The organism is Cryptosporangium japonicum (assembly GCF_039524755.1).
Classification (GTDB): Bacteria; Actinomycetota; Actinomycetes; order Mycobacteriales; family Cryptosporangiaceae; genus Cryptosporangium; species Cryptosporangium japonicum.
The window spans coordinates 630,484-687,713 of record NZ_BAAAGX010000006.1; the positions used below are offsets into that span (position 1 = coordinate 630,484).

At 71.0% G+C, this 57,230-nt stretch carries 53 protein-coding genes and 1 pseudogene (2 of these 54 only partly in view); 35 read left to right on the forward strand and 19 right to left on the reverse strand.

The features are described 5' to 3' along the window. The 3 genes from ABD437_RS07850 to ABD437_RS07860 form a co-directional block, all read right to left on the reverse strand. A protein-coding gene (locus ABD437_RS07850) for an IPT/TIG domain-containing protein (RefSeq protein WP_344648057.1) crosses the window boundary here: on the reverse strand, positions 1–4,509 show its start. It extends 5,868 nt beyond the left edge of the window; 4,509 of the gene's 10,377 nt are visible here — the first part of the coding sequence; its start codon is at positions 4,507–4,509; the stop codon falls past the left edge of the window. A 129-nt stretch (positions 4,510–4,638) separates the two neighbouring features. Continuing rightward, the gene (mshD, locus tag ABD437_RS07855) at positions 4,639–5,526 is read right to left on the reverse strand and encodes a mycothiol synthase (RefSeq protein ID WP_344648058.1); all 888 of its coding nucleotides are present in this window, start codon (positions 5,524–5,526) and stop codon (positions 4,639–4,641) included. A 23-nt stretch (positions 5,527–5,549) separates the two neighbouring features. Next, positions 5,550–6,266: a winged helix-turn-helix transcriptional regulator gene (locus tag ABD437_RS07860; RefSeq protein ID WP_344648059.1), complete on the reverse strand. Its 717-nt coding sequence runs from the start codon at positions 6,264–6,266 to the stop codon at positions 5,550–5,552. Between ABD437_RS07860 and ABD437_RS07865 the strand changes: the two genes are divergently transcribed. The 9 genes from ABD437_RS07865 to ABD437_RS07900 all read left to right on the forward strand — a co-directional run bounded on the left by ABD437_RS07865 (position 6,265) and on the right by ABD437_RS07900 (position 12,304). Beyond that, a complete protein-coding gene (locus tag ABD437_RS07865) occupies positions 6,265–7,137 on the forward strand; it encodes an alpha/beta hydrolase family protein (protein ID WP_425558106.1) in 873 nt (290 codons plus the stop codon). The genes ABD437_RS07860 and ABD437_RS07865 overlap by 2 nt on opposite strands. Before the next feature lie 20 nt (positions 7,138–7,157). Beyond that, entirely contained in the window at positions 7,158–8,006 is an 849-nt protein-coding gene (locus ABD437_RS07870; protein WP_344648061.1) for a hypothetical protein, read from the forward strand. A gap of 46 nt (positions 8,007–8,052) precedes the next feature. Continuing rightward, positions 8,053–8,784, forward strand: coding sequence for an LmeA family phospholipid-binding protein (locus ABD437_RS07875; RefSeq protein WP_344648062.1), 732 nt, complete (start codon positions 8,053–8,055; stop codon positions 8,782–8,784). A gap of 28 nt (positions 8,785–8,812) precedes the next feature. Beyond that, positions 8,813–9,235 carry a TlpA family protein disulfide reductase gene (locus ABD437_RS07880; protein WP_344648063.1) on the forward strand — a complete coding sequence of 141 codons (423 nt, stop codon included), beginning with the start codon at positions 8,813–8,815 and terminating at the stop codon, positions 9,233–9,235. A gap of 101 nt (positions 9,236–9,336) precedes the next feature. After that, entirely contained in the window at positions 9,337–9,411 is a 75-nt protein-coding gene (locus ABD437_RS42995) for an Ms5788A family Cys-rich leader peptide (RefSeq protein WP_425558120.1), read from the forward strand. Positions 9,412–9,490: 79 nt separating this feature from the next. Continuing rightward, positions 9,491–9,955 (forward strand): DUF4395 domain-containing protein, encoded by a 465-nt coding sequence (locus ABD437_RS07885; RefSeq protein WP_344648064.1) that lies wholly within the window; start codon positions 9,491–9,493, stop codon positions 9,953–9,955. Next, on the forward strand, positions 9,952–10,785 hold the full coding sequence (locus tag ABD437_RS07890; RefSeq protein ID WP_344648065.1) for a sulfurtransferase: 834 nt from the start codon (positions 9,952–9,954) through the stop codon (positions 10,783–10,785). Before ABD437_RS07885 ends, ABD437_RS07890 begins: the two co-directional genes overlap by 4 nt. Before the next feature lie 2 nt (positions 10,786–10,787). Then, positions 10,788–11,090, forward strand: coding sequence for a DUF1416 domain-containing protein (locus tag ABD437_RS07895; RefSeq protein ID WP_344648066.1), 303 nt, complete (start codon positions 10,788–10,790; stop codon positions 11,088–11,090). 176 nt (positions 11,091–11,266) lie between these two features. After that, on the forward strand, positions 11,267–12,304 hold the full coding sequence (locus ABD437_RS07900; RefSeq protein WP_344648067.1) for a hypothetical protein: 1,038 nt from the start codon (positions 11,267–11,269) through the stop codon (positions 12,302–12,304). 29 nt (positions 12,305–12,333) lie between these two features. Here the strand turns inward: ABD437_RS07900 and ABD437_RS07905 are convergent, their stop codons facing one another. Next, on the reverse strand, positions 12,334–12,696 hold the full coding sequence (locus tag ABD437_RS07905) for a DsrE family protein (protein ID WP_035858486.1): 363 nt from the start codon (positions 12,694–12,696) through the stop codon (positions 12,334–12,336). 204 nt (positions 12,697–12,900) lie between these two features. Between ABD437_RS07905 and ABD437_RS07910 the strand changes: the two genes are divergently transcribed. After that, a complete protein-coding gene (locus ABD437_RS07910) occupies positions 12,901–13,437 on the forward strand; it encodes a heme-binding beta-barrel domain-containing protein (protein ID WP_344648068.1) in 537 nt (178 codons plus the stop codon). Between the two features lie 259 nt (positions 13,438–13,696). Here ABD437_RS07910 and ABD437_RS07915 read toward each other — a convergent pair whose 3' ends face one another. Continuing rightward, positions 13,697–14,545: an aminotransferase class IV gene (locus tag ABD437_RS07915; RefSeq protein ID WP_344648069.1), complete on the reverse strand. Its 849-nt coding sequence runs from the start codon at positions 14,543–14,545 to the stop codon at positions 13,697–13,699. Positions 14,546–14,567: 22 nt separating this feature from the next. Between ABD437_RS07915 and ABD437_RS07920 the strand changes: the two genes are divergently transcribed. The 6 genes from ABD437_RS07920 to ABD437_RS07945 all read left to right on the forward strand — a co-directional run bounded on the left by ABD437_RS07920 (position 14,568) and on the right by ABD437_RS07945 (position 20,346). Beyond that, a complete protein-coding gene (locus ABD437_RS07920) occupies positions 14,568–15,044 on the forward strand; it encodes a Fur family transcriptional regulator (RefSeq protein ID WP_344648070.1) in 477 nt (158 codons plus the stop codon). Further along, the gene (ygfZ, locus tag ABD437_RS07925) at positions 15,044–16,042 is read left to right on the forward strand and encodes a CAF17-like 4Fe-4S cluster assembly/insertion protein YgfZ (protein ID WP_344648071.1); all 999 of its coding nucleotides are present in this window, start codon (positions 15,044–15,046) and stop codon (positions 16,040–16,042) included. Before ABD437_RS07920 ends, ygfZ begins: the two co-directional genes overlap by 1 nt. Before the next feature lie 191 nt (positions 16,043–16,233). After that, positions 16,234–16,812, forward strand: coding sequence for an aerial mycelium formation protein (locus tag ABD437_RS07930; protein WP_344648072.1), 579 nt, complete (start codon positions 16,234–16,236; stop codon positions 16,810–16,812). 112 nt (positions 16,813–16,924) lie between these two features. Next, positions 16,925–17,329 carry a hypothetical protein gene (locus tag ABD437_RS07935; RefSeq protein ID WP_344648073.1) on the forward strand — a complete coding sequence of 135 codons (405 nt, stop codon included), beginning with the start codon at positions 16,925–16,927 and terminating at the stop codon, positions 17,327–17,329. 52 nt (positions 17,330–17,381) lie between these two features. Further along, complete coding sequence (locus ABD437_RS07940) at positions 17,382–18,272, forward strand: sigma-70 family RNA polymerase sigma factor (protein ID WP_344648074.1); 891 nt, start codon at positions 17,382–17,384, stop codon at positions 18,270–18,272. A gap of 115 nt (positions 18,273–18,387) precedes the next feature. Then, complete coding sequence (locus ABD437_RS07945) at positions 18,388–20,346, forward strand: ATP-dependent DNA helicase (RefSeq protein WP_344648179.1); 1,959 nt, start codon at positions 18,388–18,390, stop codon at positions 20,344–20,346. A 2-nt stretch (positions 20,347–20,348) separates the two neighbouring features. Here ABD437_RS07945 and ABD437_RS07950 read toward each other — a convergent pair whose 3' ends face one another. Then, positions 20,349–21,728, reverse strand: a complete 1,380-nt coding sequence (locus ABD437_RS07950; protein ID WP_344648075.1) for an AI-2E family transporter — start codon at positions 21,726–21,728, stop codon at positions 20,349–20,351. A 94-nt stretch (positions 21,729–21,822) separates the two neighbouring features. Here ABD437_RS07950 and ABD437_RS07955 point away from each other — a divergent pair, with 94 nt between their 5' ends. Beyond that, positions 21,823–22,173: a GroES family chaperonin gene (locus ABD437_RS07955; protein ID WP_425558107.1), complete on the forward strand. Its 351-nt coding sequence runs from the start codon at positions 21,823–21,825 to the stop codon at positions 22,171–22,173. Here the strand turns inward: ABD437_RS07955 and ABD437_RS07960 are convergent. Next, entirely contained in the window at positions 22,170–23,555 is a 1,386-nt protein-coding gene (locus tag ABD437_RS07960) for a PrsW family intramembrane metalloprotease (protein ID WP_344648076.1), read from the reverse strand. The genes ABD437_RS07955 and ABD437_RS07960 overlap by 4 nt on opposite strands. Positions 23,556–23,564: 9 nt before the next feature. Beyond that, positions 23,565–25,634, reverse strand: coding sequence for an FUSC family protein (locus ABD437_RS07965; protein ID WP_344648077.1), 2,070 nt, complete (start codon positions 25,632–25,634; stop codon positions 23,565–23,567). 564 nt (positions 25,635–26,198) lie between these two features. Between ABD437_RS07965 and ABD437_RS07970 the strand changes: the two genes are divergently transcribed. The 5 genes from ABD437_RS07970 to ABD437_RS07990 all read left to right on the forward strand — a co-directional run bounded on the left by ABD437_RS07970 (position 26,199) and on the right by ABD437_RS07990 (position 32,722). Further along, positions 26,199–26,690: a hypothetical protein gene (locus ABD437_RS07970; RefSeq protein WP_344648078.1), complete on the forward strand. Its 492-nt coding sequence runs from the start codon at positions 26,199–26,201 to the stop codon at positions 26,688–26,690. A 231-nt stretch (positions 26,691–26,921) separates the two neighbouring features. Next, the gene (locus ABD437_RS07975) at positions 26,922–28,091 is read left to right on the forward strand and encodes a sensor histidine kinase (RefSeq protein ID WP_344648079.1); all 1,170 of its coding nucleotides are present in this window, start codon (positions 26,922–26,924) and stop codon (positions 28,089–28,091) included. 395 nt (positions 28,092–28,486) lie between these two features. Continuing rightward, positions 28,487–29,410, forward strand: coding sequence for a universal stress protein (locus tag ABD437_RS07980; RefSeq protein ID WP_344648080.1), 924 nt, complete (start codon positions 28,487–28,489; stop codon positions 29,408–29,410). Between the two features lie 121 nt (positions 29,411–29,531). Then, complete coding sequence (locus ABD437_RS07985) at positions 29,532–31,694, forward strand: HelD family protein (protein WP_344648081.1); 2,163 nt, start codon at positions 29,532–29,534, stop codon at positions 31,692–31,694. Positions 31,695–31,714: 20 nt separating this feature from the next. Further along, positions 31,715–32,722, forward strand: coding sequence for a DUF389 domain-containing protein (locus ABD437_RS07990; protein WP_344648082.1), 1,008 nt, complete (start codon positions 31,715–31,717; stop codon positions 32,720–32,722). 72 nt (positions 32,723–32,794) lie between these two features. On the opposite strand, the gene ABD437_RS07995 is transcribed toward ABD437_RS07990, so the two are convergent. Further along, entirely contained in the window at positions 32,795–33,667 is an 873-nt protein-coding gene (locus ABD437_RS07995; RefSeq protein ID WP_344648083.1) for a hypothetical protein, read from the reverse strand. A 588-nt stretch (positions 33,668–34,255) separates the two neighbouring features. Here ABD437_RS07995 and ABD437_RS08000 point away from each other — a divergent pair. Beyond that, a complete protein-coding gene (locus tag ABD437_RS08000; RefSeq protein ID WP_344648084.1) occupies positions 34,256–34,594 on the forward strand; it encodes a histone-like nucleoid-structuring protein Lsr2 in 339 nt (112 codons plus the stop codon). 126 nt (positions 34,595–34,720) lie between these two features. Here the strand turns inward: ABD437_RS08000 and ABD437_RS08005 are convergent, their stop codons facing one another. Beyond that, a complete protein-coding gene (locus tag ABD437_RS08005; RefSeq protein WP_344648085.1) occupies positions 34,721–35,074 on the reverse strand; it encodes a response regulator in 354 nt (117 codons plus the stop codon). A gap of 214 nt (positions 35,075–35,288) precedes the next feature. On the opposite strand from ABD437_RS08005, the gene ABD437_RS08010 reads away from it, so the two are divergent. Both ABD437_RS08010 and ABD437_RS08015 read left to right on the forward strand, forming a co-directional pair. Continuing rightward, complete coding sequence (locus tag ABD437_RS08010; RefSeq protein ID WP_344648086.1) at positions 35,289–35,627, forward strand: hypothetical protein; 339 nt, start codon at positions 35,289–35,291, stop codon at positions 35,625–35,627. Between the two features lie 98 nt (positions 35,628–35,725). Further along, the gene (locus tag ABD437_RS08015) at positions 35,726–36,010 is read left to right on the forward strand and encodes a YggT family protein (RefSeq protein ID WP_344648087.1); all 285 of its coding nucleotides are present in this window, start codon (positions 35,726–35,728) and stop codon (positions 36,008–36,010) included. Positions 36,011–36,016: 6 nt separating this feature from the next. On the opposite strand, the gene ABD437_RS08020 is transcribed toward ABD437_RS08015, so the two are convergent. Beyond that, positions 36,017–37,105 carry an FG-GAP repeat domain-containing protein gene (locus tag ABD437_RS08020; protein ID WP_344648088.1) on the reverse strand — a complete coding sequence of 363 codons (1,089 nt, stop codon included), beginning with the start codon at positions 37,103–37,105 and terminating at the stop codon, positions 36,017–36,019. A gap of 122 nt (positions 37,106–37,227) precedes the next feature. On the opposite strand from ABD437_RS08020, the gene ABD437_RS08025 reads away from it, so the two are divergent. Together ABD437_RS08025 and ABD437_RS08030 are read left to right on the forward strand one after the other, a co-directional pair. Continuing rightward, positions 37,228–38,880 (forward strand): IPT/TIG domain-containing protein, encoded by a 1,653-nt coding sequence (locus tag ABD437_RS08025; protein ID WP_344648089.1) that lies wholly within the window; start codon positions 37,228–37,230, stop codon positions 38,878–38,880. A 71-nt stretch (positions 38,881–38,951) separates the two neighbouring features. Continuing rightward, positions 38,952–39,764, forward strand: coding sequence for a hypothetical protein (locus tag ABD437_RS08030; RefSeq protein WP_344648090.1), 813 nt, complete (start codon positions 38,952–38,954; stop codon positions 39,762–39,764). Here ABD437_RS08030 and ABD437_RS08035 read toward each other — a convergent pair. Beyond that, complete coding sequence (locus tag ABD437_RS08035; protein ID WP_344648091.1) at positions 39,761–40,159, reverse strand: class I SAM-dependent methyltransferase; 399 nt, start codon at positions 40,157–40,159, stop codon at positions 39,761–39,763. The two genes, ABD437_RS08030 and ABD437_RS08035, sit on opposite strands and share 4 nt — an antisense overlap. A 48-nt stretch (positions 40,160–40,207) precedes the next feature. Between ABD437_RS08035 and ABD437_RS08040 the strand changes: the two are divergent. Further along, positions 40,208–40,801: pseudogene (locus ABD437_RS08040) on the forward strand (AraC family transcriptional regulator); the annotation flags it as partial. On the opposite strand, the gene ABD437_RS08045 reads toward ABD437_RS08040, so the two are convergent. The 4 genes from ABD437_RS08045 to ABD437_RS08060 all read right to left on the reverse strand — a co-directional run bounded on the left by ABD437_RS08045 (position 40,798) and on the right by ABD437_RS08060 (position 44,845). Next, complete coding sequence (locus tag ABD437_RS08045; protein ID WP_344648092.1) at positions 40,798–41,604, reverse strand: ABC transporter permease; 807 nt, start codon at positions 41,602–41,604, stop codon at positions 40,798–40,800. The pseudogene ABD437_RS08040 and the gene ABD437_RS08045 sit on opposite strands and share 4 nt — an antisense overlap. Continuing rightward, positions 41,601–42,479, reverse strand: a complete 879-nt coding sequence (locus tag ABD437_RS08050) for an ABC transporter permease (RefSeq protein WP_344648093.1) — start codon at positions 42,477–42,479, stop codon at positions 41,601–41,603. The genes ABD437_RS08045 and ABD437_RS08050 overlap by 4 nt, the downstream gene beginning before the upstream one ends. A gap of 94 nt (positions 42,480–42,573) precedes the next feature. Further along, positions 42,574–43,773, reverse strand: coding sequence for an ABC transporter substrate-binding protein (locus ABD437_RS08055; RefSeq protein ID WP_344648094.1), 1,200 nt, complete (start codon positions 43,771–43,773; stop codon positions 42,574–42,576). Positions 43,774–43,810: 37 nt separating this feature from the next. Then, positions 43,811–44,845 (reverse strand): ABC transporter ATP-binding protein, encoded by a 1,035-nt coding sequence (locus tag ABD437_RS08060; RefSeq protein ID WP_344648095.1) that lies wholly within the window; start codon positions 44,843–44,845, stop codon positions 43,811–43,813. Positions 44,846–44,991: 146 nt separating this feature from the next. Between ABD437_RS08060 and ABD437_RS08065 the strand changes: the two genes are divergently transcribed. Together ABD437_RS08065 and ABD437_RS08070 are read left to right on the forward strand one after the other, a co-directional pair. Further along, a complete protein-coding gene (locus ABD437_RS08065) occupies positions 44,992–45,750 on the forward strand; it encodes a FadR/GntR family transcriptional regulator (protein ID WP_344648096.1) in 759 nt (252 codons plus the stop codon). Positions 45,751–45,776: 26 nt separating this feature from the next. Beyond that, a complete protein-coding gene (locus ABD437_RS08070) occupies positions 45,777–46,526 on the forward strand; it encodes a cache domain-containing protein (protein WP_344648097.1) in 750 nt (249 codons plus the stop codon). Here the strand turns inward: ABD437_RS08070 and ABD437_RS08075 are convergent. Continuing rightward, positions 46,523–47,083, reverse strand: a complete 561-nt coding sequence (locus ABD437_RS08075) for a hypothetical protein (RefSeq protein ID WP_344648098.1) — start codon at positions 47,081–47,083, stop codon at positions 46,523–46,525. The two genes, ABD437_RS08070 and ABD437_RS08075, sit on opposite strands and share 4 nt — an antisense overlap. A gap of 14 nt (positions 47,084–47,097) precedes the next feature. Further along, on the reverse strand, positions 47,098–48,165 hold the full coding sequence (locus ABD437_RS08080) for a hypothetical protein (protein ID WP_344648099.1): 1,068 nt from the start codon (positions 48,163–48,165) through the stop codon (positions 47,098–47,100). Positions 48,166–48,256: 91 nt separating this feature from the next. Between ABD437_RS08080 and ABD437_RS08085 the strand changes: the two genes are divergently transcribed. From ABD437_RS08085 to ABD437_RS08100, 4 genes are all read left to right on the forward strand, one after another. Further along, positions 48,257–48,829, forward strand: a complete 573-nt coding sequence (locus tag ABD437_RS08085) for an NYN domain-containing protein (RefSeq protein WP_344648100.1) — start codon at positions 48,257–48,259, stop codon at positions 48,827–48,829. Between the two features lie 97 nt (positions 48,830–48,926). After that, the gene (locus ABD437_RS08090; protein ID WP_344648101.1) at positions 48,927–49,532 is read left to right on the forward strand and encodes a hypothetical protein; all 606 of its coding nucleotides are present in this window, start codon (positions 48,927–48,929) and stop codon (positions 49,530–49,532) included. 4 nt (positions 49,533–49,536) lie between these two features. After that, positions 49,537–51,654 (forward strand): SPFH domain-containing protein, encoded by a 2,118-nt coding sequence (locus ABD437_RS08095; RefSeq protein WP_344648102.1) that lies wholly within the window; start codon positions 49,537–49,539, stop codon positions 51,652–51,654. After that, positions 51,654–56,435, forward strand: a complete 4,782-nt coding sequence (locus ABD437_RS08100; RefSeq protein ID WP_344648103.1) for a DNA repair ATPase — start codon at positions 51,654–51,656, stop codon at positions 56,433–56,435. Before ABD437_RS08095 ends, ABD437_RS08100 begins: the two co-directional genes overlap by 1 nt. Here ABD437_RS08100 and ABD437_RS08105 read toward each other — a convergent pair. Continuing rightward, a complete protein-coding gene (locus tag ABD437_RS08105) occupies positions 56,373–57,023 on the reverse strand; it encodes a DedA family protein (RefSeq protein WP_344648104.1) in 651 nt (216 codons plus the stop codon). The genes ABD437_RS08100 and ABD437_RS08105 overlap by 63 nt on opposite strands. Before the next feature lie 109 nt (positions 57,024–57,132). Here ABD437_RS08105 and ABD437_RS08110 point away from each other — a divergent pair, with 109 nt between their 5' ends. Continuing rightward, positions 57,133–57,230, forward strand: partial view of an alpha/beta hydrolase-fold protein gene (locus ABD437_RS08110; protein WP_344648105.1) — the beginning only. 928 nt of this gene lie beyond the right edge of the window; the window shows 98 of its 1,026 coding nt (coding positions 1–98); the start codon lies at positions 57,133–57,135; the stop codon falls past the right edge of the window.

A 57,230-nucleotide genomic window follows, 5' to 3' on the forward strand; every position in this document is an offset into this window, starting at 1 on the left:
GTACCGGTAGGCGGCCCGCTTGACCGCGTCCAGGCCCGGCAGCGTCACGACGACGTCGACCGTCCCGGGCCCGTGCGCCGGGGTCTTGACGACGACCGCCGAACCGGCCGGGTCCCGGCTGGTGATGTCGGCCGCGACGCCGTCGAACGTCACGGTCGTGGCCTGGTCCAGGCCGCTGCCCTGGATCACCACCGAGTTGCCGCCGGCGTCCGATCCGGACGCCGGGTCGAGCGCGCGGATCTCCGGGGCCACGTACTTCAGCTGGGTGGCCGAGAGCGCCGCGCCGTTCGGCGTGACCACCGCGACGTCGACCGCGGCGTCGGTCTCGGACTCCGGAACCAGCGCCCGTACCTGGGTGTCGGTCGGTGTGCCCTGGATGTCGGCGGACCTGCCGTTGATCGTCACCGACGTGGCGCCGCTCAGGTTGGTGCCGGTGATCGTGACGACTTCCCCGCCGTCGGTGGGGCTGGTCGTCGGGGAGAGCCCGGTGATCGACGGTGGCGGCAGCGGCGAGTAGGTGAAGCCGCCGACCGCGGTGGCGTCGGCACCCGGCAGCACCACGACGACGTCGACCGCTCCGGCCGCGTGGGCCGGGACCGTCGCGGTGACGACGCCGTTCTGGTCGACCGCGAAGTCGGTCGTCGGTTTGCCGTCGACGGTCACCGCGGTCGCGCCGGCCAGCCCGGTGCCGGAGACGCGGATGCGGGTGCCGCCGTCGACGTAACCGCGGTCGGGGGCGACGGTCTTGATCGTCGGTGCGACGTAGGCGGCCGTGCCGCCGCGGTAGGTGCCGAGCGGGAACGTGATCTCGACCGGCGCCGGGCCGGCGGTCTCGCGCGCCGGTGCGTTCGCGGTGAGCGTCGTGCCGTCCTGGCTCACCGAGACGACCGAACCGGCCAGCCCGTCGAACGTGATGCCGTTCGCGCCGGTGAGGTTCGTACCGGTGACCGTGACCTGCCCACCGGCGGTGGCGACCGAGGGCGCCACGTTGGTCACCGACGAGTTCGAGCCGTCCGCGACGTAGGTGTAGGTCACCGGCTGCGGGTCGGGGCCGGTGAAGTCGACGACGACCGGCGCGTCACCGGCGACGCCGGCCGGCGTGGTGAACGTGATCGTCGTGTCGGTCGTGCTGAACGTGGTGACCGCGACCCCGCCGACCTTGACGCTCAGCGGGTTCTTGAGCTGGGTGCCGGTGAGCGTGACCGACGTCCCCCCGGCCACCCGGCCGCTGGCCGGTGAGATGCCGGTGAGCGTCGGGCCCTGGTAGGTGTACCCGTTCGGGAGGACACCGGTGCCGGCCGTGCTGGTGACCGCGATCGCGACCGGACCGACGTCGTTGGACGCCGGTGTGGTGACGGTCAGGCTGGTGTCCGAGCTGACCACCAGGTCGCCGGCCGGCACCCCGTTGAACGTGACCTGGTTGACGTTGGTGAAGTTCGTGCCGGTCAGCGTGACGGTGGTGCCGCCGCTGCTCGGGCCCTGCGTCACCGAGACGTTCGTGATCGTCGGCGCTCCGGGGGCCACGTACGCGAAGCCGTTGTTCGCCCGGGCGTCGGCGCCCGGGAGCTCGACGACGACGTTCACCGCGCCGGCGTTGCTGCCGGCCGGGGTCCGGACGGTCAACCCGGTGGCGGTCACCGTGAGGTCGGTCGCCGGTGTGCCGCCGAACAGCACCCGGGTGGCCGCGCTCAGCCCGGTGCCGGTGATCGTCACGACGTCGCCACCGGCGAGGGCGCCCTGCGCCGGCTGGATCGACGTGATGGCCGGCGCCACGTAGGTGAGGTCACCGGCGTTGACCGTGCCGCTCGGGAACCGCAGCGCCACCGGGACGCCGCCCGGCGTCTCGGTCGCCGGTGCGGTCACCGTGATCGTGGTTCCGTTCGGGTCGACCACCAGGTTCGTTCCGGGGACACCGTCGAACAGGACGGCGGTGACCGCGGCGAGGTTCGACCCGGTGATCGTCACCGTGCCGCCGGCGGCCGGGATCGAGCGCGGATCGATGGCGGTGATCTGCGAGGCCGAGCCGTCGTCCTGATAGGTGTAGGCGCTCGTCGCCTTGGCGTCCGCGCCGGGAACCACCACCGTCACGTCGACGACGCCCGGCGCGTGCGGTGGCACGGTCACGGTGATCTTGGTGCCGGCCGGGTTCACGGTCACGGCGCCGGCCTCGGCGTCGCCGAAGCGCACCGCGGTCGCGCCGGTGAACCCGGTGCCGACGATCTCGACCGCGTTGGTGCCCGCGGCCGGTCCGCTGACCGGCGTCACGCTGGTGATCGTCGGCGCCTCGTAGGTGATCGAGCCACCGTCGGCGGAGCCGGCCGGGAACTTGATCGAGACCGCGGCCGCGCCGGCGGTCTCGGTGGCGGGCGCGGTGACCGTGATCGCCGTGCTGTTCACGGTCAGGTTCGTGCCGGGCACACCGGCGAACGTCACGCCGGTGGCGCCGGTGAAGTTCGTGCCGGTGATCGTCACCCGACGTCCCGAGGTCGGGATCGGAGTCGGGTTGATGTTGCTGACCGTCGTCGTCGAGCCGTCGTACTCGTACGTGTACTTGATCGGGTCCGGGTCGTGGCCGGTGACCGCCACCGTGATCTGGGTGTCGCCCGGGGTGCCGGCCGGGGTCGTGAACACCACCGACGTGCCGTTCGGCGCGACGCTGACGATGCTGGCGTCGACGCCGCCGACCTTGACCCCGGTGGTGGTCGACAGCCCGGTGCCGGTGAGCGTGACCTGGGCGCCGCCGCGCTGCGGGCCGGTCGGCGGGTCGACCGCGGTGAGCGTCGGACCGTCGTAGGTGAAGCCGCCCGGCCGCGTGCCGGTCGTGTTGTCCGACGTGGACATCGTGATGTCGACCGGACCGGCGTCCTCGGAGACCGGGGTGGTGATCTTCAGCGTCGTCGCGGTGCGGCTCGCACCGTCGATGGTGGCCGTCCGGCCGTTGACCTTCACCGCGTTGACGTTCGTGAAGTTCGTGCCGGTCAGCGTCACGACGGTGCCGCCGACGGTCGGTCCGCGGGACGGCGAGACGTCGGTGATCGTCGGTGTTCCCGGCGGCTGGTAGGAGTACCCGTTCGTCAGCGTGGCGTCGGCGCCGGGGAGCGTCACGACGATGTCGGCGAGGCCGGCGGCGTGGGCCGGCACGGTGAGCGTGATCCGGGTACCGGCCTGGTTGACGCTCACGCCGGTCGCCGCGGTGCCGCCGACCGTCACGGCCGTGGCACCGGTCAGCCCGGTACCGCTGAGCTGCACCTGGGTGCCGCCGGCGATCGGTCCCTGAGGTGGGTCGACGGCGGTGATCGTCGGCGCCTTGTACGTGTACGTGCCCGCGTTGACAGTGCCCGCCGGGTAGACGACGACGATCGGGACGTCGCCGCTCTGCTCGGTCGTCGGCACCGTCGCGGTGATCTGCGTACCGGCGGAGTTGACCGTGAAGTTCGACGTGTCGACACCGCCGATGCGCACGCCGGTGGCCGGGGACAGCCCGGAGCCGGTGATCGTGACGGTGTTCCCGCCGGACGTGAAGCCGGAGCCGGGGTCCGGTGCGTTGACGGTCGCGTCGGACCCGTCCGCCAGGTAGGTGTACTTCAGCGCGGTGCTGCTCCCGCCGGCCGACGTGACGACGACATCGGCTTGGCCGACCGGTTTCGCCGGGGCGGTGTAGGTGAGCGAGTTGCCGTCCGCCGAGACGCTGGTGACGGTGGCGGGTGTGCCGCCGACGGTCACGGTGGTGTTGCCCGGCACGAAGCCGGTGCCGGTGACGGTGACCGCGGTGCCGCCCGACTGCTTGCCCGACGACGGGCTCAGGGCGGTCGCGGTGGTGGCCGGCACCGCGGGCTTCTGGCAGCTGGCGGTCGCGAACGCCAGCGTGCCGAGGTTGATGTCGATGCCGAGGTCGGCGGTGAGCCGGATCGACACCTGCAGCCCGGCCGCGTAGGCCGAGTTGACGGTCGTGGTCTCGACCCGGGTCGCGACCACGGTGAGCCGGGCGTTGGCCAGGCCGCTGACCGTGACCGCCGAGCCCTTGGTGACCGACACGTTGGCCGCGAGGTTGACCGCCTGGCCGAGGAGCGTGACGCCGGTCGTCGAGGTGGTCGCGGTCTGCTTGCCGGTGGCCGGGCAGGTGACCTCGCCGGAGAGCGCGCCGACGTTGAGCAGCGACGTGCCCAGCAGCGTGACGTTGAGACCGGCGATCTTGGCCTTGGCCGACGACTGCACCGAGCCCTTGGTGGCGGTGATCGTGTCGACGTTCGCGTTCGCCGAGACCCCGAGGCCACTGAGCGGCAGGGTGAGCACGCCGGCGTCCCTGGTGCCGCCGGCGGCGGGTGCGTCGGCCGCGCCGACCGACCCGTTCAGCTGGAGCAGGGGTATCCCGAGCACGGTGGCGCCGAGCTGGGCCACGATGCCGCGTGCGGACGCGTCACCGGCCGCGGCTTCCGCACGGGTGGCGGGCAACTGCCCGAGTGCGCTTCCGACGAGCAGCGACGTGATCAGCGCGCCAATTCCGCGCATGACTCGCCGCGACATGGTGCCCTGGGAGGAAGGCGCCACCGATTTCGGCAGTTGCATACCGACAACCTACGAATCGTCCCAATAAACTGTTAAGTCAGTAAACGGGTGCAATTCGGGTGCAGAACCGGATTAATCGCGGCGCGCGTACATCACGTCCGTCGCACATACCTCGAACCCGAGACCGGTATAGAGACGCACCGCGCGTGGATTTGATTCGTCGACGTAGAGCGTCGATTCGGTGGCTCCGGTGCGGGCCAGGTACTCCAGGCCGGCGAGCGTGAGCGCGGTACCCAGCCGCAGGCCCTGGGCGTCGGGATCGACCCCGACGACGTACACCTCGCCCTCCGGGCCCGGCGTGCCGTCGTCGGCCCGCTCACGCTTCGTCCAGTGGTAGCCGAGCAGCTTCGACGGGTCGTCGGCCGGCACCGCGAGCAGGAAGCCCGACGCGTCGAACCACGGCTCGGCGAGACGTAGTTCAAGGTCCTGCTGAGTCCATTTACCCTGCTCAGGATGGGTGGCGAAGGCGCGGGCGTTGACCCGGAGCCAGGCTGCGTCGTCGGCGCCGGGCTCGAACTCACGCAGGCGGACGCCGTCGGGCAGCTCGGTCGGCGGCAGCGGGCGCGTCAGCGGACGGCACATCTTGAAGAGCACGCGGGAGCGCTCGAGCCCCAGCTCGGCGGCCAGCGCCCGTGCGGCTGGGTGCTCCCCGTGGGCCCAGATCGCGAGGCGGCCGTCGGTCGCGGCGAGCATGTCCTCGATCAGCTTCCGGCCGAGGCCTTTACCGCGCGCGCCCGGATGTATTACCACTTCGCCGGACTCATTCGCGATTTGCGCGTAGCCCGCAATTTCGCCGTCGATACGCACGAAAAGATGTCTGACATCCGGATATTCGGCCGGATTACGCAGCGCCAATAGCGTCTGCTCGGAAAACGGTGCTACCCCGTCAACGACGGTGGCCGCGCCGGCAAGCGCGACCACCGCGTCGATGTCCCCTGCGGTTACAGACGTCACCCTCATGTAATACAGCAGAAGCTGCTGCTTCAGACCACCGTGAGCAGCGGGTCGTTCTCCGGCAGCGTGCGCGGCGGCGGGGTGACGAACTTGTAGCCGACCTGACGAACGGTGCCGATCAGCGCCTCGTGCTCGCTGCCGAGCTTCGCGCGCAGACGACGGACGTGGACGTCGACGGTACGGGTGCCGCCGAAGTAGTCGTAGCCCCACACCTCGCGCAGCAGCTGGTCGCGGGTGAACACCCGGCCGGGGTGCTGGGCCAGGAAGCGGAGGAGCTCGAACTCCTTGTAGGTGAGGTCGAGCGGACGGCCCTTGATGCGGGCCGAGTAGGTCTGCGGGTCGATCACCAGCTCGCCCGCGCGGACCACACCGGGCTCGTCGTCGGCGGCCTCGTTGCCGTTCTTGCCGGTGGCCAGGCGCAGACGCGCCTCGACCTCGGCCGGGCCGGCCGAGGTCAGGAGAATGTCGTCGACGCCCCACTCGGCGTTGAGCGCGACCAGACCGCCCTCGGTGAGCACCGCGAACAGCGGCACGGTGAGCCCGGTGGTGCGCAGCAGCCGACAGGTGGAGCGAGCACCGGCGAGGTCGCCGCGGGCGTCCACCATCACCGCGTCGGGGGTCGGACCGCCGAGCAGCGCCTTCAGATCACGCGGGGCGGTGCGGACGGTGTGTCCGAGAAGATCCAGGGCAGGAAGCACGGTAGCGGCCTCAGCTTCGACGCCGGCCGTCATGAGGAGGATTTCCATGGGCCACCTCCGGGTGAATCGATCCGGTCGGGCGGCGCTGCCCAGGTCAGCCCCGACATGTGCGGCTCGGAGCGTTACGGGCAGGATAACAACAGTGAACCTCGGAGAGCCGGTGCTCCTTCTCACAGATGACCAAATTCAGCTTTTCGGTTCGTGGTGGCCGTCCGCTCCGGCAGGTCAGGCCGCTGCCGAATCGGACACTTTGATCATCTTCATCCCTGGCTTCACGGGTCACGCGCGCATTGCGGCCGTGCGACGTCTCGTCGTGCGGCTGCGCCGGCGGGCCGACGTCCTCGTCGTCGAGCTGCGTGGCCACGGACGCAGCGCCGGCCGGTCGACGATGGGCGCCGAAGAGGTGGCCGACGTCGCCGCGGGCGTCGAGTGGGCACGCCACCGGGGCTACCGCCGGGTGGTGACGGTGGGCTTCTCGTTCGGCGCCGCGGTGGTGCTCTGCCACGCCGCACTCCACCACGACGTCGACGCGGTGGCCGCGGTCAGCACGCCGTCGCGCTGGTTCGTGCGCGACACCCCGATCATGCGTGCCCTGCACGTCCTGGTCGAGAGCCTGCCCGGCCGGGTGGTGGCACGCACTGTTTACAAGGTGCGGCTCGCCCCTCTGACGTCTGACATCCCGCCGTCCCCGCTGGAGCTGATGCCGCGGATCGCGCCGATCCCGGTGCTGCTCGTGCACGGGCTGATCGACCACTACTTCCCGATCGAGCACCCGCTGGCCCTGGCGGCGGCGGCCGGCGACAACGCGACGGTCTGGCTCGAGCCGGACTTCGCCCACGCCGAGAACCGGTTGCCGGTCGCGCTGGCCGATCGGCTCGGACGGTGGCTGACGGAAGCGGCGGCCGAGGTACGCCCGTGAAGGTCTGGCACGATCGGGGCGTGCCTGACTCCGAAGCACCTGCGCCCGAGACGTCACGGGTGGACGCGGACGCCGGCGTGGGTACCGCCGCTGTCGCCGGCGTCACCGCGCTGGTGGTCGGTGTGGTGCTGGGCGGAGCCGCGCTCGGCGGTCCGCTTCTCTACGCGGCCGCGATCCTGCTGGCCCAGCTGGCGCTGGTCGGCACCTGGTGCGTGGTCACCCGCCCGCCGGGCACGGTCGGCACCGCGGTCGTCGGTGCGCTCACCGCGCTCGCGGCCGACGCCGTGGCGCTGGCCACCGGCCGCGGCGGCGCCGGTGCGCTGGTCGCGGTCCTGGCCTGCGCGTTCGGCGCGACGACGTTCCACCAGCTGGCGCGGGGCGTCGCCCGGCGCAACGTGACCGAGTCGTTCGGCTCGACGCTGACCGTCGCGGTCGCGGTGATCGCGCTGGCCGCGACCGTCGCGCTGCGGCAGGCCGACGAGGCGCACCTGGTCACCCTCATCGCGGTCGCCGCCGCGCTCGGCATGGTCGTGGCCCGGCTGGCCGACCTGGTGGTGCCCCGGCCCACCGTGCACGAGGACGTCCCGCGCGGGATCGCCGGCCCGGTGCTCGGCAGCGCGGTCGCGGCCGGGGGTTCCGCGCTCGGCGTGACGCTCGGCCTCGACCTGCCGCTGGGCCCGGCGACGCTGGTGGGCTGGTTGGTCGGCACCGCGGCGGTGCTCGCCGACCTCGGTGTCGACCTCGCGCGCGCCGGGCGGATCGCGGCCGGAGGACCGGCGACGTCGGGGCCGGGCGGTGCGGCGCTCGGGCCGCTGGTGGCGTTCGCGGTCGCGGCCCCCATCGGTTACCTCGTGGGCCTCACCCTGTAAGACGTCTTACTCGGCCCGAGAACGCCTGAGCGCTGGAGGAACACGAATGGCCAGAAGTCGGCGCAGCGGCTGCCTCATCCTGGTGTTGATCCTGGTCGTGATCCTCTGCGGAGTGGGATTCGCGGTGGACCGCGCGGTGGCCTCGGCCGCCGACGAGCGGCTCAACGCCGCGGTCGCGCAGAACCTCCGCGACAACGGCACCCCGGCGCAGTCCACCTCGGTCGAGACGATCGGGTTCCCGTTCCTCACCCAGCTGCTGTCGGGTGACTTCGACGGCGCCGACGTGCGGCTCAACTCGGTGAAGACGTCGGAGGGCACCGTCGACCGCGTCGACCTGAAGCTGCGGAACGTGAGCATTCCGCAGGACGTGCTCCGCGGCGGGCAGCTGCACGACGTCACCGCGAAGAGCATCACCGGCACCGGGCACGTGAGCGTCGCGGAGATCGCGCGCCGGCTCGGGGTGACCGGGCTGAAGCTGGAGAGCGCCGGCCCGGCCCTGCGGGCGACGCTGCCGGTGGAGGTCCCGGTCGTCGGTTCGATCGAGGTGCGCGCCGACGTCACGCCGAAGCTGGACGGCAACACGCTGACGTTCGACGTCGGCACGGTGAGCGCGGCCGGCATCACGGTGCCGAGCGCGGTCGTCGACGAGATCACCCGGCAGTTCGCCCGGCCGGTCGCGCTGCCGCTGCCGTTCGAGGTGAAGCTCGACAAGGTGACCGCGAGCAAGGGGTCACTGCAGGTCACCGGCAGTGCGACGAACGTGCCGCTGGTGCAATAAGAATCGCCGCCCGCGTGTTGGCCGGTGCATGGGTGACCGGATCTGGATCCTGGCGGCGGTGCTGGCCGTGGCGACCGCGGTCGGGCTGATCTGGCGTGCGCGCACCGGCCGTGTCCGGACTACGGAGGACCACGTGGACGTCTGGGCCGAACTGGGGATCGAGCCGGGGAACGCGGCGGTGACGCTGGTGCAGTTCTCCTCGGCGTTCTGCGCGCCGTGCCGAGCCACCCGGCGGATCCTCACCGACGTCTCCGGGCAGCTGCCCGAGGTGCACCACGTCGAGGTCGACGCGGAGTCGCACCTCGACGTGGTGCGCAAGCTCGATGTGCGCAGCACCCCGACGACGCTGCTCGTCGACCGCACCGGGGCGATCACCGGCCGGGCCGTCGGCCAACCCCGCCGGGACGACGTGCTCGCCGCTCTCGGCCCCTATCTTTCTCGCGACGTGTAAATCCTTCCTTACAGGTAGGAAATAGCCGTTGTCCCGCACACCAGGAGTGACGTCCCACATTTCAAGACGACCACCCCGGACCGTTTGCTAGGCTGACCGGCATGAGCCCCCTGCTCACCAAGCGCCGCGCGGTAGATCTCTGCCGCGTCGACAGCTGCCTGTGTCCCCCGGCCTGACGCCGGGCGATGCACGCTGAGCAGGTTCTGATCGCGTGACCGTCGCCCTGACCCCAGCTCACTGGATGTCAGGAGACCCATGTCCTTATCCCCGAAGGCCGTCGATCCGCGTGGACCGCGGTTCGCCGCCTGGATCACCACGGTCGTTCTCGCGGTCGTACTGCTCACCGGCAGCGGGTGGCTGCTCGCCGCCCAGGCGGTGGTGTTCGCGCTCGGCGCGTTCGTCGGGTTGGGCGTCGCTCCGTACGCGGCGCTCTACCGCGTACTGATCGCGCCCCGGCTCGCCCCGCCTACCGAGCGTGAGGACGCCACCCCGGTACGGTTCGCCCAGGGCGTCGGTTTCGTGTTCGCGCTGGTCGGCACCGTCGGGTACCTCTCCGGGGCACCGCTCGTCGGCATCGTCGCCACCTCGGCGGCATTGATCGCGGCGTTCCTCAACGCCGCGTTCGGGCTCTGCCTCGGCTGCCTCGCGTACCTCCGCGGCCGGCTGCTGCTGTCCCGCTTCTCCCGCACGAAAACCCCACACAAAGGAGTGCCTGCATGAGCCGCGAGTCCGCGCTCGTCTCGACCGACTGGGCCGAGAAGAACCTCAACGCCGAGAACACCGTGTTCGTCGAGGTCGACGAAGACACCACGGCCTACGACAACGGGCACATCCCCGGCGCGATCAAGCTCGACTGGAAGACCGACCTCCAGGACCCGGTGCGTCGCGACTTCGTCAACAAGGAGCAGTTCGAGGCGCTGCTCTCGAGCCGGGGCATCGGCAACGACGACACCGTCGTGCTCTACGGCGGCAACAACAACTGGTTCGCCGCGTACGCGTACTGGTACTTCAAGCTCTACGGCCACGAGGCCGTGAAGCTGATCGACGGCGGCCGCAAGAAGTGGGAGCTCGACGGGCGCGAGCTGGTCAAGGACGTCCCGCAGCGGGCCGCCACGACCTACACCGCGAGCGAGCAGGACGCCTCGATCCGCGCGTTCCGCGACGAGGTCGTCGCCGCGATCGGCGTCCAGAACCTGGTCGACGTCCGCTCGCCCGACGAGTTCTCCGGCAAGCTGCTCGCCCCGGCGCACCTGCCGCAGGAGCAGTCGCAGCGTGGCGGTCACATTCCCACCGCGGTGAACGTGCCGTGGAGCAAGGCCGCGAACGAGGACGGAACGTTCAAGTCGGACGACGACCTCCGTAAGATCTACGGCGAGGCCGGCCTCGACGACAGCAAGGACACGATCGCGTACTGCCGCATCGGCGAGCGGTCGAGCCACACCTGGTTCGTGCTGCGTGAGCTGCTCGGTCACCAGAACGTGAAGAACTACGACGGTTCGTGGACCGAGTACGGTTCGCTGATCGGCGTCCCGATCGAGAAGGGCGTCTGAGCATGTGCGGAGCTCCTGAGCAGAGCGAAGACCTGAGCACCGAGGGCATCGACACCGCCAAGGAAACCGTGATCCAGGGCATCGTCACCGCGGGTGACGGCTCGCCGGTACCGAGCGCGTTCGTGCGGCTGCTCGACTCGAGCGGCGAGTTCACCGCCGAGGTCGTGTCGTCGGCGACCGGCGCGTTCCGGTTCTTCGCGGCGCCGGGCGACTGGACCGTCCGGGCGCTGCACTCCAGCGGCAACGGCCAGACCGACGTGTCGGCCGACAAGGGCGTCAACCAGGCCAGCCTGGTGCTCGCCTAGTCTCTTCCGCTCGTCGACCAGGGCCTGTCCGGCATTCGCCGGGCAGGCCCTCGTCATGAGCGCGGTAACGCTCCTACCCTGGTCACATGGCCCGGCCGCGCGACGACGCGGGCGACGGCGAGCGTCACCAGAGCCGTGCGCCTGCCTATTGGGACGATGGGGACGACGCTTCCGTCGTGCGCAGCACCAGCATCTGGGAGTCGTCCCGTCCGCAGCCGGATCCGGCGGAGGCACCCGACGAAGCCCCGGCGTCGTCACCGGAGCCGGTCGACCAGACACCACCCGACGAGGCGCCGGAGCCGCCGCGGCCGGTCGCGATCCGGTGGCCCGAGCTCTGGGAGCGCGCCCGGCGGACCCCGCTGGTGTGGATCGCGGCCTTCGTCGTCGGCGCGCTGCTGGGCGGCGTGGCCGTCCACGGCTGGGAGACCCAGGCCGCCGACGCGGCCCGCCGCGACGCCGTGCAACTGACCGCGCGGGTCGCCGAGGACGCGGCCAGCAGCGCGAGCTGGACCGGCGCGCGTCAGCCGTGGACGTTACGGATCGTTCTCACCAACACCGGCCCGAACGACGTCCGCCTCCGCGACGCCACGCTGCCCGACCGCCGGTACACGTCGAACCTCCGTGAGGTGAGCCGCGGCGTCCGGATCCCCGCCGGGCAGGAGACCTGGATCTCGATGGACGTCACCCACTCGTGCCGCCGGGGCGGCCCGGCGTCCGCACCGCACGACGTCGCGCTGACGGTGGCGCCGGCCGGCCGGCCGGAACGCGACGTGCGGGTGCGGCTGGCCGACGACAACACGCTCTTCGTCGACACCGCCCGGCAGAAGTGCCAGACCGTCGCGAGCGACATCTGGGTCACCTCGGAGCTGGTCGGCGAACCGGCCGATCTGGACACCGTGCTGGTGACACCGATCCGGATCCGCCAGCACGACCGGCGGGCCGTGGCGGTCCGGGAGTTACGCACCCCGACGCCGGGCCTGTCGATGCTCGCGTCGACCCGGCCGATCGACTTCGTCGAGGACGTCACGCCGGTGACCGCGTTGCGGTGGTCCATCGCGGACTGCGCACGGGCACGAGCGGTCGTCTACGCCGAGGTAGGCATCTCGGGCGTCGTGCAGCTCAGCAACGGTGATCCCTCGATCCGGACGGCGATCGTGCTCGACGCCAACGCAGTGCTGGCCATCGTCCGCTTCATTACCCGCTCGTGCGGGTGAGCACAGCATTACCCGCTCGTGCGGGTGACTCAGTAGACGAGCGCCTGGGCGTTGTCGAGCAGGATCTCCTCCACGAACACCGCCGCACCGGCGATCCGCACCCCGGGCAGCACGTCGTTCTCGGTGATCTCGCGCCGGGCCGCGCACTGCGTGCAGAGCGTCACCCGTCCGGCGGACAGGAGCGAGATGAGGAGGTCCGACAGCGGGGCCGAGTGCGGGAGGTCGAACTCGGCGGCCCGGCCGGGCAGCGCGAACCAGGACGATTCGCCGGTGAGCCAGAGCGAGACGTCGACTCCGGAGGCCAGGGCCGTGGCGGCGACCGTGAACGCCTGCGCGCAGCGCTCGGGAGCATCCGCTCCAGCTGTCACCTTGACGACCAGTGAGCGGCTCATGCCGATGACCTTAGGGCTCCGGCGGCCCGGCCGCTGTACCCGCCGCGCTGTGTCAAGGGCCACCCGCCGGGATGGCGGGTTCGCGCCATAGACTCGGGGGGTGCTCGAGACATTCTTCCTAGTGCTGCTGGTCGCGGCCTTCCTCGTCATCGGCTGGTTCGGCTTTTACGTCGTGTACAAGCTCTACCAGGGGCAGCGCTGACCGTGACCGATCCTGCCGGGTACCCGTACGAGGAAACCCACGACCTCCGCACCGGCCCGAACCTGCACGAGTCGCTGCTCGGTCTGCTGCCGTTCGTCGGCGTGTGGCGCGGCACCGGCAAAGGTGGCTACCCGGGCATCGAGGACTTCGACTACGCCCAGGAAGTGCGGTTCAGCCACGACGGCCGTCCGTTCCTCGCGTACGAGGCCCGGGCCTGGATCATCGACGCCGAAGGGCGCCCGATCCGCCCGGCGGCCCGCGAGGTCGGCTGGTGGCGTCCGCAGGGTGAGGATGCGGTGGAGGTGCTGCTCGCGCACCCGACCGGGTTCGTCGAGGTGTACGTCGGCGAGATCGACGGCCTGAAGGTGGAGCTGAGCACCGACGCGATAGTGCGCACCGCGAGCGCCAAGGAAGTGTCGGCGAACCATCGCCTGTACGGAATCGTCGAGGGCGATCTGCTGTACGCGCACGACATGGCCGCCATGGGCAACGATCTGACGCCGCACATGAGCGCCCGTCTCAAGCGCATAGCTGGCTGAGGGCATTAAAAAGCCCCTCAGGCTTTGTTCCGCGATGTGATTCGCGGAGCCGGTCGGACGAAGCCGGCAGCCTGAGGGGTCGGTGGTTACCTTGGTTTGCCTTACCGCCGTCTACGTGCACAAAGGCAGCGGTTCGGACCGTAGTCCAACGGGCGGCTAGGAAGTAGCCACCTCACGAGTCCGATAAGTATTCAACTTTGGACCACCTCCCCTCTCGTGTACCTCGAATCTACGTCGGGCTCCGGGAGTCGGCAACGCATTAAAGCGGGAATCCGAGAATTCGTTGTACGCCCTCGGTGAACCCCCGCTCGCCGAGCGGCTCGCCGTCGAGCGTCGTCACCCGGGCCGCGCCCCGCACGCTCGAACACAGCCACACCTCGTCGGCCGCCTTGAGCTCGTCGACGTGCACGCGGGTGTGCTCGGCCCGCAGGCCCAGTTCGCCGGCCCGGTCGAGCAGGAAGTTCGCGGTGGTACCGGCCAGGATCCCGGTGTCGACCGGCACCGTGCGCAACGCGCCGTCCGCGACCCACACCACCGTGGCCGTCGGCGCTTCCAGCACGAACCCCTCGGTCGACACCAGGACCGCGTCGTCGGCCCCGAGCGAGGCGGCGTGCCGCAGCGCCGCCATGTTCACCGCGTAGGAGAGCGTCTTGGCGCCGCCCAGCAGCCAGGGCGCGGTGTTCCGGGCGTCCGCGGGTACGCCGAGCGAGACCGAGACGACCGCGACCCCCTCGCGGCGGCCCCGGAGCTGGGCCGGCGAGACGTCGAACATCGTCGCGAACACGGTGGGTGGTTCGACCTGTCCCGTATCGGCTCCCCTGGTGCAGACCACCTTCACCGCTACTTCGGCGTCCTCGACCGCGTCCACCAGCACGTCGTCGATCAATGCGGCGAGTTCGTCGGCCGGCGGGAGCGCGATTCCGAGGGTCCGGGCCGAGCCCGCCATGCGGGCCAGGTGTTCGTCGAGCTGCCAGGGCTTGCCGTACCGCACGTGGACGGTCTCGAAGATGCCGTCACCGCGGGTGAGCCCCGCGTCGTCGGCCCGAGCGATGGGGGTTTCGACCGGTACGCGACCCCGGCCGAGGACAGCAAGTGCGCGGGTAGTCATGCCCGTGAATACCATGGCGGGTATGGCGCTACCGTCACTGACCGATGCGCTGCGGTCCCGCGGGCTACGGATGACCGTGCAGCGGCAACTCGTCATGGAAGCCGTCGAGCGGCTGGGGCACGCCACCCCGGAACAGCTGCACGCGCAGGTGACGCAGACGGCGGCCGGCATCAACCTCACCACCGTCTACCGCACGCTCGAGCTGCTGGAGCAGATCGGCCTGGTGCGCCACACCCACCTCATCGACGCCGCCACCACTTATCATCTGGCCGCTGACCAGCACTTCCACCTGGTCTGCCGGATGTGCCGGACGGTGTCGGAGGCGCCGATCGGGATGCTCGCCGACCTCGCGGGGCGGCTGGCCGACGAGCGCGGTTTCAACATCGACGTCGGCCACGTCGCCCTGTTCGGGGTCTGCGGGAACTGCAGCGACGGAAATACCTGCGAGCCGGAGACCGCTGCACCTAGCGGATCCCCCAGCCCGGAGGTGCTGTCGTAATGAGCCGTGTTCTCGCCGAAGGTGTCGACGCCGGAGTCGCCGCGCACTACGGCGACCCGTTCCGTGAACAGCGGTACCTCGCCGAGGACGTCGGTGTCGTCGACCGGAGCAACCGCGGTGTCATCGCGGTGCCGGGCGCCGACCGGCTGAGCTGGCTGCACAGCCTCACGTCCCAGCACCTCGAGGCGCTACCGGCCTGGCAGGGCACCGAGGCGCTGGTGCTCTCCCCCCACGGGCACGTCGAGCACCACTTCCTGGTCGGCGACGACGGCGAAACGACCTGGCTGGACGTCGAACCGGGCACCACCGACGCCCTGCTCGGCTACCTGCAGAAGATGGTCTTCTTCATGCGGGTCGAGCCGGCCGACGTCAGCGCCGACTGGGCGGTGCTCTCGGTGATCGGCCCCCGGACGGGCGAGGCGCTCGCCCGGCTCGACGTGGCGCTGCCGTCCGAGCCGTACCGGCTGGCACCCCTGCCCGGCGGCGGGTTCGTGCGCCGCATGCCGGGGTCGGGCGCCGATCTGCTCGTACCCCGCGGCCAGAAGGACGCGGTGATCGAGCGCCTGGGCGCGCCGCTCGCGGGCATCTGGGCCTACGAGGCACTGCGTGTCGCCGATCGGCGTCCGCGGCTGGCGTTCGAGACCGACCACCGCACGATCGTGCAGGAACCGGAGTGGATCCCGACCGCGGTGCACCTGGAGAAGGGCTGCTACCGGGGTCAGGAGACGGTCGCGCGGGTGCACAACCTCGGTCGGCCGCCGCGCCGGATGGTGCTGCTCCACCTCGACGGCGTCAGCGAGGAACTGCCGGTCCAGGGCACGGCGATCACGCTCGGGCGCGACGGACGCCCGGTCGGCTTCGTCGGCACCGCGGTGCGCCACTTCGAGCTCGGCAACATCGCGCTCGGCCTGGTCAAACGGAACATCCCGGACGACGCCGACCTGTGGGTCGGCGAGACGCGGCTGGCCGTCGACGAGCCCGTCGTCTCGAAAACGTGAGATTCTTTCTCATATAGCGGCCACGCCCCGGGTTTTGTGGCCGGAATGTGACTGTTTCGTCATCGCATCCATGCCAAATGATGCTGCAACCCGCACTCGGACCGCTCCCGCGTGCCAGGATGCTCCAGACGCGGTGGGCGACCCGCCACACCACTGGCCTGCGAATCCGCGCCGTGCGAAGGAGCAGAGGCATGACGGATGTCGTACCAGGAGGGAGACGGCGGATCGACCGGGTGCTGGCCCCCGGTTATCTGCACGGTCTGGATGCCCTGCGAACGGCGGAGGTGCGGCAACGGCGCGACGAATCGCTCGCCGAGCTCGCTGAACTGAACCGGCTGGGCCATCAGCTGGACGAACGAATCGCGATGATCACGGCCGAACAGCGCCATCGCGCGGCGGTCGTGTTCGACGGCGCACCGGACGCTCGCCCGTCGGATGAGGTGTCCTCCGGCGGGCGGCTGGCGCGGGTGTTCCGCCTGCGTGCCGACTCCGACGGTCCGCCCACCCACCGCCGTCGCCGGCGGGTCGAGCGGCTGGTCGCCGACGTCGACCTGGCCGACGTCGGCCGCCGCACGGACGACGAGCTGGCGCGGGTGCTGCGGACGTTCCGGCACGAGCGCAGGCAGGTCACCGACGTGGCCGGCCGGGTACGCGCGGTCGTCGATCGGTGCGGCGGCGAGCTCGGACGCCGACGGGTCGCTCCGCGGAGCCCGGGCCCCGCCGAGGAGCCCGAAACATCACCGGTCGCAGAACGGCGCACCCTTCCCTGACCCCGCTCTCAGGGTCCGACCCTGACCGTTCCCTGAAGTGCTAGCTGAGCGCTTGCAGGTGTTAGCGCGGCCGACCTACCGTGGAGTTACATCCACAGCGAAGGGACGCCAGATGTCTACTCCCACGGGCCCCGCCGACAACGAGCAGCCCGCCGCGATCGGGCCGGGCCAGGGCAGTGGCGCTGACTCGAAGCAGTGGCCGGAGCCGCTGTACGCCCTCGCCGGCGTCGGTGACCTGGTCGCCGAGCAGATCCGCAAGTTCGCCGCCAACGCCCCGGAGATCTCGGAGCGCTTCCAGCGCAACGCCGCGACCCTCCCGGAGGACCTGCGCAGCCTCCCCCGCGAGCTCCGTACCCTCGCCGCCGACCTGCCGTCGTACGCGGCCGGTCTGCAGAGCAAGGCGCGCGAGGTGAACGGCGAGTCGGTGAAGCGCAACGTCGAGACCGCGCAGACCCGCGCCCAGGACGTCTACCGCACGCTCGTCGAGCGCGGCGAGCAGGCCGTCAAGACGCAGTGATTTTTTTCGGCCCCGCTGTCACGGACAGCGGGGCCGAATCGTCTACTGGGTCATGGACGAATTCAGCGCGCACCGCGAGCACCTGGTGCGGGTCGCCTACCGCATGCTGGGCAGCCTCTCGGACGCCGAGGACGCGGTGCAGGAGGCCTGGTTGCGCTGGGAGCGCACCGACCGCGCGGAGATCCTCGACCCGCGCGCGTGGCTGACCAGGGTGACCGGCCGGATCTGTCTGGACGTGCTGCGGTCCGCACGCGTCACGCGCGAGGCCTACGTCGGGCCGTGGCTGCCCGAGCCCCTGGTGGAGCGACTGCCCACCGCGAACTCCGACCCGGCCGATCTCGCGGTGCTCGACGATTCGGTGCGGATCGCGCTGCTGCACCTGCTGGAGCGGCTCAGCCCGGAACAGCGCGTCGCGTTCGTGCTGCACGACGTGTTCGGCGTCCCGTTCGACGGCATCGCGGCCGCGCTCGGTACGAAGGTCGACAACGCCCGTCAGCTCGCCTCACGCGCGCGACGGCTGCTGCACGACAGCGCGCCGCCGCGGTTGGCGCCGCTGGCCGAGCAGCGCGCCACCGTCGAAGCGTTCTTCGAGGCCTGCCAGGGCGGCGATCTGGGCCGCCTCACCGCGTTGCTGGCCCCCGACGTCGAGTTCCACTCGGACGGCGGCGGCCAGGTACGCGCCGCGCTGCGCCCGATCTACGGCGCCGACAAGGTCATCCGCTTCCTGCTCGGGGTGCTGACCAGCGGGAACAGCTACCTCGAGCCGGAGCCGGCGATCGTGAACGGTCAGTTCGGCCTGGTGCTCTACCGAGACGGGCAGCTGCTCGGCGTGGTCGTGCCCGACGTCACCACCGAGGGCCGGATTTCCCGGTTCTCGTTCGTCGTCAACCCCGAGAAGCTCCGTCGCCTGCCGCCTGTGGACGGGGCCGACGAAGTGTCGTAGGAGCCGGGTACCGTTTCCGCCCGTGGCTGTAGTGACCGAAGCAGATTCGACGCAGGCCGACCAACGGCAGACGGAGGCGCTGCTCGCCGCGGCGATCGGCGCCGTGCCCCAAGGCATGGACCGTCCCGGTCAGCGCACGATGGCCCGTGCGGTCACCGAGGCCGTGCACACCGGCGAGCACCTGCTGGTGCAGGCCGGCACCGGCACCGGCAAGTCGCTCGCGTACCTGGTGCCCGCGCTGGCCACCGGCAAGCGCGTCGTCGTCACCACCGCCACGCTGGCGCTGCAGGCCCAGCTGGTCAACCACGACCTGCCCCGGCTGGTCGAGGCCGCCGCCCCGGTGCTCGGCCGCACACCGACGTTCGCGCTGCTGAAAGGCCGGCACCACTACGCGTGCCGGGCCCGGCTGGAGCCCGGCGCCGCTGACGACGACGACGAAGGCCTGTTCGACACCGACACCCAGTGGCTCGGTGCGGCCGGAAAGCTCGTCCAGCAGGTCACCCGGGTCCGCGAATGGGCGGACGAGACCGAGACCGGCGACCGCGCCGATCTCGACCCCGGCGTCGACGACAGCGCGTGGCGGCAGGTCAGCATGCCGGCCCGGGAGTGCGTCGGCGCGGCCCGGTGCCCGTTCGGCGAGGAGTGTTTCGCCGAGGCGGCCAGGGCCAAGGCCCGGCAGGCCGACATCGTCGTCACGAACCACAGCCTGCTCGCCGTCGATCTGCTCTCCGGCCGGCACATCGTGCCCGAGCACGCGCTCCTGGTGATCGACGAGGCCCACGAGCTCACCGACCGGGTCACCAGTGCCGCGCAGGCCGAGCTCAACGCGGAGGTGATCAGCCGGGCCGCCCGTCGCCTGCGCTCGTTCGTCCCCGACAAACTGCGCGACGACGTGGAGGGCTCCGCCGATCTGCTCGAGCGCATGCTCGACGGAGCACGTCCGGGCCGGTTGGAACGCCTCCCCGAGCCGCTCTACGACGCGTTGTTCCTCGTCGATTCGGCGGCCAGGGCCGCGCTCGACGCACTCGGCGGCGAGGTCGGCCCCGACGAGGCCGACGCCGTCAAGCGCAACCAGGCCAAGCAGGGGCTCACCGGGCTCGTCGACACCGTCGAGCGCCTGCTCGAACAGTCCGATCGCGACGTCGCCTGGGTGGCCCAGGAAGACCGGCGGCCGCCCGCGCTGCACGTCGCTCCGCTGTCGGTCTCGGCCGCGCTGGGCAGCGGCCTGTTCCGCGACCGGGTGGTGGTCGCGGCCTCGGCCACGCTCGCGCTCGGCGGGCGCTTCGACACCGTCGCCCGTTCGCTCGGTCTCGAGGTCGACTACGGCCGCACGCCCGAGACCAACGACGTCCGGCGGGTCGAACCGCCCGTGCCCGACGACGATGACGACGACAAGGAGCCGCCCGCCGTCTGGCGCGCGCTCGACGTCGGGTCGCCGTTCGACTACCCCAAGCAGGGCATCCTCTACGTCGCCTCGCGGCTGCCGAAGCCGGGCATGTCCGGGCTGTCGGAGGCCGCCCAGCGCGAGCTGGTCGAGCTGGTCACCGCGGCCGGCGGGCGGACGCTCGGCCTGTTCTCGTCGCGGAAGGCGGCCGCCACCGCGGCCGAGACGCTCCGCGCGCAGACCGATCTGCCGGTGCTGCTGCAGGGCGACGACTCGATCCACCTGCTCGTGCGCCGGTTCAAGGAGGAGCCGCAGACGTGTCTGCTCGGCGTCGCGTCGCTCTGGCAGGGCGTCGACGTGCCGGGCGACGCGTGCCAGCTGGTCGTCATCGACCGGCTGCCGTTCCCCCGGCCCGACGAGCCGCTCACCGCCGCCCGGTCGAAGGCCGTCGACGACGCCGGCGGGTCGGGCTTCATGGCCGTGTCGGTGCCCGCGGCGGCGATCCGGCTGTCCCAGGGCGCCGGCCGGCTGATCCGGGCCGCCGGTGACCGTGGTGTCGTCGCGGTGCTCGATCCCCGCCTGCACAACGCACGCTACGGCGAGTTCATCCGCCGCACGCTGCCGCCGTTCTGGTACACGACCTCACCCGACGTCGTCCGCGGAGCCCTGAAGCGCCTGGGCGGGGCCTGAGCTCAGCTGGTGGCCACCGGGCCGGGTGGCTCACCGGTCGGCGCCGGCGGTGCGATCACCGCCGTGTCGGTGCGGGTCGCCGCGCCCGCGCCGACGGCGCCAACGGTGGCGTTCTGCTCGGCCTCCACGCGGGCCTTCTCCGCCTCGGCTTCGTCGTCGTCGGTGGGTTCGGTGCCGGGTGGAGCGTCCGAGGGTGCCGGCCCGCCGTCGGGCCGGAGCACCAGGTAGCGGATCGCGGTGTTCAGCACGGCCAGCAGCGGCACCGCCACCAGACCGCCGACGATGCCGGCCACCGTGATGCCGATCGCGATCGCCAGGATCACCGACAGCGGGTGCAGCGCGACCGCCCGGCCCATGATCAGCGGCTGCAGGACGTGGCCCTCCAGCTGCTGCACACCGATCACCACGGCCAGGATGATCAGCGCGGGCACCGGGCCCTGGGTGACCAGCGCGACCGCCACGGCCACCGCACCCGACAGCGTCGCACCGATGACGGGGATGAACGCGCCGAGGAACACCAGCGCGGCCAGCGGCAGCGTGAGCGGCACCTTTAGCACGGCCAAGCCGATGCCGATGCCGAGCGCGTCGACGAACGCGACGAAGACGGTGGCGCGCACGTAGGACGTCAGCGTGTGCCAGGAGTAGTGACCGGCCTGACGCACCGCCGGGCGGGCCGGGCGCGGCAGCAGGCGGGTGAGGAACCGCCAGATCTGGGCGCCGTCCTTGAGGAAGAAGAACGTCGTGAACAGCACCAGGAAGAACCCGGTGACGACCTCGCCGAGCGTCGTCGCGGTGCTGAGCGCGCCGGACGTCAACGACGAGCTGTTCTCCGACAACCACGTCTGCGCCCGCTCGACGTACTGGTCGATCTGGCCCTGGGAGATGTGCAGCGGGCCCGACAGCAGCCAGTCGCGGCCCTCGTTGAGCGCTTGGTTGACCTGGTCGGTGAGGTCGGCGAGGCCGTTGATGAACGCCTGCACGACGAGCGTGAGCGTGCCGAACACCAGGACGAGCCCGAAGACCAGGATCGTCGTCGCGGCCAGCGCCCGGGGAGCACCCATCCGGCGCAGGAAACCGGCGGCCGGCTCCAGCAGCGCGGCCAGCAGCAGCGCCACCATCAGCGGGATGACGACGACCCGGAGCATCGAGATGAGGTGGAACAGCCCGTAGAGCACCACGGCGACGATCGCGAGGCGCCAGGCCCAGGCCGCGCCGACCCGGAGCGCGACCGGCACGCTCTCGTTGTCGGGCTCGCCCGCCGGCAGCAGGACCACGCCCGATGGCCCCTCGGCCGCAGGCTGATCCAGTGGAACGGTCTGGTTCTCCCGCGCTGCCGCGAGTCGCTCGCGCGCCTCGTCGCGCACCCGCAACAGCCAACTCACCCGGGTTCCCCCTTCAGTCGTTCCGACCGCACCGTACTGGCGCCTCCTACCCGCGCCCACAGATCCCACACACTCGGCGATACCGTGTGGAGCTGTGAGTACAGAACCCGACTTGGTCAACGCCGCGAACGGTGGCCTGCCCATCCACCTGCTGCACGATCGGGTACTGGTGAAACTGGAGGGCAGCGCCGGCGAACGGCGTTCCAGCTCCGGCATCGTGATCCCGGCCACCGCCGCGATGGGTCGCCGGCTGGCGTGGGCGACGGCGGTCGCCGTGGGCCCCACCGTGCGCTCGGTGGAGGTCAACGACCGGGTGTTGTTCGACCCCGACGAGAAGTCCGAGGTCGAACTGGGCGGCAACGACTACGTGCTGATGCGTGAACGGGACGTCCACGCGGTGGCGGCCTCCCGCGTCGACGACGAGGGCACCGGGCTGTACCTCTAACGCCCGTCGTGGTGCGGCTGGTAACCCGGGTGGTGGCCGCCGCCGTAGTACGTGGGGTTGTAGATCTGACCGGGGCCGCTGTAGTTGGAGCCGGTCGGGTAGCTGCCGCTGACGTAGTTGGCACCACCGTGCCCCGGCGGGTACGCGGCCGGTGACGTCGACCACGGCATCGTCGTGCCCGGACGCGCGTGCTGCAGGATGTACTGCCGCCGGGCGTCCACGGTGGCGAGCAGTTGACGTTCCTCGTCCGCGAACTCGCGGTTGGTGATGCCGCGGGCGAGCGCGTCCCGGATGATCGCCAGCTTCGTGGCCGCGAACTGGTAGTCCGACATCGCTTTGGCGCCGATGCCGCCGGCGATGCCCCGCGCCCACTGCCGCCCGGCCCGCCGGGTCTGCATGGTGGCCAGCGCGGCGATCTCCTGCGCGGTGAACCACCCCGCCTCGGCGTACACCGGCAGCACCCGGCCGACGACCTTCGCTTCCCGGCCGCGGAGCACGATCGCCAACGTGATCATCGCGATCAGGATCGGCAGCATGATCAGCGTGTAGCCGGTGAGGATCACGCTGAAGTCCTGGCTGGAGGCCAGCAGGTTCCAGGTGCCGTGCAGGAGCACCGCGAGCACGAGACCACCGATCGGCGCGACGATCTTCACCCAGGTGTGCCTGCTGCGCACCGCCAGCCCGACCCCGACACCGGTCATCGCGGTGAAGAGCGGGTGCGCGAACGGCGAGAAGACACCGCGGAGCACGAACGTGACGATCAGCGCGGTGATGCCACCGGGCATGTTCTTCTCTTCGTCACCGATGTACGCCGAGCCGAAGTAGAGGACGTTCTCGGTGAACGCGAACCCGACCGCCGACATCCCGGCGTAGACGATGCCGTCGACGACACCGTTGATCTGCCGACGCCCGGTGAGCGCGAGACCGAGCAGGATGAACAGGGGGATCGCCTTGAAGAACTCCTCGGTGGGCGGGGCTACGAGCACGGCGGTGCTGCTCTCCGAGCCGCCGGCCCCCGTGATCACGCGCCCACCGAACGAGTTGATGATCAGCGCCGCGAACGTCGCCACGCACGCGCCCCAGGCGAACGCGAACGCCAGGTAGCGCCGCGGCTCGGGTTCGTACCGGTCGAGCCACCAGAAGAACGCCAGCAGGATCGGCACCGGCAACACGGCGGTGCCCAGCGCCAGGATCAGCGTGCCCGGCCCCAGGCTGTAACCGAGGATGCCGTAGATACCGAGACCGGCCAGCGCGATGACGCCGACGGCGACGACGGCCACCGCGATGCCGACCCAGCGTCGTTTGTGCCAGGGCACCATCGGAGCCGGTTGGGCCATTCCCTCCGACGGGTGGGGAACGCCGGGTGGTGGGGGATGAACCATGTACGCAGCCTAATCGGAGGCGGGCTCCGGCGCCCCTTTCGAATCTTGCCGGAGCAGGTGATTGAGGGTGCCGATCCCGTCCGTCAGCCGGTCGGCGGCGGTCGCGAAAGTAGCGAGCCGGGCGGATGGTGCGACGGCGATCAAATCGTCGACGTCCGCACGCAACTGCGGAAGCGCCTTCGGTCGACGCCCGGTGCGCAGCGCGGTGCTTATCGCGGCCAGAGCGGTGTCGACGTGTCCGGCGAACGTCCGGGCCTCCGGGCGGGAGAGGCCTTCCGGGTACATGTCCCGGGCCGCCTCCAGCGCCATGCCGCCCTGCACCAGCCGGCTCGCGTGCACGCTGACGCCGCTGGCCAGGTCGACCAGCCCCGGCGGGGTGCCCGGTTCGTCGGCCAGCCGCTTGGCCGAATCACGCGCGTTGCTCAGTGCGACCCGCGCCGCGGTGCGGGCGGCGTCCACGTCGGTGTCGGAGGCGTCCGGGTCGGCCGCCGTGCGCAGGTAGGTGCGCGCCGACTCGATCGCGTCGGCGAGCGTCTCCCGGGCGGTGGACCGCTCCCAGGTGGGCCAGGCCAGGTACGCGGCCAGAGCGATGACACCGGCCGCGACGGTGTAGGTGAGCCGCTCCGGGATCAACTGCCCGGCGGAAGCTCCGAGCAGGTCGGCGATCAGCACCGCGTTCCCGGCCATCGCGGCCGCGCCGAGCGCGAAGTTCGCCGCGAGGACGGTACGCAGGAGGAAGTAGAAGACCGGGACGAGCGCCATCTTCTGCCAGGTCTCGGAGACGACCCATTCCAGCAGCGCGGAGACGACGAGCATGCCGAGGAGGGTGCCGGCGACCCGGTCGACGACCTGTTTGACGGTCGCGGAGAAGTCGGGGCGGATCGCCACCGCGACGGTGAGCAGCAGCCAGTAGCCACGCGGGAGGCCGAGTGCGACCAGCGCCGAGGCGACCGCGGCCAGGGTGAAGGCGAGCCGCAGTGCGTGCCGGAAGGCTTCGGAGGAAGGTCGGAGGTTGGCCCGCAGGACGGTGATCGGCTCGTCAGCGGGCATGAGGAAGACGGGCGCGGTGGGCGGGTGGTCGGGGATGTCGGGGTCGCCGGGGTCGCCGGGGTCGACGGGGTTGTTGCTCGGGGCGGCGTGCTTGCGCTGTCTCGGGTCGGTGGCTTCGGCGATCCGGCGGGCGGCGCGGAGCTGACCGGCCAGCGCGGCCGAGCGGGCCGCCGCGCCGCGCCGGGTGAGCGGCGCCCGGCCGGGAGCGTCCCGCCGGGCCCGCACGGCGGCGACGGCCTTGGCGAGCGCTTCGTCCAACGCGGGCACCAGCTCGGGGTGCAGCTCGTCGGGCCCGGAGGTCAGACGCTCGGCGATCGTGGCCCCCACCGCAGCCGCGGCGTCGATCACCGCACCGACCTCGTCCGCGGCCTCCTGCTGTCCCATGTCCGCCAGCCGGGCCCGGAGCACCGCCAGCGCGACCACTTCGCCCCGGGCCCGCTCCACCTCGTCGAGCAACATGCGGAGCCCGGCCACGGCCCGGTGACGCTGCGGGTCGAGCCCTCGCAGCGCCGCATGGGCCTCGAGCACGACCGGGTACGCCGGGCCGCCGCCCGCCGGATCCACGTCGGTGAGCTCCCGATAAGCCGCCGCCACCGCCGCCCGCTCCGGCGCGTATCCACGCACCGGCCACGGCGCGATCGCCAGCAACGTCTGCAACGCCGCCCCGACGAACACCGCCGCCGCGGCGACCAGCGCCTGGCTGAGCTCCTGCGGCTGCTCCCCGATGACGATCAGCACGATCAGCCCGGTGATGCCGACACGCGTACCCGACGGCCCGAGCGAGGTCAGCAGCCCGGCGATGAACCCCCACACCGCCACCAACAGCACCGCGACGACCGCGTAGGGGTTGGCGAGCGCACCGAGCAGAACGGAGAGCGCCCCGCACAGCGCCAACGCGAACCCGAGCCGCAGTCGCCGCCGATAGGGCCCGGTCAGATCGGCGAAGCCGGTGAAGTAGGCCCCGAGCGTGGCCGCCACCGCCGGCAGCACGTCACCGGAGACGACCCCGACCACCAGCGGCAGAGCCACCGCGAGCGTTCCCCGAGCCGCGACCCGAGGACTGAGTTTCTCCCGGGGAACAGCGATCAACCCGCTGAGGGCGGCACGCGCCGTTCGCCCCACGTCCGCCCCGGTTGCCACGTGTTCCGACCCTAACGCCCCCCAGCCCTCCGAACCCCCCGCCGCGCAGGTGGTCCGGGGCGCGAGCAGCCATCCCAGAACAAACGGCCGCCCCGCAGCGAGGCTGCGGGGCGGCCGGGAAGTTTGGACGGGCCCTGTTCTCTCCGCCGCGTTGCGGCGTTCTGAGAGGCGGGGCCCGCCAGGAATTTGTACCCCCGGGCACAACCGAACACAAGGCTTTCGTGCTTTCGAATTCAGAAGCACGGCGTAACCGCACGTTCACCTTGCGGTGGTGGGCCGTACCTTCGATCCGACGGTCGAACGAACGGGTGTCACCGATACATCGTCGGTGACCTGACACTGCCCGCGGAAAGCCCGACCCAGCTGGCACATTCTGGGGATACCAGCGAGGTCGCCGCGCCCTAACGTCGATCTCGAGCACGCCACACAGACCGCGGAAGGACGCGAACCCCGATGAGCGAGTACGAGACCAACGTCGACGTCGACGGCGACGGGCAGTGGGACGACGTCAGCTACTCGGAGAACGCCGACGGCAGCGTCACGATCACCGCCGACCAGAACAACGACGGCGTCGTGGACTTCGTCGCCCACGACTACAACGCCGACGGGGTCGTCGACGACGCGATCTACGACGACGACTACGACGGCGACGCCGACACCTTCTGGAAAGACACCACCGGCGACGGGTACCTGGACCGGGCCGCGGGCGACACCAACGACGACGACGTCGTCGACTGGAACGGCGTCGACGCCAACCAGGACGGCCACATCGACCACGCCACCGTCGACACCAACTACGACGGCAAGGCCGACACCTACGTCGCCGACGACAACTACAACGGCAACGCCGAATACGCCGCGGTCGACACCGACGGCGACGGCTACACCGACCGCACCACCGACCCCACCCAGGCCGGCAACCAGGCCCAGGTCAACTGGAGCTAGTTCCCTCCGGTCGGCCCTCCGGTCGGCCCTGCGGGCCCTCGCGCACCGCGCGGGGGCCCGCACCCGTAGCGCAACCCCGTTTGGCTCGCCCCGGGGCATCGCAGTCCGATGTCCGAGGTGTACGCCAGGAGGCGGCACGGATGCCGCCCCAGACATACGGGGACTGACATGGATGTCGAGCTTCCGGCCCGTTGGGCCGACGAGCCTGCACGGCTCGCCGCAGTACGGACGATGCGTCAGTTCAGCGTGTCGGTCGAGCCGGTGCTGGCGAACATCGTCCGCATCGCCGCCGAGGCCGTGCGCGCTCCGATGGCCATGCTCACGCTGGTCGAGGCCGAGCGGGTCCGCGCGGTCGTCCGCCACAACATCGGGGTGACGCAGCTGCCCCGCGCCGCGTCGCCGTGTGCCCGGATCGTCGGCGACCGCGCCCCGCTGCAGATCCCGGACCTGCTCGAGGACCCTCGCTACGCGGTCGGGCCGCTCACCGCGGTCGACCCGGGCGCCCGCTCGTACGCCGGCGTCCCGCTGCTCGACACGACCGGCAACGTCGTCGGTGCGCTCTCGGTGCTCGACCGCAAGCCGGGTGCCCTCGGTCCGGAGCGGGCCCAGCTGCTCGGCCTGCTCGCCGACCAGGCGACCGCGATCCTCACGCTCGGCTCGGCCGTCGAGCGGTCGGCCAGTGAGTCCGACTTCATCTCGCTGATCACCCACGAGGTGCGGACGCCCGTCGCCGTCATCACCGGCAACCTGGAACTGCTCGACGAGCTCGACGACGTCCCCGAGCAGTACCGGGAGCGCATGGTGGGCGCGATCCGGCGCAACGCCGACCGCCTGGTGCGGCTGATCGACCACCTGCTCGTCACCGCCCGTGCCGGCGACGCGCTGAAGGCCACCGTCCACCGGTCGCCGATCGACCTGTCGTCGCTGGTCACCGACACCGTACGAACGGCCGGGAGCAAGGCCAAGCAGGCCGGCGTCGCCGTCGACCTGCACGCGGAGCCGTCGCTCCGGGTGCCCGGCGACACCACGATGCTGCGTACCGCCGTCGACAACCTGCTCTCCAACGCCCTGCTCTTCACCCCGGCCGGTGGCCGGATCTCGGTGCGGGTGTCGTCCGCCGACGCCGACGCCGCGGTGGTGACGATCACCGACACCGGTGTGGGCATCCCGGCCGACGAGGTGCCGCGGGTGTTCGACCGGTTCTACCGCGGTCAGCACGCCCAGCGCGTCGAGGCGCCGGGGGCCGGGCTCGGCCTCGCGGTGACCGAGGCGATCGCCGCCGCGCACGGCGGTGTGGTGCGGCTGGAGAGCACGCCGGGCACCGGGACCACGGTCCGGCTCGTGCTGCCGCTCGGCGCCGCCCGCTCCGCCCCTGTTCTGGAACTGGTCCGGAGCAGCTGACAGCTCCCCGGCTCCGGTCTGCGCCCGCACCGGAGCCGGGTGAATCTCCCGTCGGCCCGCCCCTCTGGGGAGGGATGGCCGACGGGCGTCCCACCCCGAAGCGCACGGCTCGCCCGCCCCTCTGGGGAGGGATGGCGAGCCGTGCGCGGCGGCTTTCCCACGGAGTGATACTCGAACCTTCATCTACTCTGGGTAGACATATCTAAACGCCTAGTCATACCCGCTGGTACTTCCCTCCTGCCCCCGAAGGGACGGTCCGGCTATCCGTCCCGATTACAGAGATTCGCTGGTACGGGCCCGTCGGATTAGGCACGCTGAACGCGGGACCTCGGGAGCCCACCGCCAGCAATCAGCACGAACGACGGGGTGCCGGCCGTCGCAGGAGGGGAAGTGCCGTGACGGTTTTCGACACGAGTAGATCGACAGCACCCTCTGCGCCGCTGCGCCCCCGGGAACAGGTCCAGCGCCGGGTCACCGGCACCCCCCGCTGGGCTCCGGCCGCCGCCGGCATCGTGGTCGGGGTCTCCCGCGGCGACGACCCCACCGGCGTGCTCACCTGGGCGGCCCGCGAGGCCCGCGCCCTGCACGCCCCGCTGGTGGTGGCGCACGCCGGCAACGACGAGCGCGCCGACGCCGTTCTCGCCGAGGCCGGCGCGCTGGCCCGGCGGGCGGTTCCGGCCGGGCACGTCCGCACGGTCCGGGGCGACGGGCGTCCGCTCACCGTTCTCGCGGCCGCGGCCGACCAGGCCGGCATCGTGGTGGTCGGCACCGCGGCCGGCGCCGGTTCCGGCACCCAGCTCGTCGGCACGATCGCGGTGCGGCTGGCCACCGAGGGCCGGTCCGCGGCCGTCGTCGCCCGGCCGCCGGCCAACGCGGGCACGTCGCAGCAGGGTCCGTTCCCCGGTCACGTCGTCGTCGGTGTCGACGGCTCGCCCGCGTCCCGTGCGGCGCTGGAGTACGCGTTCGCCCACGCGGCCGGGCACCGCCGCCCGCTGGTCGCGATCTACGTGACGCCCGGTTCGGCCGCCGACTACTGGCTCGACGACACCCTGCTCGACACGCTCGTCACCGACGACCCGGCCGCGAACACGCTGGTGGACGAAGAAGTGCGCGCGTTCGCCGACCGCTTCCGGGTGCGTGCGACCTCGGCCGTGCACCGCGGCCGTCCGCTGGCGGTGCTGGCGAGGCTCTCGCGCGGAGCGGATCTGCTCGTCGTCGGCGTCAACGGACGCCCGGCGGGAGCTCGTTCGCGGCTCGGCTCCACCGCCCGCGGAGTGCTGCTCGACCCGCCGACGACGGTGGCCGCGGTCCGCGCCTGATCTCACCTCCGATCCTACCGGTCGAGGCGGGCAGAAACATCGACTCGCGGCACGACCCCGCCCGCGCCATGCTCTGTCTAGGCTTCTCTAGCCGCACAACCCCGAAGCCCGGAGCACCGCGTTGACCGACCGTCCGTCCGTCCTCACTACCGAGATCGCCGCCGAACAACGTCACGTCGACGACGTGTACGCCCGGTTGGAGGAGGTTCGATCCGGCACCGCCGAGGTCGAAGCCGAGGGACATCGACGGGCCCAGCTCGGCCACGAGGGTGCGCTGTACGAGCGTGACGTCCTCGTGCACCAGGCCGCCCGGCGGCGCAAGGCGCTCGACAGCGGGTACGACGGGCTGGTCTTCGGCCGCCTCGATCTGCGCAGCGGCGAGGCCCGTCACATCGGCCGGCTCGGTGTGCTCGACGCGCGGTACGAGCCGCTCGTCGTCGACTGGCGGGCTCCGGCCGCCGCGCCGTTCTACCGCGCCACCGCCGAGGACCCGCTGGACGTCGTCCGGCGGCGGGTGATCCATTCCTCCGGCACCAGGGTGGTCGGGCTCTCCGACGACCTGCTCGATCCGGCCGCGGCGCCGGAGGGCATGGCCGTCGTCGGCGAGGGTGCGTTGATGGCGACGCTGGCCCGGGCCCGCGGTCAGGCCATGCGCGACATCGTCTCGACGATCCAGCGCGAGCAGGACGAGGCGATCCGCGCGCCGGCGAACGGCACCACGATCATCGAGGGCGGGCCCGGCACCGGGAAGACGGCGGTCGCGCTGCACCGCGTCGCCTACCTGCTCTACTCCGATCGCAACCGGTACGCCGGCGGCGGTGTGCTCGTCGTCGGGCCGTCCCCCACGTTCGTGCGGTACATCGACCAGGTGCTGCCCTCGCTCGGCGAGGAGGGGGTCGTGCTGCGTTCGCTCGCGACGATGCTCTCCACCGTCAAGGCCACCCGGCGCGACGACGCGGCGCTGTCGGCGATCAAGGGTGCGGCGAGCATCCGCCGGGTCCTGTCCCGACTGGCCTGGCTGCCGGCGCCGACCGCACCGGACCGGTTCCGCGTCGTCTACGGCGGTGAAGTGCTCACTCTCGACGTCCGTGCGCTGGCCGCCGCGCGCAAGGCGGCCCGTCGGCGCGGCAGTACCCCGAACTCCGCCCGCGGTCAGGCGGCCACCGCGCTGCTCGACGCGCTGTGGAACCTCTCGCGCTCCTGGTCCGGAGCCCCGGAGAACTGGGAACGCGACGCCTTCGACGCCACCATTCGCGACCGCGACGAGTTCCGCGAGTTCCTGGCCGCCTGGTGGCCGATCGTCGAGCCCGAACACGTGTTGCGCTGGGCGGCCGACCGGTCGCGCCTGGCCCGGTGCGCGGGCTCCGACCTGGCGAAGAACGACGTCGGACCGCTGGCGGCGTCGTTCGCGGAGGACGGCTGGTCGGTGGCGGACGTCGCGCTGCTCGACGAACTGCGTGCCCTGCTCGGCAAGCCGCCGAAGCCGCAGGTGCGCCGTCGTCGTCCGGAGGAGTGGGAGATGCAGGAGATCCGCCTCTCCTCCGACCGCGCACCGGCGCCGACGCCCGCGGCGGACGAGGACGACGACGAGTTCTCGCTGATCGTCGTCGACGAAGCGCAGGACCTCTCGCCGATGCAGTGGCGCATGCTCGGCCGCCGCGGTAAGTACGCCTCCTGGACGCTGGTCGGCGACCCGGCGCAGAGTGCCTGGGAGGATCCGGAGGAGGCCACCGCGGCGATGGACGCGGCCGTGGGCACCCGGGTACGGCGCCGGTACACGCTCACCACCAACTACCGGAACTCGGCCGAGATCTTCGAGCTCGCCGCCTCGGTGCTGCGCCGGTGGGAACCGGGGCTGGAACTCCCGACCGCGGTGCGGCAGACCGGCGCGAAGCCGTCGGATCGGCTGGTGGCCGGCGAGCGGCTGACCGACGAGTTGCGCTCGGCCGTCGAAGAGCTCCTGGCCGACGTCGAGGGCACGGTCGGTGTCGTCACGCCGGCGGTCCGGCAGGACGAGGTCGCCGCGCAGTTGACCGGGCTCGGCGCCGGGCGGCTCCAGGTGGTGGACAGCATCGAAGCCAAGGGCCTGGAGTACGACGGCGTCGTGGTGCTCGAACCGGCCGAGATCATCGCCGAGTCCAGTGCGGGGCACCGGGTGCTGTACGTGTCGCTCAGCCGGGCCACGCACCGGTTGGTCGTGCTCTCCACCGAACCCGACTGGGCGGCCCCACCGGCCGACCGGGCCGCACCCGACCGGGCCGTGGAGCCACTCTCCCTGTTCTGACCCACCCCTACAGTGGGTCGGTGCTGCACCTGCGCTTGATCGTTCCGCCGGATCGGATGCCCGCGGTGACGGAGCTGCTCGAGGGCGACTCCTCGGTCACCCACCTGGCCGTCCTGGCCGGGGCGGCCCGGGATCCGGTGGGCGACGTCGTGCTCTGCGACGTCGCCAGGGAAGGGGCGAGCGCCGTGCTCGGCGCGCTCCGCGACCTGGGGCTCGCCGAGGACGGCGCGATCACCGCCGAGAACGTCGACCTCGTCCTGTCCGAGTCGGGGCGGAAGGCGGAGGAGGACGCCCCCGGGCTGGGCACCGACGCGGTGATCTGGGAGGAGATCGAGCACCGGGTCAGCGACGAGATCCAGCTCTCCGCGACCTACCTCACGTTCCTGGTCGTCGCGACGATCATCGCCGGCATCGGCGTGCTGCTCGACCAGCCGATCCTGATCGTCGGCGCGATGGTCGTCGGGCCGGATTTCGGGCCGCTGGCGGCGTTCTGCGTCGGCATCGTGCAACGTCGGCGCACGATGGCCGTGCGCGCGGGCGTCGCGCTGCTCGTCGGTTTCCCGGTGGCGATGGCCGCGACGCTGGCCACGACCTGGCTGCTGGCCGCGCTCGACCTCGTCGACCGGTCGATGTTGCTGGGCGATCGGCCGCTGACCGACTTCATCTGGCGTCCCGACGCGCTCTCCTGGGTCGTCGGGTTCCTCGCGGGCATCGCCGGCATCACGTCGCTGACCTCGGCGAAGTCCGGGGCGCTGGTCGGCGTGCTGATCTCGGTGACGACCGTGCCCGCGGCCGCGAACGTGGCCGTGGCACTCGCCTTCGGGGTGTTCGACGAGGCGTCGGGATCGGCGGTCCAGCTCGCCGTGAACCTCGTCGCGATCGTGTTCGGCGGGGTGCTGACGCTCGTCGTCCAACGCCTGTTCTGGCAGCGGCGGTCCCTGCAGCCGAAGCGGACGCCGCAGGCGCGGCGGGTGGCGGCGCGGGCTCGCCGCAGCGCACGCCGCCGGGAGGCCGACGGGCGCGACTGACGGGCGCCGGAGAACGCCCGCCCCCGGTGAGCCGGGGGCGGGCGGGTGCCTGAACCAGAGGGTTACCGGCCGTCAGAAGCAGCGACGGTCGCAGTCCCGGTCCCAGCGGTGGTGGTGCCGGTGGAACGACGGGCAGTCCCAGCGGTGGTGGTAACGACGGCCACCGTCCCACCACCAGCCGCTGCGGAAGAACGGGGCGCGACCGATGAAGTCGAAGTCGTCGTCATCGTCGTCGTCGATGACGATGATCGGCCGGTTGACCGGACGCACGATCAGCGGCCCGTTGGCGTTGACCACCGTCGGAGCACCGCCGGCCGGGGCAGCCGCGGGCGCGGGCGCGGCCGGAGCGGCCGCGTTGTTCTCGGGCGCCGGAGCCGGCGTCTCGGCCGCCGGAGCCGGGGTCTCAGCCGCCGGAGCCGGGGTCTCAGCCGCCGGAGCCTGGGCCTGACCGGCCGGAGCCGAGCTGTAATCCGCATTCGTTCCGGCCGGACGGCCTTCGTTAGCGGGCTGCTGCGCCTGCCCGGCGGGCGCGTTCTTGTCGTAAACCTTCGCGCCGACCGGGATGCCACCATTCACCGGCTGCTGGGCGCTGTCGTCATTGTCGTCGGCGGTGTTCCCGCCCTGGACGACGCTAGTCGGCGCAACGGTGTGGGTGACGTTTCCGGTCTGCGCCTGCGCGGCCGCCGCGCCGGCCAGGACGATGCCTGCCGACACGGTTCCGACCTGCAGCGAACGACGAATCCAGATGTTCATCGAAATGGAGACCTCTCCTGAGGTACGTGTGAACTGAGTAAGGGTCCTGTCGCGGCCTCCGGCCGTGATCAGGCATCGAGCGAACGCACGACTGCGCAGGGGGAGAACCGTCGGCAGAACGGTTATTGGTCGGTCGCCGACTTCGTCCCCACAATGGACCGTTGTCGGCCGGACGATTTGCGGCGGGAACACCGCGGCGATCGTCGTCAGAGTGGGCGTTCCGGCCCTACCGCGCAGCGCGCACAACGCGCCGGTCCGGCAGTACACGAAACAGCCCAACCCTCGTACGCCTCAACCCGCAGCTCCCCACAGCCGCGAGACCGACGAGCAGTCACGACAGCACCGCTCGACGGAGGGAACTTTGGTGGCAGATCGGACTATTTGCAACCCCGCCGCGAGGAGAGCGTCACCGGTCACGCAATTCACTTCCGCACTCGGTGTTAGACGAGAAGCACCACGTGGCCACTCTTGAATGACCGACCGGTCACCGCCAGTATTGTTGGTGGCGAGTATCACCTTCACCACCGGGCAGCCCCACTATTAACCCCACCCGCCGGCAACGAACGGATATCCTGCAATCCGCAGGCGATCATCCGGGCACTACGGCCACAGCCCTACATATTTGCGCTGCGGCGGAACTCCAGCGACCGACGATTCGTTATCGATCGGCTACCGGTTCCGGGCGTCGGGAATCACCCTGAACACACCAGGGTGCATGCGGGATTCGTTCCGCACGACTAGTAGGGTGTGGCCACCGATAGCACGACGAGGAGAACTTCTGTGGCGCGGAAAGTACAGGTCATGTTGGTGGACGACCTCGACGGCGGCACCGCCGAAGAGACCGTCGCCTTCGCGATCGACGGAACCTCTTATGAGATCGACCTGTCGAGCGACAATGCAGCCGCACTCCGGGATTCGATCGACAAGTACGTGCAGGCGGCCCGCAAGGCCGGGCGCGGCGGAACCCGTACGAATCGTCGTCCGGCGGCCACTAGTCAGCGGTCCGGTCGCGAACAGAACCAGGCCATCCGGGAATGGGCCAAGGGCAAGGGCCTGCAGGTTAGTGATCGCGGACGCATCCCGCAGGAAGTCATCGATCAGTACAACTCCGAACACTGACGGTCAGCACCGTTAACCCGTTAACGGGCTGACGAACCCGATCAGTCCGATTTCTGGAACGAGCCGGTTTTTCGTCCGGCGTGTCGCCCGCCTGGCCCCGTCGTACGGATGGGGCGGGGCTGGCACTCAGCTCGTCAGCAGGGCGTATTCCAGCGCCGCACGGTGGTGCGGCAGCGCCAGCACCGCATCGACGTCCACCCCGGCGAAGTCGCTCGGCTCGTAGATCGTTGAAATGATCAACCGGCAGGGCCGACCGGCCAGACCGGCCCGGATCCGCTCCACCAGCGGCTGGCCGTCCGACGCGGGAAGCAACGTGTCGATGATGATCGCGTCCGGCGGCCGCGTACTCGCCGCTTCGACCACCTCGGCCTCCGTCCGCACCTGGTCGACGCACCAGCCCAGTGCCTGCAGCTGCAGCGCGAACAGCGCGGCGAGATCCGGCTGGTCCTCGAGCACCAGCACCCGGCGTCGCTCGGTCATGCCCGACAGCATTCGCCGCCCCGGTGGCGCGCCCGGGTGCACCCCGGTTGCGGGCCGGTAGCAATCCTGACCCCCGAACGGCCCCCTTAACAGCCGACCCCCGACCTCGTCGGATCGGTTGACGCTCGTTTCCGGCAGGTTAGCTACCGGCGAGTAGCCTTCCCCGCTCCACTGGAGACTGGCAGCATCCCCGCCGGGACACGGGGGAGGTGCGGTGACTGATTCGGCGACTCCGCCCGCGGGCTGCTCCGACCCCGCCCGGTGGACGGACGCCTACCTGATCGCCGAGGCCCACCGCGCGGTGAAGGACGTCTGCACGTGCGGGCGGCCGCTGCCGTGCATCGCCGCGGAGCGCGCGGCGGAGATCATGGCCGAGACCATGGCCGCCGCCCGGCTGGCCGAGGAGTGGGCCAGGGCCGCCGAGGAACAGCGCGCGATCAGCCACGCGATCACCGAGGAGATCCCGCGGATCGAGTACGTGCCCGAGGTGTCCGCCCCGCCGGTCGGCGCGCGGTTCTACCGGGAGCGCAAACCGCCTCGTCATCGCGGTTGAGCACTAGGGTTGTGCCCAGCGTCTCCTCACGGACCTCTCAGTCTGCCCTCAGGTGGCCGACGCACTGTTGAAACAGTTGGAACCTCGGGGAGGAACCCTTGACCATCGTCGGCTATCTGCTCGGGCTCGTCCTCACGGTCTTCTGGTGGGTGCTGATCGCCCGGATCATTCTGGACTGGTCCGTGGTCCTGGCCGGCCCGCCGGCCTGGGGCGGATTCCGGGCCAAGGCGATAAACGTCGTCACGCGCATCACCGAGCCCGTGCTGGCTCCGATCCGCAAGGTCGTGCCGCCGCTGCGCGTCGGTGGCGTCGCGATCGACCTGTCGATCATCCTGGTGTTCGTCGCGCTCATCGTGCTGCGCAGCCTGGTGGCCTTCCTGTAGGCCACCTCACCAGAAGACACCCGGCTGCGGGATCTCCGTAGCCGCCGCGAAGTACTCGTGCCACCGCTCGGCGGACGCTACGAACGCCGAGCCGGTGGACCGGGCGACGTACACGTCGGCGAGACCGCCCCGCGTGAACGCGGCGACGTCGTCCCGCCCGTCACCGTCGAAGTCCCCGACGCCGGGAACCGCTTCACCCTCGGCCCACGACCGCAGCCACGGCGCCGCCGTGCGGGTGAACGACCGGCCGGTGGAGAGCGCGACCGTCACCTCGCCCCGGCGGAACGCCACCACGTCCGCCCGGCGGTCACCGTTCACGTCACCGACCGCGGGCGACGCCCCGTTCTCGGCGAACCAGGCGTTCCACCGTGTCGCGCCCCGGAACGCGCTCCCGGTCGAGAGCGCGACCCACACCGACGCCGACCGCCCCCGCGCGAACGCGACCAGGTCGGCCCGGCGGTCACCGTTCACGTCACCGACCGCCGGGATCGACGTCCCGGGGGCGAACCAGCGGTGCCAGGCCGTGGCCGCGCGGAACGATCGGCCGGTCGACAACGCGACCGACACCGTCGGGGTGCTCCCCCGCCGGAACGCGACGACGTCGTCCTTCCCGTCGCCGTTCACGTCGCCCACCGCCGGGATGTCGGTGTCCGGCGCGAACGACGTCGCCCAGACGGTCGTCGGGCCGAAGGAGCGGCCGGTCGAGAGCGCGACGGACACCGTCGGCTTGCCGCCCCGGGCGAACGCGGCGACGTCGCTGCGACCGTCCCCGTCGAAGTCGCCGGCCAGTGGCGTCTGGCTCCAGAACGCGAACTCGTCCGACCACAGGTCGCCGATGCCGTCGAACCGGGTGCCGGTGGAGCGGGCGACGTAGACGTCGCCGCCTTTTCCCCGGGTGAACGAGGCGACGTCGTCGCGCCCGTCGCCGTCGAAGTCCCCGGCGCGACCACCGAACCCGTCGGCCGACGCCGACAACGGCCGCCCCGCCGGAACGCCGCGTTTCGACGGGTCGTCCGGCACCGGTCCGACGACGTACGCGGCGTGCGCCACGGCCATAGACGCACCGATCGCGACGATCGAGCTGATTGCTCCCATTGCCTGCCCCTCCAACCGGTACCCACCCCGTTCGCCCCTGAATAACACCCATCCACCGCTCAGCTCCGGCACCTCGCCGACGACGTCCTGGCATCAGGACGTCTGTTGGTGAAGGAGCACGGATGCGCACGTTGACCCGCCCGCTCTCGGCCTTACTCGGCGGAGCCGTCGCGGCCACCGCCGTCGTCGCACCGATGGCTCCCGCGGCCGCCGCGCCGACACCCACCTACGTCGTCGGCGGGTACGTCCCCGGCGCCACGGTCGTCACCGCCGCCTCGCGGTCGGTGCAGATCCGGGACGCCGAGGAGCTGCCGGCGAGCGTCGATCTGCGCGCGGACGCACCGCCCGTCGGCAACCAGGGCAACGTCGGTGCCTGCGTGGCCTGGACGATCGGCTACTCGATCATGGGCTACTACGCCCAGGGTTCCGGGGAGCCGTACGCGCCGCTGTACCTGTACATGCGGGCGGTCAAGGGTTCGGCGCCGAACACCGGGCTGGTGCCGGAGACCGCGCTCACCGAGGCGCAGAAGTACGGTGTGGACACCCAGTCGGACTACTTCCAGGGCACGCTGAACTACTCGATCAAGCCCACCCCGGCCGAGGTCGCCAACGCGTCGAACTACAAGATCACCGGGTGGAAGGCGCTCTGGTCCGGCGTCGCCAACCAGGGCACCACCGGTCAACTCGCGATCGAGCGCGCGCTCGCCGCCGGTAACCCGGTGGCGATCGGTTTCCCGGTGTTCCGGGACTTCCAGAGCCTCAAGGCGAACACCACGTACAACACGCTCTCCGGAACGTCGCTCGGCGGCCACATGGTCACCGCGTACGGCTACGACAGCGAGGGCGTCTGGATCCGCAACCAGTGGTCGACCGCGTGGGGCACGAAGGGCGACGCGAAGCTCTCCTGGGCGTTCGTGAACAAGCTCGTCAGCGGCGCGTACACCGTGAACGGCGTGGCCGCGGCCGAGAAGCCGACCGTGCCCGCACCGGCCGTGGCGTCGATCTCGGCGACGAGCGGGTCCACCGTCGGCGGTGAGACCGTGACGATCACCGGCTCCGGCCTCGAGACGGCCACCGCGGTGGCGTTCGGCAAAACCACGGCCACGTTCACCAGGACCAAGGTGGACGGTTCCACCCGTCTCGTCGCCACCGTTCCGGCGTCGACCGCCGGCCTGGTCGACGTCACCGTGACCTCGCCCACCGGCACCAGCGCCACGTCCACCGCGACGAAGTACCGGTACGTCGCGCCCCGACCGACCGTGACCGGGCTCTCCGCGTCGTCCTCGGTGATCTTCGGCGGCAGCACCGTCACCCTCACCGGCACGGCCCTGACCGGGACGAAGAGCGTCCGGGTCGGGTTCACCGCGGCCACGGCGGTCACCGTCACGTCGGACACCACGCTCACGTTCGTCGTGCCGAAGGTGGCGCGGCCCGGTGCGGTGCACGTGGTCGTCACGACGTCGGGCGGTCCGAGCACGACCAGCGACGCCGACGTGCTCACCTACGTCAACCCGCCGACGCCGGTCGTCACCGGGCTCTCGGTGGCCTCGGGCAAGGCCAAAGCCAGCACCCCGGTGACGATCACCGGCACGGACCTGCTCGGCGCGAGCGCGGTTCTGCTCGACGGCAAGCGGATTTCGTTCACCGCGGTATCGGCGACGCAGCTGAAGATCGTGGTGCCGCAGCACGCCGCCGGGAGCGCGAACGTGCAGGTCGTCACGCCCGGCGGTACCAGCGCGGCCGGTGCGGCCAGCACCTTCACCTGGCTGTCCTGACCCGGTCCCCCCGGCCCGGAGAGTCCACCCGGACTCTCCGGGCCTTTCCCCTTCGGTCCATTCTCGGCACCATGGGCAGCGTGGTGGGGACGCACGGTCTGGCTGACGCCGGGCGCACCGAGGTGGCGCCCCGGGTCCTGGCGGCCTGGGACGCGTTTCTCGTCTCCGCGGAATCGGCCGATCTGGACCGTGCCTGTGTCGCGGCCGGCAGCACCGGCGCGGACGTCTGCACCCGGCTGGGGCTCTGGACCGAGTACGCGGCCCTGCACGACCTGGTGAGTTCCGCACGCAGCGGCGGCGTCGGGCCGCCCCCCGACCTGGACGCCGTCGTGGAGACCCACCGGCACGCCGGCCGGGACGAGATCCTCACCGCGCTGCGCCGTCACCGCGACGCGGTCGCGATCTACTTCAACAGCTTCGACGAGTGGCTCGACCTCGACCCGACCGTGTCGCCGTTCGGGCGGCTACCGCTGCTCACCACGCTGCTGGGCCAGGTCTATCCGCTGGCCGTGCACGCGCTCGACCTGGTCGACTGCGGCGCCCCGACACCACCGGACGCGTTATTGGACTCGGGCCTCGCCGCCTGGATCGATCTGCTCGGCGGCTCGGCCTGCGAGGACGGCATCACCGGCGGGGCGGCCGTGTTCACCCCGCCGTCCGGCGGCTGGGCGTTCGCCTGCGGCGAGGACGGGTGGACGGTCACCCGGCTCGACCGGCGGCGGCCCGGCGGCACCGTGCTGGAGGGGTCGGCCGCCGAGATACTCGCGGCGACGGCCGGCCGCTCCGAGCTGCGCACGCTCCGCGTCCACCAGCAGGCCGGGTTCCTCCGCCTCACCGACGTCGTCGAGCGGATCGCCAACACCACCGCGCTGCCGAAGCCCTAGGCGCTGGCCCAGGCCACGTTGGCCTCGAACGCGGGGCGCGGATCCTGGCCGCTCTCGATCCGGCGCACCCCATCGGCCAGCGCGGAGTCCAGCTGCGCACGCTCGAGCGGGCTCATCGCGCGGTACATCGGCGTGGTGACGACGAACGGCGCGAACTCCAGCAGGAAATCGTCCGCAGGCGGCAGTTCGTACGGGAGCGCGTTCGCGTCGGCCAGGTCCGCGGACGCGCGCGGGTGGTCCGCCAGGCGGCCCCGCAGGTACGTCGTGGTGAGCGGCGCGTTGTCGACGCCCACCACCTCCAGCCCTCGCTCGGCCGCGGCGACGACGAGCGGACCGGTGCCCGCCCCGACGTCCAGCACCCGGGAGCCGGCCGGGAGCCCGGCGGCGTCCAGCAACCGGACGGCGATCTCACCGGTGGTGCCTGTTGGGTCACCGGCGCCGGTGCCTGGGGGATGCGCTATCCGTCCTACCCGATCAGCGGCTTCCACATCATGATCCGCGGTGAGGGCTGGCTGATCACGCCGTCCGAGCCGCCGCGCGCCCTGGTGCCGGGCGACGTCGTGTTCACGGCGGCGGGCGCGGCGTACGGGCTCGGCCACGCACCGGCCCGGTTGGAGTCGTTACCGACGGCCGAGTTGGGCCCGGGCCACCCCGCGGTCGAGGACGCCGACACCGTGTTCCTGTGCGGCGCGTACTGGATCACCCACGGTGAGGCGCACCCGTATCTCCGGTCGCTGCCGGCCGTGCTCACGGCCGGCCCGGCGAAACCGTGGACCGCGCAGCAGCTCAGCGATCACGCCGGGCTGCCGCGGCGGGAGTTCGCCCGCCGGTTCACCGAGGTCACCGGCCGGCCGCTGCGTGCCTTCCTGACCGAATCGCGCCTCGCGCTCGGCGCCCAGCTGCTGCACGATTCCGACCTGACGCTGGCCGCGATCGCACGCCAGGTCGGCTACTCGACCGAGTTCGCGTTCAGCGGCGCCTTCCGGCGTGCGTACGGGGTCTCCCCCGGCCGCTACCGGAAGGCGTCCACGCGTTAGAAACGGCCACCGCCCTTGCTGTCGCCGGACAGGCGCTGCGCCAGGTAGATCGGCACGACCGACAGCACGATCAGTACCGCGGCGACGACGTTGACCACCGGCGCCTGGTTCGGCCGGAACAGGTTGTTCAGGATCCAGATCGGCAGGGTCTGCGTGCCGGCACCGGCGGTGAACGTCGTCACGATGATCTCGTCGAACGAGAGCGCGAACGCGAGCAGACCACCGGCGAACAGGGCCGAACGCAGCATCGGGAACGTCACCAGCCGGAACGTGGTGAACATGTCGGCGCCGAGGTCCATCGACGCCTCCTCCAGGTTCCCGCCGAGCCGGCGCAGGCGGGCGATCACGTTGTTGAAGACGATCACCACGCAGAACGTCGCGTGCGCCACGACGAGCGTGAAGAACCCCAGGTCGACGCCGAGCACGGTGCGGAACGCGTTGTTCAGCGCGATGCCGGTGACGATGCCGGGCAGCGCGATCGGCAGCACGATCAGCAACGAGATCGAGTCCCGGCCGAAGAACTTGTGCCGCTGCAGGCCGAACGAAGCGAGCGTGCCGAGCACCAGCGCGATCACGGTGGCGACCAGGCCGACCTGGACGCTGGTCAGGAGCGCGTCGAGCGCGCCCTTGTTCTGCGCCGTGCGCTCCCACCACTCGAGCGTGAAGCCCGAGGGCGGCCAGCCGAACGTCCGGTCCCGGTTGAACGAGTTGATCAGGACGACCAGCAACGGCACGTAGACGACGCCGAGCGCGAGGAACGTGAACGTGCGCAGAGCGATCCGGGCGGTACGCGAGAGAGTCACAGGTTCTCCAGAGCACCGGTGCGGCGGACGGCGGCCAGGTACACGAGCATGATCGCGACCGGCACGGTGGCGACCGCGGCCGCGAACGGCAGGTTGTTCGCCGCGCCGATGTTGTCGTACACGACGTTGCCGAGCAGCTGTTTCGTGCCGCCGACGATGCGGACCGCGATGTAGTCGCCGAGCGACAACGAGAACGTGAACACCGAGCCGGCGACCACGGCCGGGAAGACCGTGGGCAGCACGACCGTGCGGAACGTCCGCAGAGGACGCGCGCCGAGGTCGCTCGCGGCGTCGAGCAGCGAGTCGGGCAGCCGTTCGAGGCCGGCGTAGACCGGCAGGATCATGTACGGCAGCCAGAGATAGGCGAGTGTCACGGTGGTGGCGGTGATGCCGTAACCGGGGGTTCCGCCGAGCCAGGACAGGATCCCGTCGCCGGAGAACATCAGCCGCCAGGCGTAGACCTTCACCAGGTAGCTGGCCCAGAGCGGCGTGAGGATCGCGACGACGAGCAGCCGCTGGGCGCGCGGGGACGCGACCTTGGCCATGTAGAACGCCACCGGCAGCGCGATCAGCGCGTCGATGACCGTGACGCCGATCGCGACGCCGATCGTCCGCAGCGTGATCGTGCGGTAGACCTCACCGGTGAACAACGTCGTGAAGTTGTCGAGCGTCCAGGCGCGGACGATCTGGCCGGTGAAGTCGTTCACGCCCCAGAAGGCCGCGACGAACAGCGCCGCAAGCGACCCCAAATAGGCCACCCCGAGCCACAGCAGGGGAACCGACAGCAGGATTCCCAACCGAGCCCTGGGTCGCCGATACAGCGCCGTGGACACCCGCCGCGCGATCGACGGGCGCCGCTCCAACGTCGCCGTCATCCATTCTCCTTAAGCGCGCACAGCGCGCGTTGTCTTTGTCGGAACCTGGAGCCCGCTGAGGGCGACGCTGCGTCGTTCTCAGCGGGCCGCCCACTCACCCCTTGATTTCCGTCCAGGCCTGGGTCCAGGCCGAGTAGTCCTTGCACTTCACGTCGGTGCGGCCGTCGAGGCACTGGGTGATCGGCGTCGACCAGTACCAGATCTGCTTCGCGTACTCGGCGTCACCGGCGTGGTAGGTGTCGCAGTGCGTCTTGTCGGCGGTGAACTCGCAGGCCTTGGGGTTGGCCGGCGACTCCCCGAAGTACTCCGCCACCTGCGCGTTGGCCTTCGGCGAGACGATGTGGTCGAGCCACTTGTACGCGCACGTCTTGTGCTTCGACTTCGTGCCGACCATCCAGGTGTCCGACCAGCCGGTCGCGCCCTCGGTGGGCAGCACCGCGTCGACCTTCGCGCCTTCGGCCTTCGCCACGTTCGCGATGACCTGCCACGTCGTGCCGATCACCGAGTCACCGGACTTGAACGCCGAGACTTCCTTCAGGTAGTCCGACCAGTACTCGCCCACGTTGGCCTTCTGCTTCTTCAGCAGGTCGACGGCCGCCTCGAACTGCTTGTCGTCCAGCGCGTACGGGTTCTTGATCCCGAGGTCGGGCTTGGTCTTCATCAGGTACAGCGCCGCGTCGGCGATGTAGATCGGCGAGTCGTACGCGGTGACCTTGCCCTTGGTGGCCGCGTTGTCCTCGAAGACCGCGCTCCACGACGTCGGCGCGGGCGTCACCACGTCGGTGCGGTACATCAGCAGGTTCGCGCCCCAGCCGTGCGGCACCCCGTACGAGACCCCGTCGACGCTGTTCCACTTCTGGTCCTTGAGGAACGGGAAGAGGTCGGCGTAGTTCGGCACCAGGTCGGTGGTCACCGGCTCGACGTCACCGGCCGCGATCAGGCGCAGCGACGCGTCACCGGAGGCCGAGACGACGTCGTACTGGCCGGTCTTCATCAGCGACACGGCCTCGTCGGAGGTGCCGAACACCTTGACGTTGACCTGGCAGCCGGTGGCCTTCTCGTACGGGGTGACCCAGTCGACCTTCGGGTCGTTCGAGCCGTCCTCGGCGTACCCGGCCCAGGCCAGGACGTTCAGGGCGCCCTCGGGCGTCCCGAGCTTCTTCAGGGCCTCGAGCTTCGGCGGCGTGAAGCCCGCCGCGGAGTCCGAACTGCCACCGGAGTCGTCGCTGGTGCCGCAGGCCGCGGCCAGCAACACGACGGCAGCGGTTCCGGCCAGTACACGGGCTAACTTCATGGGGCCTGCTTTCTCCGGACAGGGGTTGTGGGAGGAGTCAGGATGCGGCGAGCTCACCGCTCACCGGCTGCGCGTGCGCGGGCTGCCAGCTCAGGCGGACGCGGTCACCACGTCGGATGCCGCGCTCGTCCTCGTTCTGGCGCTGCACGACGAGTTGGCCGCCCGCGTCGAGGTCCACGACGTACCGGGTGGACGCGCCGAGGTAGATCTCTTCCAGCACCGTGCCCTCGGGGCCGTCCTGGGCCTCGGACAGCGGGAAGATCCGGATCTTCTCCGGACGGATGCTGACCATGTCCTCCGACCCGACCAGCGCGGCGGCCACCGGGCCCGACAGCAGGTTCGTGACGCCGACGAAACCGGCGACGAAGTCGGTGTCGGGGTGCTCGTACAGACCGGCCGGGGACGCGATCTGCTCGATCCGGCCACCGCGGACCACCGCGACCCGGTCGCTCATCGTCAGCGCCTCGTCCTGGTCGTGGGTGACCAGCACGAACGTGATGCCGACGTCACGCTGCAGCTGTTTGAGCTCGACCTGCATCTCCAGGCGCAGCGCCCGGTCGAGCGCGCCGAGCGGTTCGTCGAGCAGGAGCACTTTGGGGCGGTTGACCAGCGCGCGGGCGAGCGCGACGCGCTGACGCTGGCCACCGGAGAGCTGGCCGGGGCGGCGGTCGCCGTAGCCGGCCAGGCGCACCGACTCCAGCGCCTCCAGCGCGCGCTGCCGACGCTCCTTCTTCCCGACGCCCTTGACGCGCAGCCCGTACTCGACGTTGCCGACGACCGTGAGGTGGGGGAAGAGCGCGTAGTCCTGGAAGACCGTGTTGACGTCCCGGTCGTACGGCGGCCGGGTGGTGACGTCGGTGCCGTGCAACAGCACCTGGCCCGCGGTGGGCAGCTCGAACCCGGCGATCATGCGCAGCAGCGTCGTCTTGCCGGAGCCGGACGGGCCGAGGAGGGAGAAGAACTCGCCGTCCGGGATCTCCAGGTCGATGCCGGCGACGGCCTCGACGTCACCGAACGTCTTGCGCAGTCCACGCAGTTCGATGGCCGGGGCGGTGTCCCTGGTGGGGTTCAACGGAACTCCTGGTGAGACGACGACGTTGGGGAAGGCGGACTGCTGACGACTACGCGCCGAAACCTATGACGTCATAGTTCACAGCACAACCTGAGTACGTCGGAATTTATCGTGGAGTAACCTGAGCGCTCCACACGGGAGGGTCGATGGGCACGCGACGGTTCGGCCGTGGACCGAGATCGGCGCTGTTCGCGCCGCTGGAGAGCCTGAGCCGCACCGAGCTCGTCACCCATCGGCTGGCCGACGCGATCATGCTCGGCCTGCTGACCGACGCCGAACAGCTGCCCAGCGAAACCGCCCTCGCCACCGGCTTCGGCGTCTCGACGGTCACCGTTCGTGAGGCGTTGACCGCGCTGAGACAGCGGGGCCTGATCGAGACCCGGCGCGGGCGGGGCGGGGGGAGCTTCGTCCGGTCGCCGGCCGAGGACACCACCGAGGTGTTGCGCGAGCGGCTACGTGAGTACAGCCCCGGCACGCTGCGTGACATCGGGGACCACTACGCGGCGATCAGCGGAGCGGCGGCCGAGCTCGCCGCCGAGCGGGCCGACCGCGACGACGTGGCGCGCCTGCGGAGCGCGGTGGTCACGCTCGAGACGGCGGCACGCCCGGGGGATCGTCGCCGCGCGGACGGCCACTTCTCGATCGAGGTGGCGGCCGCGGCCCAGTCGGCCCGTCTGACCAGGGCGGAGATGGCGTTGCAGACCGAGGTCGGGCCGCTGTTCTGGCTGGTGATGGAGGACGATTCCGCGCACGGGCTGGCGGTGGAGCGGTGCCGGGCCCTGACCGCGGCGGTGGACGACGGTGACGGTCCGCGAGCACGCGTCGCCGCCCAGGAACGAATCTCCGACGCCGTGGGCAACCTGACCGAACGTCACCTCGAATTGGTTCGTCAGCCGCGAGAGTAATGTCCGGGGTGCGGGATGATCCGGGGATGGATCGCACGCGAGCCGCCCACCCGACCGCGACCCCGTTGGGCTCCGCGACGGCTGCGGTGGTGTCGGTGGTCCGCAGAACGGTCGACGAGGTCTTCGAGGGTGTCGCCGGGTTACGCCGGGACGTGGAGAGCGCGTTCGCCGGTGGCACCACGGTCGGCCGGGACGATCTGGCCGAGCTCTACCCCACGCTCACCGCCCCGCTGCGGATGCCCGGCGGCCTCGCGAAGGGCGCCGGGTTCGTGGCGGCACCGCAGCTGCTCGCGGACGCGCCGTGGTGGCTGGAGTGGTGGGTGCGCGAACCGTCCGGTGAGCCCAGCCGCCTGGTCGTCGACGTCGACCCGGACGGCGAGGACTTCTACGACTACACGACGCTCCCCTGGTACCGGGACCCGCAGCGCACCGGCGAGCCGACGGTCACCGGCCCGTACGTGGACTATCTCTGCACCGACGACTACACGCTCACGTTCACCGCGGCGGTGCGGAACGGCGACGCGTTCCTGGGCGTCGTCGGCAGCGACGTGGACGTGGGTCTGTTCGAGGCGATCGCGCTGCCCTCGCTGCGCGCGGTGCCGTGCCCGGCGACGCTGATCAACGCGCACGGGCGGGTCATCGCGTCGAACTCGCCGCATCGGCGCGGTGGCTCGCTGGTACGCGACGTCGACGTGGACGCGCTGTGGGAGCACGGCACGGTGGCGGGCACCCGGCTGGCGCGGTGCGGGAACTTCCCGATCGGGCTCATGTACTAGAGGCAGGGCGCGTCGGACGGCCAGCGCTCGGCGAGCACCAGGTGGAAGTGGCCGACCTCGCCGAACTCCTCCAGACCGTCGAACTGGTGCACGACGCGGACGAACCCGTCGGGCACCGCGATCGCCAGCGCGCCGGTCAGCTGCGCCCTGGCGTCGTCGGCGGTCGTCGTCGTGCCCGTGCCGTCGAGCGTGGCGAACAGGTCGGCGGTGAGGCCGAACGGCGCCGGGTCGATCCGCACCCGGTGGCCGGCGCACTCCACGCGGACCTCGGCGGGCACGCGCTCCCGGTAGTACCCGGCGCACGCGGTGAGCAGCGCGTCCTGCTCGGGCGAGAGGTCGTCGGCACCGTAGAGCGGCGGTAAGAGCTCGAACCGCACCCCGTCCACGACCACGCCGTGGCCTTCGAACGGCACCTGGACGGTCTCGGCCGTGTCGTCGCCGAACCGGTCGCGCACCGCGGCCCTGGCGGCGGCCAGGTCCGACGCCGGCTCGAGCCGCTCGCCGGTGGACAGCACCGGCTCCCACCCGTCGTCGGTGCTGCGATAGGTCACGTCCACGAGGCAATCGTGCCTCAGTGAACGGGGCGGGTGAGGGCCGACAGGATCAGGATGCTGAGGCGGCGCGCACGGTCGGGGGTGAAGCCGGCGTCCTCGGCGGCCTCCTCGACGATCTGGCCGACCGTGGCGGTGCCGAGGCTGCTCAAGTGCGGCAGCGCGGTGGCCGGTCCGTGGGTCAGACGGCGGCGTGCCGCACCCCGGTTCCGCCGCCAGCGGGCCACCCCGCCGTGGTGGCGGGTCCCGACGTGCCCGAGTACGCCGGTCGCGGCGCAGGTGAGCATCGCCAGCGAGAGCACGGTGACGAGTTCGGCGTTCGGACCGCCCAGCTGGAGGGCGAGTGGATCGTCGCGCTTCGCGCCGGACAGCGCCCAGCGGATGACGCGGCGCCGCAGGATCTCGTCGTCGAAGAAGCGCTGGACGACGATCGGGAACCGGGTCATCTCGGCCGGGGCCAGCTCCTGGACGATCAGCTCGGTGGCGCCGCCGACCGTGTGCGGACCCAGGTCCTCCCAGCGCGGTTCGGCCCGTCCGACCGGTTCGGCGGCCGGTTCGTCGACGGGCTCCCCGGCCGGTTCGTCGGCCGGGAACTCGGGGTAGCGCTCGTCGTCGGCCTCGACGGTCTCCACGTCACCCGGTTCGACGTCGTCGTTCGGGATCTCGTCGACCGACTCCTCGGCCTCGTCCACCTCGGGCTCGTCGTCGGGTTCGTCGCCCCAGTACTCGGGCGTGCCGTACCCGGTGGCGCGGTACTCCCGCGCCGGTGGGCGGGACGGCACCTCGCCCCGCCAGACCACCTCACCCTCGATCACCGCAGGCGGACGGTCACCGAACGGGTCGAAGGGCTCGCGCTCGAACGGTTCGCGCTCGTAGGGATCCCGGTACGGGTTGAGCACGAACCGCATGGTCGGAGCGTCGTCGTCCGGGTGCTCGAACACCCCGCGATAGGAGTTCAGCACGAACCGAGCTGTGGGGGTCTCGTCCTCGGTCCACGGATCGGGGTCCACCCAGAACGCCGCGGTCGGAGCGTCGTCTTCGTCGAGCGCCGCACCCCGATGGCGTCCTCCGCCGTACGGGTCGGTCACAGGCGCCACCTCCTGGGACTGACATCGGCGAAAGCATCCGGATGATGAGGCCGATATCTCGCCGATTTAGCGGGGCGACTACCGTGTCGGCATGGACCGGGCCTCTGCGCAGACCACTTATCTACTGGTCGACGGCGAGAACATCGACGCCACGCTGGGCAGCAACATCTTCGGTGGTCGCCGCCCCAGCCCGCAGGAGCGTCCGCGCTGGGAGCGCGTCCGCGACTTCGCCAGCGAGACCTGGGACCGCCCGGTCAAGGCCCTGTTCTTCCTCAACGCCAGCTCCGGCCAGCTGCCGCTGCCGTTCATCCAGGCGCTGCTCGCGCTGGACTACCAGCCGATTCCGCTCTCCGGCAGCACCGGCGAGAAGGTCGTGGACATCGGTATCCAGCGGACGCTCGACGCGCTCGTGGACCGGCCCGGCGACGTGCTCCTGGCCAGCCACGACGGTGACTTCTTCGACCAGATCGAACGTCTGCTCGACGGCACCCGCCGGGTGGGGCTGCTCGGGTTCCGCGAGTTCGTCAACTCCCGGTTCACCGAGCTGACCGCCGAGGGCCTGGAGATCTACGATCTCGAGGACGACGTCCGCTGCTTCAACGCGCGCCTGCCGCGGGTACGCATCATCAACATCGACCGCTTCGACCCGCTGCCGTACCTCTAGTTTCAGTCGCACATAAGACGCCGACCTGGCGTTTCCCGGAACGAACTGCCACTCTGCCGGCAAGAACGTAACGACGCGGCGGAGAGGAAAGCGCCCGGTGGGTGGTCTGTTAGGTGCGGCCTTGGGCTTCCCCGCGGTGATCTTCACTTTCGCGCTCGTGGTAGTTGTCGGTTACTGGGTTCTGGTGATCCTCGGCGGCCTCGGCATCGACGCGCTCGACGGTGACGGCGGCGCGGACGGCACCGGTGCGCTCGGGGCGATCGGCCTCGGTGGGGTGCCGGCGAGCGTCTCGCTGTCGGTGCTGATCGCGGTCGCCTGGTTCGGGACGTTCGTGGGGAGCGCGGTGCTCGGCAACGACGGATTCCTCATCGACGTCGGTCTGCTGACCGGCGCAGTGGTCGTCGCCTGGTTAGCCGCCCGACTGCTGGCGCTACCGTTGCGCCGATTCTTTCCGGACGAGAAACTGCCGTCCCGGTCGGATTTCCTGGGTCAGGTCTGCGTGATCCGCACCGGTCGCGTCGACGCGAAATTCGGTCAGGCCGAAGTCACCGCCGACGACGGATCGTCGGCACTTGTGCAGGTGCGCCAAACTGGCGAGTACGACCTTCGCGCGGGCGAAACCGCGCTGATCTACGACTACGACTCGGACGGCGAATACTTCTTCGTGATGCCGTCGACGCTGCCCAACCACGGAGCTAGGTAAATTCATGGACGCTGTGGCCCTCGGGGTCGGCGTGTTGATCGCCGTCGCCCTGATCGTCGTTCTCGGCCTCACCATCATGGTGAGCAGATTGTTCAAAAAGGTCGAACAGGGTAAAGCCCTGATCGTTTCGAAGGTCAAGAAAGTCGACGTGACCTTCACCGGCGCGACCGTCATTCCGGTCCTCCACCGCGCCGAGGTCATGGACATCTCGGTGAAGACGATCGAGATCGCCCGTACCGGCCGCGAGGGCCTGATCTGCCGCGACAACATCCGGGCCGACATCCGGATCACGTTCTTCGTCCGGGTCAACAAGACCGTCGAAGACGTCATCAAGGTCGCCCAGGCGATCGGCACCGCGCGCGCGAGCAACCAGGACACGCTCCAGGAGTTGTTCAGCGCGAAATTCTCCGAGGCGTTGAAGACCGTCGGTAAGCAGCTCGACTTCGTCGATCTCTACACCAAGCGGAACGAATTCCGCGATCAGATCATCGCGGTGATCGGCACCGACCTGAACGGGTACAGCCTCGAAGACGCCGCGATCGACTACCTCGAGCAGACGCCGCTGACCCAGCTCGACCCGGCGAACATTCTCGACGCGCAGGGCATTCGTAAGATCACCGAGCTGACGGCGATCGAGCACGTGCGCACGAACGAATTCCAGCGCACCGAGGAAAAAGAAATCACGCGCCAGAACGTCGACGCCAAGGAAGCCGTTCTCGAGCTCCAGCGCCGGCAGGCCGACGCGGAAATCAAGCAGCGTCGTGACATCGAGACCAACCGGGCCCGCGAAGAGGCCGAGATCTCGCGCGTCCAGGCCGAGGAGCGCCTCAAGGCCCAGAAGGCGCACCTGCTCACCGACGAGGCGCTCGGCATCCAGAACCAGAACAAGGACCGGGAGATCGCGGTCGCGGAGAAGAACCGCGAGCGTGTCCTGGCCATCGAGACCGAGCGGATCGAGAAGGACCGGCTGCTCGAGGTCATCGCCCGTGACCGCGAGACCCAGCTCTCCACGATCAACAAAGACAAAGAGGTCGAGGTCGAGAAGCGCGCGATCGCCGACATCGTCCGGGAGCGCATCGCGGTCGAGAAGACCGTCGCCGAGCAGGAAGAGAACATCAAGAAGCTGCGCGCGGTCGAAGAGGCCGAGCGGATGCGTCAGACGCTGATCATCCAGGCCGAGGCCGAGGCGCAGGAGAAGCTGGTCAAGGACATCAAGGCCGCCGAGGCCGCCGAGCAGGCCGCGCAGCACCTGGCCCGCGAAGCCCTGACGCTGGCCGAGTCGCGCCAGCGGGCCGCCGAGCTCGACGCCGCCGCGAAGATCCGGCTGGCCGAGGCGATCAAGGCCGAGGCCGCCGCGCCGGGCCTGGCCGCGGTGCAGGTCCGCGAGGCCGAGGCCGACGCGATCGAGAAGAGCGGGCTCGCCGAGGCCGTCGCCGACCGCGAGAAGGGCCTGGCCCAGGCGCTGGTCGCCAAGGAGAAGGGCCTCGCCGAGGCGGAGATCGCGAAGCAGAAGGGCCTGGCGGACGCGACCGCGGCCAAGGAGAAGGGTCTGGCCGAGGCCGAGAGCCTGCGCGAGAAGCTGAAGGGCGAGGCCGAGGGTCTCACCGACAAGGCCGCCGCGATGGCCGCGCTCGACGACGCCACCCGTCAGCACGAGGAGTACCGCCTCCGGCTCGAGGCGCAGAAGGAGATCCAGCTGGCGAACATCGACGTCCAGCGGCAGGTCGCCGAGGCGCAGGCCACGGTCATCTCCACCGGCCTGCAGAACGCCGACATCGACATCGTCGGTGGCGACACCGTGTTCTTCGACCGGCTGATGAGCTCGATCGCGTTCGGCAAGGGCGTCGACAAGTTCGTCGAGCACTCCGACGTGGCCGGCACGCTGGCCAAGCCCTGGCTGGACGGCACCGGGAGCTTCACCGACGACCTGCGAGGGATCCTCGGCTCGGTGGACTCCGCCGACGTCCGGAACCTGACGATCTCCGCGCTGCTGATGAAGATGATCAAGGGTGGCGGCCCCGACGCGGCGAAGCTCGGTGAGCTGCTCGGCTCGGCCCGCCAGCTCGGCATCGCCGACACGCCGCTGTCCCAGCTCACCGCTCTGAACGGCGCGACGAAGTAGTGACCGAGACGGGGCCCGCGCTCGACGCCGGAACCTACGACGTCCTTCGTAGCCGGCTGAAGACGCAAGCCACGGAGCTGGCCCAGCACGTCGAGGCGCTCAACGCGCAGCGCCTCGACGTGTTCGGCGGCACCGAGCTGCGTCTCACCGGTACCGCCCAGATCCGCACCACGCACAACTGCGTTCCGCGGGACATCGCGTCGGTCGGTGACCGGCTGCTGTTCGGGTACAACGCCTACCTGGGCATGAAGCCGGAGACCACTGTCGACGACGTGTTCTCGGTGCACCGCCTGGTGCGCGAGAACGACCGGCTGAGCTTCGAGCAGCTCGAGCACGATGCGCTGCTGGCCGACGGACAGTTCGTCAAGGACCTCGGCGAGCAGTACCGGTACTTCCGGGAGAGCTCGCTGCTGCAGTTGCGGCGGGTCGACCCGTTGCTGCTCGCGGTGTTCCGCACGAGCCCGAACACCGACGACAACCGCGTGCTGCGCTGGCGGCTGAACCTCGACGGCACGGCGCAGTACGTCGACAACAAGGGCGAGCGCGACCACACGTTCCCGGCGAAGCAGGACTTCGACTGGGTCGAGACCACCCGCACCGACCACGTTCTCGGCCGGCACCCGCACATCTCGATTCTCGGTGTGGTGTTCGTCGAGACGATCGGTGGCGACCTCACGATCAAGGTCGAGAACAACACCGAGTCCGGCGAGGGCATCTACTCCGAGCCGGTGAAGGAGCCGCTGCAGAGCCTCGCCGACGCCGACGTCGGTTACGCGCGCGTCGGCCCGCTGATCCTGCTGCGGATCCGTCCGTACAAAGAGGACGCCTGGCGCTACCTGGTCTTCAACACGCTCACCCGCGACGTCCTGCGGCTCGACGGCATCGGGCAGGCCTGCCAGCGTCTGCCCGAGGACCAGGGCATCATCGTGCCCGGCGGCTACTACCTGGCCACCGGCGTCCACCGGGTCTTCGACCAGGACACCACCGGGCTGGAGTTCGAGCGCGTCATCCGCTCGACGAACGGCGAGGACGTGCTCTACGTCTTCCACAACCGCAGCGACGGCCGGTACCTGCTGCTGCCGTACAACGTGATCCGCAAGGAGATCGCCAACCCGATCCCCTGCCACGGCTACGCGTTCTACGACGACGGCACGCTCGTGGTGCTGCGCGCGACGAGCGCCGAACCGACCCGCGTCCACCAGCTGCAGGTGTGGCAGACGCCGTACGTGTCCGACACGTACGCGGCGGCCCAGCCGGTCGGCACCGGACCGCTGGAGCGGATCGGCAACGCCGATCTGGTCCGCGGCATCTCCGACCTGCTGTCGGTCGCGCGGATGGCCGAGGACACGACGCCGACCGAGGCGGCGTTCGACGCGCTGATCGGGGCGTGCCGCCGAACCGTCGACCAGTACCACTGGCTGGCCGACAGCGGTCTGGACGCACCGCTCGCGCAGCTGCGTCGCACGGCCGAGCAGGTCCGCGAGGAGTTCGAGAAGGTCCAGAGCCTCACCGCGCAGGCCACCGACGCGCTCGCCGCCGCGCAGGCCGAGACCGGCACACTGATCCGGGGTGCGCGCACGGAGTCGCCGGCCACGGCCGAGGAGTGGGCGGCCCAGCTCGCGGCGCTGCGTCGCGCGCAGGGCCGGCTGGTGGGGCTGCGCGAGGTCCGGTACGTCGACCTCACCGCCGTCGACGCGCTGGCCAGCGAGCTGACCGACGAGCTCGCGGCCGCCGGCCGCCGCGCGGTCGAGTTCCTGCGCGGCGATGGGGCGTTCGACAGCTACGAGCAGCAGGCCGAACTGCTCACCGCCGACGCCGAGGCGATCGCGTCCGTGGCCGAGGCCGCGCCGCTCGCCGAGCGGCTCGACCAGCAGTCCGACGGGCTCGCGGTCGTCACCGAGGTGCTCACCTCGCTGGAGATCGAGGACGCGACCGTACGCACCGAGCTGCTGGCCCGGATCGGTGGGGTGCTGGGCAGCATCAACCGCGCCAGGGCCACGCTCGACGCGCGGCGGCGCGAGTTGCTCGCGGTCGAGGGGCGGGCCCAGTTCGCGGCCGAGTTCGCGCTGCTCGGGCAGGCCGTGACCGGCGCGCTCGCGGTCGCCGACTCCCCTGAGGCGTGCGACGAGCAGCTCGCGAAGCTGATGGCGCAGGTCGAAGGCCTGGAGTCGCGGTTCGGGCAGTTCGACGAGTTCCTCGCGTCGCTCGCGGAGAAGCGTGAGGACGTCTACGAGGCGTTCTCGGCGCGGAAGCAGGCCCTGCTCGACGACCGGCAGCGGCGGGCCAACCGGCTGGCGTCGAGCGCGGACCGGATCCTCGGCAGCATCCAGCGCCGGGCCACCACGCTGGCCACGCTCGAGGACGTCAACACGTACTTCGCGACCGACCCGATGGTCGGCACGCTGCGTGGTCTGATCGGTGAGCTGCGGACGCTCGGCGACCCGATCCGCGCGGAGGAGTTCGAGCGGCGGCTCGCGACCGCGCGTCAGGAGGCCGGGCGCTCGCTGCGTGACCGCACCGACCTGTTCGACGGCGACACGATCCGGCTGGGGCGCCACCGGTTCGCGGTGAACACCCAGCCGGCCGAGCTGACGCTGGTGCCGCACGAGGGCAAGCCGGTGTTCGCGATCACCGGCACCGACTACCGCGCCCCGGTCACCGACCCGACGTTCGCGGCGACGGCCGAGTTCTGGGACCAGCCGCTCCTCTCCGAGGACGCTTCGCTGAGCCGCGTCGAGTACCTGGCCGGGTCCCTGCTGCTCGCCGGCGTGCGTGACCCGTCGAAGGTCCAGGCCGCGGCCGCGGAGCGGTACGAAGAGGGGTACGAGCGCGGTGTCCACGACCAGGACGCGTCGCTCGTCCTGCAGACGCTGGTGGAGCTGTACGACGGTGCCGGGCTGCTCCGGTACTCGCCCGGGGCGCGGGCGGCCGCGCAGCTGTTCTGGGCCTACGCGGTCCGGGACCGGAAGCAGTGGGAGGTCCGCGCCCGTTCGCTGACCCGCGCGAACGAGATCTTCGGTGCCGCGGACGGGCTGTCGGCGTTGACCGCGGAGCTGGCGGCGGAGATGACCGAGGCCGCCCAGCCGCTGCTCGCGGCGGAATATCTGATCGCCGAACTGGCGCACGAGCCGTTCGGGTTCGTCACCGGTCCGCGGGCCGCGGACCTGGTGGCCGGCTTCGAGCGGGCCCTCGGCCCGAACGCGTCCCGGCTGGAGGAGGATCTCAAAGAGCTCGGCGACGACGTGACCGCCCGGCACCGGCTCATCAACGCCTGGGTGGCCGCCTACTCGCCGGACGCCAGCGAGGACCGCGACGAGGCCGTCGCCTACCTGCTCATCGGCGACGACGTCCCCCGGCGGAGCTCCGACGCGACGCTCGAAGCGACCGTCGACGGCCTGCTGTCGGCACACCCGCGCATCTCCGGCCGCACCCTGACCGTGCGGCTCGACGACGTCCTCGCACGCGTCCGCCGATTCGAGGACGTCCGCGTGCCGGCGTTCCGCGCGTACCAGAAGCAGCGCGCGACGGTGATCGCCGAGGAGCGCGCCCGGCTACGGCTCGGCGAGCTCGAAGCCGGCGTGCTCAGCTCGTTCGTCCGCAACCGGCTGATCGACCAGGTCTACCTGCCGCTGATCGGCGACAACCTCGCCAAGCAGCTCGGCACCGTCGGCCCCGACTCGCGCACCGACCAGATGGGGCTGCTGCTCCTGCTCTCCCCGCCCGGCTACGGCAAGACGACGCTGATGGAGTACGTCGCCTCCCGGCTCGGTCTGGTGTTCGTCAAGGTGAACGGCCCGGCGCTGGGCCACGACGTGACGTCGCTCGACCCGGAGCAGGCCCCGAACGCGGCCGCGCGGCGGGAGGTCGAGAAGATCACGTTCGCGCTGGAGCTGGGCAACAACACCCTGCTCTACCTGGACGACATCCAGCACACGTCGCCCGAGCTGCTCCAGAAGTTCATCTCGCTGTGCGACGCGACCCGCCGGATGGACGGCGCCGACAAGACCTACGACCTGCGGGGCAAGCGGTTCGCGGTGTGCATGGCCGGCAACCCGTACACCGAGTCGGGGCAGCGGTTCCAGGTACCCGACATGCTGTCCAACCGGGCCGACGTGTGGAACCTCGGCGACGTGCTCTCCGGGCGCGAGGAACTGTTCGCGCTGAGCTTCCTGGAGAACACGCTCACGTCGAACCCGGTGCTCGCGCCGCTCTCGACCGGTGCGCCCGCCGACGTGGAGCTGCTCGTCCGGCTCGCCCGCGGCGACGCGACCGTCCGGCCGGACCAGCTGGAGAAGACGTACTCCTCGGTGGAGCTGGAGCAGATCCTGGCGGTGCTCCGGCACCTGCTGCGGGTCCAGCGGGTCGTGCTGCGCAACAACGAGGCGTACATCGCGTCGGCGGCCCAGGCCGACGCCTCGCGCACCGAGCCGCCGTACCGGCTGCAGGGTTCGTACCGGAACATGAACAAGATGGCGCAGCGGGTGCTGCCGGTGATGAACGACGCCGAGCTCGAGGCCGTCATCGACGACCACTACGTCGGGGAGGCGCAGACGCTCGCGGCCGACGCCGAGGCGAACCTGCTGAAGCTCGCGGAGCTGCGTGGTGTGCTCACCCCGGCCGACGCCGAGCGGTGGGCGGCGGTGAAGGAGGGGTACCTGCGCGAGCGCGCGCTCGGCGGCTCGGACGATCCGCTCGGCCGGGCGGTGGGCGCGGTGGGCCTACTCGCCGACCGGGTCCGGGAGGTCGAGCAGGCCATCACCCGACTCGGCCCGCGCGCGTAGCGTCCGCACGGCGATCGTGAGCAGGACGACGACGAGCACCCCGACGACGGCGTAACCGCCGAGGGTGAACGTGCCCTCGATGCGGCGCGCGGCCGAGCCGAGCGCCGCACCGATGCCGACGTGCAGCGCCGACCAGCTCGCCGCACCGAGGGCGGCGGCGGGCAGGAAGCGGGAGAGCCCGAGCCCGGCGCTCCCGGCGGCGGCGGGGCCGAGCGCACGCACCGCGGGCAGGAAACGGATGAAGAACACCGCCCACGGGCCCCGTTTGCGCAGCGTGGCCGCCGCCCGGTCCCAGAGCACCGCGCCGTAGCGGCGGATCAGCCGCGTCTCCCGGAGCCGCGGCCCGTACCGGCGCCCGATCGTGTAGCCGATCACGTCGCCGAGGATCGCGCAGACCGTGACCACCGCCCAGAGCGCGACGAACCGGCCCGGGCCGTTCACTGTCGTCGCCGCGACGAGGAGGCTCGACTCCCCGGGCACGATCAGCCCGAGCCCGAGCGTGCACTCGCCCAGCACGAGCAGTCCCGCGACGACGACCACGGCCGGCGGGGGTAACGATTGAAGCCAGTCCAGAATGTCGGTGACCATGTGCGCTCCTTCGCTCGGAGCCCGACGCTACGGACGAGCCTCGCAGTGGATTAATGCACTTTCGTCAGGGACACACCCTGACTTCCGCCAGCCGTGATTGGCTGGGAGCATGCTTCCCTGGGACACCGAAATGGCTGGTCAGCTGCATCGCGAGACGATTGACTCGACGCTGCTCCGGGGTAATCCCCTGGGGGATCCGCACGAGCG

Excerpts from the sequence above, each read along its gene's own strand:
- mshD (WP_344648058.1), bottom strand. The coding sequence starts at position 5,526 with ATGAGGGTGACGTCTGTAACCGCAGGGGACATCGACGCGGTGGTCGCG.
- ABD437_RS07865 (WP_425558106.1), top strand. The coding sequence starts at position 6,265 with ATGGGCCACCTCCGGGTGAATCGATCCGGTCGGGCGGCGCTGCCCAGG.
- ABD437_RS07860 (WP_344648059.1), bottom strand. The coding sequence starts at position 6,266 with ATGGAAATCCTCCTCATGACGGCCGGCGTCGAAGCTGAGGCCGCTACC.
- ABD437_RS07875 (WP_344648062.1), top strand. The coding sequence starts at position 8,053 with ATGGCCAGAAGTCGGCGCAGCGGCTGCCTCATCCTGGTGTTGATCCTG.
- ABD437_RS07880 (WP_344648063.1), top strand. The coding sequence starts at position 8,813 with ATGGGTGACCGGATCTGGATCCTGGCGGCGGTGCTGGCCGTGGCGACC.
- ABD437_RS07885 (WP_344648064.1), top strand. The coding sequence starts at position 9,491 with ATGTCCTTATCCCCGAAGGCCGTCGATCCGCGTGGACCGCGGTTCGCC.
- ABD437_RS07890 (WP_344648065.1), top strand. The coding sequence starts at position 9,952 with ATGAGCCGCGAGTCCGCGCTCGTCTCGACCGACTGGGCCGAGAAGAAC.
- ABD437_RS07895 (WP_344648066.1), top strand. The coding sequence starts at position 10,788 with ATGTGCGGAGCTCCTGAGCAGAGCGAAGACCTGAGCACCGAGGGCATC.
- ABD437_RS07905 (WP_035858486.1), bottom strand. The coding sequence starts at position 12,696 with ATGAGCCGCTCACTGGTCGTCAAGGTGACAGCTGGAGCGGATGCTCCC.
- ABD437_RS07915 (WP_344648069.1), bottom strand. The coding sequence starts at position 14,545 with ATGACTACCCGCGCACTTGCTGTCCTCGGCCGGGGTCGCGTACCGGTC.
- ABD437_RS07920 (WP_344648070.1), top strand. The coding sequence starts at position 14,568 with ATGGCGCTACCGTCACTGACCGATGCGCTGCGGTCCCGCGGGCTACGG.
- ygfZ (WP_344648071.1), top strand. The coding sequence starts at position 15,044 with ATGAGCCGTGTTCTCGCCGAAGGTGTCGACGCCGGAGTCGCCGCGCAC.
- ABD437_RS07930 (WP_344648072.1), top strand. The coding sequence starts at position 16,234 with ATGACGGATGTCGTACCAGGAGGGAGACGGCGGATCGACCGGGTGCTG.
- ABD437_RS07935 (WP_344648073.1), top strand. The coding sequence starts at position 16,925 with ATGTCTACTCCCACGGGCCCCGCCGACAACGAGCAGCCCGCCGCGATC.
- ABD437_RS07940 (WP_344648074.1), top strand. The coding sequence starts at position 17,382 with ATGGACGAATTCAGCGCGCACCGCGAGCACCTGGTGCGGGTCGCCTAC.
- ABD437_RS07945 (WP_344648179.1), top strand. The coding sequence starts at position 18,388 with ATGGACCGTCCCGGTCAGCGCACGATGGCCCGTGCGGTCACCGAGGCC.
- ABD437_RS07960 (WP_344648076.1), bottom strand. The coding sequence starts at position 23,555 with ATGGTTCATCCCCCACCACCCGGCGTTCCCCACCCGTCGGAGGGAATG.
- ABD437_RS07970 (WP_344648078.1), top strand. The coding sequence starts at position 26,199 with ATGAGCGAGTACGAGACCAACGTCGACGTCGACGGCGACGGGCAGTGG.
- ABD437_RS07975 (WP_344648079.1), top strand. The coding sequence starts at position 26,922 with ATGCGTCAGTTCAGCGTGTCGGTCGAGCCGGTGCTGGCGAACATCGTC.
- ABD437_RS08005 (WP_344648085.1), bottom strand. The coding sequence starts at position 35,074 with ATGACCGAGCGACGCCGGGTGCTGGTGCTCGAGGACCAGCCGGATCTC.
- ABD437_RS08020 (WP_344648088.1), bottom strand. The coding sequence starts at position 37,105 with ATGGGAGCAATCAGCTCGATCGTCGCGATCGGTGCGTCTATGGCCGTG.
- ABD437_RS08025 (WP_344648089.1), top strand. The coding sequence starts at position 37,228 with ATGCGCACGTTGACCCGCCCGCTCTCGGCCTTACTCGGCGGAGCCGTC.
- ABD437_RS08030 (WP_344648090.1), top strand. The coding sequence starts at position 38,952 with ATGGGCAGCGTGGTGGGGACGCACGGTCTGGCTGACGCCGGGCGCACC.
- ABD437_RS08050 (WP_344648093.1), bottom strand. The coding sequence starts at position 42,479 with ATGACGGCGACGTTGGAGCGGCGCCCGTCGATCGCGCGGCGGGTGTCC.
- ABD437_RS08055 (WP_344648094.1), bottom strand. The coding sequence starts at position 43,773 with ATGAAGTTAGCCCGTGTACTGGCCGGAACCGCTGCCGTCGTGTTGCTG.
- ABD437_RS08065 (WP_344648096.1), top strand. The coding sequence starts at position 44,992 with ATGGGCACGCGACGGTTCGGCCGTGGACCGAGATCGGCGCTGTTCGCG.
- ABD437_RS08070 (WP_344648097.1), top strand. The coding sequence starts at position 45,777 with ATGGATCGCACGCGAGCCGCCCACCCGACCGCGACCCCGTTGGGCTCC.
- ABD437_RS08085 (WP_344648100.1), top strand. The coding sequence starts at position 48,257 with ATGGACCGGGCCTCTGCGCAGACCACTTATCTACTGGTCGACGGCGAG.
- ABD437_RS08095 (WP_344648102.1), top strand. The coding sequence starts at position 49,537 with ATGGACGCTGTGGCCCTCGGGGTCGGCGTGTTGATCGCCGTCGCCCTG.
- ABD437_RS08105 (WP_344648104.1), bottom strand. The coding sequence starts at position 57,023 with ATGGTCACCGACATTCTGGACTGGCTTCAATCGTTACCCCCGCCGGCC.